Origin of the sequence: Shinella granuli, from assembly GCF_004341885.1 — a bacterium.
Taxonomy (GTDB): domain Bacteria; phylum Pseudomonadota; class Alphaproteobacteria; order Rhizobiales; family Rhizobiaceae; genus Shinella; species Shinella granuli.
On record NZ_SLVX01000011.1, the window covers coordinates 57,200 to 114,451 of the forward strand.

Annotated in this window: 49 protein-coding genes (2 of these 49 only partly in view); 22 read left to right on the plus strand and 27 right to left on the minus strand. The window is 64.3% G+C overall.

The window, feature by feature from the left end; all coding sequences use genetic code 11:
• Nucleotides 1-199, minus strand: partial view of an RbsD/FucU family protein gene (locus tag EV665_RS17755; RefSeq protein WP_133035126.1) — the 5' end (the start) only. 248 nt of this gene lie to the left of the window's left edge; the window shows 199 of its 447 coding nt (coding positions 1-199); its start codon is at nt 197-199; its stop codon lies beyond the left edge, outside the window.
• 26 nt (nt 200-225) lie between these two features.
• On the minus strand, nt 226-1,245 hold the full coding sequence (locus EV665_RS17760) for an aldo/keto reductase (protein ID WP_133035127.1): 1,020 nt from the start codon (nt 1,243-1,245) through the stop codon (nt 226-228).
• A 192-nt stretch (nt 1,246-1,437) separates the two neighbouring features.
• On the opposite strand from EV665_RS17760, the gene EV665_RS17765 reads away from it, so the two are divergent.
• The gene (locus EV665_RS17765) at nt 1,438-2,316 is read left to right on the plus strand and encodes a GntR family transcriptional regulator (protein ID WP_133035128.1); all 879 of its coding nucleotides are present in this window, start codon (nt 1,438-1,440) and stop codon (nt 2,314-2,316) included.
• A gap of 122 nt (nt 2,317-2,438) precedes the next feature.
• On the opposite strand, the gene EV665_RS17770 is transcribed toward EV665_RS17765, so the two are convergent.
• Complete coding sequence (locus EV665_RS17770; RefSeq protein WP_064331986.1) at nt 2,439-3,239, minus strand: aldolase/citrate lyase family protein; 801 nt, start codon at nt 3,237-3,239, stop codon at nt 2,439-2,441.
• A 64-nt stretch (nt 3,240-3,303) separates the two neighbouring features.
• Entirely contained in the window at nt 3,304-4,755 is a 1,452-nt protein-coding gene (gene gabD / locus EV665_RS17775) for an NADP-dependent succinate-semialdehyde dehydrogenase (protein WP_133035129.1), read from the minus strand.
• Nucleotides 4,756-4,915: 160 nt separating this feature from the next.
• Between gabD and EV665_RS17780 the strand changes: the two genes are divergently transcribed.
• Nucleotides 4,916-5,509 carry a nitroreductase family protein gene (locus EV665_RS17780; protein ID WP_133035130.1) on the plus strand — a complete coding sequence of 198 codons (594 nt, stop codon included), beginning with the start codon at nt 4,916-4,918 and terminating at the stop codon, nt 5,507-5,509.
• Between the two features lie 238 nt (nt 5,510-5,747).
• Here EV665_RS17780 and gyrB read toward each other — a convergent pair whose 3' ends face one another.
• The 5 genes from gyrB to EV665_RS17810 form a co-directional block, all read right to left on the minus strand.
• Nucleotides 5,748-8,180, minus strand: coding sequence for a DNA topoisomerase (ATP-hydrolyzing) subunit B (gene gyrB / locus EV665_RS17790; RefSeq protein ID WP_133035132.1), 2,433 nt, complete (start codon nt 8,178-8,180; stop codon nt 5,748-5,750).
• A gap of 133 nt (nt 8,181-8,313) precedes the next feature.
• Nucleotides 8,314-8,694, minus strand: a complete 381-nt coding sequence (locus EV665_RS17795; protein WP_064331982.1) for a helix-turn-helix domain-containing protein — start codon at nt 8,692-8,694, stop codon at nt 8,314-8,316.
• Nucleotides 8,694-9,260 (minus strand): Smr/MutS family protein, encoded by a 567-nt coding sequence (locus tag EV665_RS17800; RefSeq protein ID WP_133035133.1) that lies wholly within the window; start codon nt 9,258-9,260, stop codon nt 8,694-8,696. Before EV665_RS17800 ends, EV665_RS17795 begins: the two co-directional genes overlap by 1 nt.
• Nucleotides 9,247-10,362 (minus strand): murein transglycosylase A, encoded by a 1,116-nt coding sequence (gene mltA, locus EV665_RS17805; RefSeq protein WP_133035134.1) that lies wholly within the window; start codon nt 10,360-10,362, stop codon nt 9,247-9,249. Before mltA ends, EV665_RS17800 begins: the two co-directional genes overlap by 14 nt.
• Before the next feature lie 13 nt (nt 10,363-10,375).
• The gene (locus EV665_RS17810; protein ID WP_133035135.1) at nt 10,376-11,080 is read right to left on the minus strand and encodes a Tim44/TimA family putative adaptor protein; all 705 of its coding nucleotides are present in this window, start codon (nt 11,078-11,080) and stop codon (nt 10,376-10,378) included.
• Between the two features lie 154 nt (nt 11,081-11,234).
• On the opposite strand from EV665_RS17810, the gene EV665_RS17815 reads away from it, so the two are divergent.
• The gene (locus EV665_RS17815; protein WP_133035136.1) at nt 11,235-11,693 is read left to right on the plus strand and encodes an FxsA family protein; all 459 of its coding nucleotides are present in this window, start codon (nt 11,235-11,237) and stop codon (nt 11,691-11,693) included.
• Nucleotides 11,694-11,762: 69 nt separating this feature from the next.
• Nucleotides 11,763-12,239: a protein-export chaperone SecB gene (gene secB, locus EV665_RS17820; protein ID WP_064331977.1), complete on the plus strand. Its 477-nt coding sequence runs from the start codon at nt 11,763-11,765 to the stop codon at nt 12,237-12,239.
• A gap of 82 nt (nt 12,240-12,321) precedes the next feature.
• On the opposite strand, the gene dnaQ is transcribed toward secB, so the two are convergent.
• Genes dnaQ through EV665_RS17845 form a run of 5 tightly spaced genes read right to left on the minus strand, consistent with a single transcriptional unit; the run spans nt 12,322 to nt 15,909 of the window.
• Nucleotides 12,322-13,026: a DNA polymerase III subunit epsilon gene (gene dnaQ, locus EV665_RS17825; protein WP_133035137.1), complete on the minus strand. Its 705-nt coding sequence runs from the start codon at nt 13,024-13,026 to the stop codon at nt 12,322-12,324.
• Nucleotides 13,026-13,616 carry a dephospho-CoA kinase gene (coaE, locus tag EV665_RS17830; RefSeq protein WP_133035138.1) on the minus strand — a complete coding sequence of 197 codons (591 nt, stop codon included), beginning with the start codon at nt 13,614-13,616 and terminating at the stop codon, nt 13,026-13,028. Before coaE ends, dnaQ begins: the two co-directional genes overlap by 1 nt.
• Complete coding sequence (locus EV665_RS17835; RefSeq protein WP_133035139.1) at nt 13,616-14,473, minus strand: shikimate dehydrogenase; 858 nt, start codon at nt 14,471-14,473, stop codon at nt 13,616-13,618. Before EV665_RS17835 ends, coaE begins: the two co-directional genes overlap by 1 nt.
• On the minus strand, nt 14,466-15,062 hold the full coding sequence (locus EV665_RS17840; protein ID WP_133035140.1) for a Maf-like protein: 597 nt from the start codon (nt 15,060-15,062) through the stop codon (nt 14,466-14,468). Before EV665_RS17840 ends, EV665_RS17835 begins: the two co-directional genes overlap by 8 nt.
• A 25-nt stretch (nt 15,063-15,087) precedes the next feature.
• Complete coding sequence (locus EV665_RS17845) at nt 15,088-15,909, minus strand: pyruvate, water dikinase regulatory protein (protein ID WP_064331972.1); 822 nt, start codon at nt 15,907-15,909, stop codon at nt 15,088-15,090.
• Nucleotides 15,910-16,314: 405 nt separating this feature from the next.
• Here EV665_RS17845 and hemE point away from each other — a divergent pair, with 405 nt between their 5' ends.
• The 8 genes from hemE to EV665_RS17885 all read left to right on the plus strand — a co-directional run bounded on the left by hemE (nt 16,315) and on the right by EV665_RS17885 (nt 25,102).
• Nucleotides 16,315-17,349, plus strand: coding sequence for a uroporphyrinogen decarboxylase (hemE, locus tag EV665_RS17850; protein ID WP_064331971.1), 1,035 nt, complete (start codon nt 16,315-16,317; stop codon nt 17,347-17,349).
• The gene (gene hemJ / locus EV665_RS17855) at nt 17,346-17,885 is read left to right on the plus strand and encodes a protoporphyrinogen oxidase HemJ (protein WP_064331970.1); all 540 of its coding nucleotides are present in this window, start codon (nt 17,346-17,348) and stop codon (nt 17,883-17,885) included. The genes hemE and hemJ overlap by 4 nt, the downstream gene beginning before the upstream one ends.
• Before the next feature lie 187 nt (nt 17,886-18,072).
• Nucleotides 18,073-19,338: a transcription termination factor Rho gene (gene rho / locus EV665_RS17860; protein WP_024271281.1), complete on the plus strand. Its 1,266-nt coding sequence runs from the start codon at nt 18,073-18,075 to the stop codon at nt 19,336-19,338.
• Nucleotides 19,339-19,462: 124 nt separating this feature from the next.
• Nucleotides 19,463-20,788: a tRNA uridine-5-carboxymethylaminomethyl(34) synthesis GTPase MnmE gene (mnmE, locus tag EV665_RS17865; protein WP_133035141.1), complete on the plus strand. Its 1,326-nt coding sequence runs from the start codon at nt 19,463-19,465 to the stop codon at nt 20,786-20,788.
• Nucleotides 20,789-20,863: 75 nt separating this feature from the next.
• Complete coding sequence (gene mnmG / locus EV665_RS17870; RefSeq protein WP_133035189.1) at nt 20,864-22,747, plus strand: tRNA uridine-5-carboxymethylaminomethyl(34) synthesis enzyme MnmG; 1,884 nt, start codon at nt 20,864-20,866, stop codon at nt 22,745-22,747.
• Nucleotides 22,744-23,379 (plus strand): 16S rRNA (guanine(527)-N(7))-methyltransferase RsmG, encoded by a 636-nt coding sequence (gene rsmG / locus EV665_RS17875; protein WP_133035142.1) that lies wholly within the window; start codon nt 22,744-22,746, stop codon nt 23,377-23,379. Before mnmG ends, rsmG begins: the two co-directional genes overlap by 4 nt.
• Before the next feature lie 13 nt (nt 23,380-23,392).
• Nucleotides 23,393-24,187 carry a ParA family protein gene (locus EV665_RS17880; protein WP_133035190.1) on the plus strand — a complete coding sequence of 265 codons (795 nt, stop codon included), beginning with the start codon at nt 23,393-23,395 and terminating at the stop codon, nt 24,185-24,187.
• Between the two features lie 24 nt (nt 24,188-24,211).
• On the plus strand, nt 24,212-25,102 hold the full coding sequence (locus EV665_RS17885; RefSeq protein ID WP_133035143.1) for a ParB/RepB/Spo0J family partition protein: 891 nt from the start codon (nt 24,212-24,214) through the stop codon (nt 25,100-25,102).
• A 15-nt stretch (nt 25,103-25,117) separates the two neighbouring features.
• Here EV665_RS17885 and holA read toward each other — a convergent pair whose 3' ends face one another.
• The 3 genes from holA to leuS are packed head-to-tail and all read right to left on the minus strand — an operon-like array spanning nt 25,118 to nt 29,301.
• Nucleotides 25,118-26,152: a DNA polymerase III subunit delta gene (holA, locus tag EV665_RS17890; protein ID WP_133035144.1), complete on the minus strand. Its 1,035-nt coding sequence runs from the start codon at nt 26,150-26,152 to the stop codon at nt 25,118-25,120.
• Nucleotides 26,153-26,159: 7 nt separating this feature from the next.
• Nucleotides 26,160-26,684: an LPS assembly lipoprotein LptE gene (gene lptE, locus EV665_RS17895; RefSeq protein ID WP_064331965.1), complete on the minus strand. Its 525-nt coding sequence runs from the start codon at nt 26,682-26,684 to the stop codon at nt 26,160-26,162.
• Complete coding sequence (gene leuS / locus EV665_RS17900; protein WP_133035145.1) at nt 26,671-29,301, minus strand: leucine--tRNA ligase; 2,631 nt, start codon at nt 29,299-29,301, stop codon at nt 26,671-26,673. Before leuS ends, lptE begins: the two co-directional genes overlap by 14 nt.
• Nucleotides 29,302-29,498: 197 nt before the next feature.
• Here leuS and EV665_RS17905 point away from each other — a divergent pair, with 197 nt between their 5' ends.
• Nucleotides 29,499-30,158, plus strand: a complete 660-nt coding sequence (locus tag EV665_RS17905) for a YggS family pyridoxal phosphate-dependent enzyme (RefSeq protein WP_064331963.1) — start codon at nt 29,499-29,501, stop codon at nt 30,156-30,158.
• Between the two features lie 133 nt (nt 30,159-30,291).
• A complete protein-coding gene (locus EV665_RS17910; protein ID WP_133035146.1) occupies nt 30,292-32,196 on the plus strand; it encodes a propionyl-CoA synthetase in 1,905 nt (634 codons plus the stop codon).
• Nucleotides 32,197-32,323: 127 nt separating this feature from the next.
• Here the strand turns inward: EV665_RS17910 and EV665_RS17915 are convergent, their stop codons facing one another.
• Complete coding sequence (locus EV665_RS17915; protein ID WP_064331962.1) at nt 32,324-33,025, minus strand: DUF1013 domain-containing protein; 702 nt, start codon at nt 33,023-33,025, stop codon at nt 32,324-32,326.
• Nucleotides 33,026-33,257: 232 nt separating this feature from the next.
• On the opposite strand from EV665_RS17915, the gene acs reads away from it, so the two are divergent.
• Nucleotides 33,258-35,213, plus strand: a complete 1,956-nt coding sequence (gene acs, locus EV665_RS17920; RefSeq protein ID WP_133035147.1) for an acetate--CoA ligase — start codon at nt 33,258-33,260, stop codon at nt 35,211-35,213.
• Between the two features lie 203 nt (nt 35,214-35,416).
• On the opposite strand, the gene EV665_RS17930 is transcribed toward acs, so the two are convergent.
• On the minus strand, nt 35,417-35,614 hold the full coding sequence (locus tag EV665_RS17930) for a DUF1674 domain-containing protein (protein WP_084438186.1): 198 nt from the start codon (nt 35,612-35,614) through the stop codon (nt 35,417-35,419).
• Between the two features lie 210 nt (nt 35,615-35,824).
• Between EV665_RS17930 and htpX the strand changes: the two genes are divergently transcribed.
• The 4 genes from htpX to purH all read left to right on the plus strand — a co-directional run bounded on the left by htpX (nt 35,825) and on the right by purH (nt 41,702).
• Entirely contained in the window at nt 35,825-36,790 is a 966-nt protein-coding gene (htpX, locus tag EV665_RS17935) for a zinc metalloprotease HtpX (RefSeq protein WP_064331960.1), read from the plus strand.
• Nucleotides 36,781-38,193 (plus strand): RsmB/NOP family class I SAM-dependent RNA methyltransferase, encoded by a 1,413-nt coding sequence (locus EV665_RS17940; protein WP_380686615.1) that lies wholly within the window; start codon nt 36,781-36,783, stop codon nt 38,191-38,193. Before htpX ends, EV665_RS17940 begins: the two co-directional genes overlap by 10 nt.
• A 116-nt stretch (nt 38,194-38,309) precedes the next feature.
• Nucleotides 38,310-39,992 carry a heparinase II/III family protein gene (locus EV665_RS17945; protein ID WP_133035150.1) on the plus strand — a complete coding sequence of 561 codons (1,683 nt, stop codon included), beginning with the start codon at nt 38,310-38,312 and terminating at the stop codon, nt 39,990-39,992.
• A 99-nt stretch (nt 39,993-40,091) separates the two neighbouring features.
• Nucleotides 40,092-41,702 (plus strand): bifunctional phosphoribosylaminoimidazolecarboxamide formyltransferase/IMP cyclohydrolase, encoded by a 1,611-nt coding sequence (gene purH, locus EV665_RS17950; RefSeq protein ID WP_064331957.1) that lies wholly within the window; start codon nt 40,092-40,094, stop codon nt 41,700-41,702.
• 114 nt (nt 41,703-41,816) lie between these two features.
• Here purH and EV665_RS17955 read toward each other — a convergent pair whose 3' ends face one another.
• Nucleotides 41,817-43,175 carry an MFS transporter gene (locus EV665_RS17955; protein ID WP_245507753.1) on the minus strand — a complete coding sequence of 453 codons (1,359 nt, stop codon included), beginning with the start codon at nt 43,173-43,175 and terminating at the stop codon, nt 41,817-41,819.
• Nucleotides 43,176-43,450: 275 nt separating this feature from the next.
• A complete protein-coding gene (locus EV665_RS17960) occupies nt 43,451-48,232 on the minus strand; it encodes an NAD-glutamate dehydrogenase (RefSeq protein WP_133035151.1) in 4,782 nt (1,593 codons plus the stop codon).
• 276 nt (nt 48,233-48,508) lie between these two features.
• On the opposite strand from EV665_RS17960, the gene pdxY reads away from it, so the two are divergent.
• Both pdxY and EV665_RS17970 read left to right on the plus strand, forming a co-directional pair.
• The gene (gene pdxY / locus EV665_RS17965; protein ID WP_064331954.1) at nt 48,509-49,384 is read left to right on the plus strand and encodes a pyridoxal kinase PdxY; all 876 of its coding nucleotides are present in this window, start codon (nt 48,509-48,511) and stop codon (nt 49,382-49,384) included.
• A gap of 95 nt (nt 49,385-49,479) precedes the next feature.
• On the plus strand, nt 49,480-50,121 hold the full coding sequence (locus EV665_RS17970) for a carbonic anhydrase (protein WP_064331953.1): 642 nt from the start codon (nt 49,480-49,482) through the stop codon (nt 50,119-50,121).
• A gap of 151 nt (nt 50,122-50,272) precedes the next feature.
• Here EV665_RS17970 and EV665_RS17975 read toward each other — a convergent pair whose 3' ends face one another.
• From EV665_RS17975 to EV665_RS17985, 3 genes are all read right to left on the minus strand, one after another.
• Nucleotides 50,273-51,094 (minus strand): lytic murein transglycosylase, encoded by an 822-nt coding sequence (locus tag EV665_RS17975; RefSeq protein WP_064332712.1) that lies wholly within the window; start codon nt 51,092-51,094, stop codon nt 50,273-50,275.
• A 221-nt stretch (nt 51,095-51,315) separates the two neighbouring features.
• Nucleotides 51,316-52,350, minus strand: coding sequence for an aspartate-semialdehyde dehydrogenase (locus EV665_RS17980; protein ID WP_064331952.1), 1,035 nt, complete (start codon nt 52,348-52,350; stop codon nt 51,316-51,318).
• Nucleotides 52,351-52,462: 112 nt separating this feature from the next.
• Entirely contained in the window at nt 52,463-52,738 is a 276-nt protein-coding gene (locus tag EV665_RS17985) for a hypothetical protein (protein WP_133035152.1), read from the minus strand.
• A gap of 95 nt (nt 52,739-52,833) precedes the next feature.
• On the opposite strand from EV665_RS17985, the gene EV665_RS17990 reads away from it, so the two are divergent.
• Nucleotides 52,834-54,723 (plus strand): MFS transporter, encoded by a 1,890-nt coding sequence (locus EV665_RS17990; protein ID WP_064331951.1) that lies wholly within the window; start codon nt 52,834-52,836, stop codon nt 54,721-54,723.
• A 57-nt stretch (nt 54,724-54,780) separates the two neighbouring features.
• Here EV665_RS17990 and EV665_RS17995 read toward each other — a convergent pair whose 3' ends face one another.
• The 3 genes from EV665_RS17995 to EV665_RS18010 form a co-directional block, all read right to left on the minus strand.
• Nucleotides 54,781-55,479: a phosphatase PAP2 family protein gene (locus EV665_RS17995; protein ID WP_133035153.1), complete on the minus strand. Its 699-nt coding sequence runs from the start codon at nt 55,477-55,479 to the stop codon at nt 54,781-54,783.
• 200 nt (nt 55,480-55,679) lie between these two features.
• A complete protein-coding gene (gene leuB, locus EV665_RS18000; protein WP_064331949.1) occupies nt 55,680-56,789 on the minus strand; it encodes a 3-isopropylmalate dehydrogenase in 1,110 nt (369 codons plus the stop codon).
• A 211-nt stretch (nt 56,790-57,000) separates the two neighbouring features.
• Nucleotides 57,001-57,252, minus strand: the 3' portion of a protein-coding gene (locus EV665_RS18010; protein WP_064331948.1) for a RidA family protein. The gene runs 129 nt beyond the window's last position; 252 of the gene's 381 nt are visible here — the last part of the coding sequence; the start codon falls outside the window, past its right edge; it ends in the stop codon at nt 57,001-57,003.

A 57,252-nucleotide genomic window follows, 5' to 3' on the forward strand; every position in this document is an offset into this window, starting at 1 on the left:
CGAAGGTATCGAGCGGCATATGCGCGAGGATCGCTTCGGTGATCGACACGGCATCGACTCCGTCGGCCCGGATGACCTTCGGGCCGAGGAAACTCGAGGGGAAATTGGCGTCGGCGATGACGATGTCGTCGCCATGGCCCATGGTCCGGATGGCGTGCAGCAGGTCCGGCCCGAGCAGCGGATGAATGCCTTTCAACATGCCCTGGCGATCCTCCCAGATCGAAATCATTGCCGGACGGCGTTTTCCCCGAGGTCCGGCGCGACCACTATATGCGGCTCGAAAGCCGGGTAAATGTCTTTCGGCAGGTCCATGCGCGCCAATGCCATGTTCCGGCGCAGGCTCTCCGGCTTCGCGGTGCCGATCAGCACCGAGGCGACGGCCGGATGGCTGAGCGGAAACTGGAGGGCCGGCGCGGCGAGCGGCACACCCCCCTGCTGCGCGATCGCCATCATCGCGCCGACCTTGGCCGCGACATCAGGCGTTGCCGGCATGTAGTCGAAATGCGCGCCCTCCACCGGCCCCGTCGCCAGGATGCCGGAATTGAAGACGCCGCCGACCACCAGGGACGTGCCCTTCTTCCCGCACAGCGGCAGTAGCTCCGCGACAGCCGAGCGGTCGAGCAGCGTGTAGCGGCCGGCGAGCAGGATGCAGTCGAGATCGGCGTTCCCGAGCACATCGAGGCAGACCGGCACCTCGTTGACGCCGAGCCCGTAGGCCTTGATGACGTCCGACGCCTTCAGTTCCTCCAGCGCCTTGAGGCCGGACTCCAGCAGTTGGCGCAGATGGAAGGCGTTGCGCTCGGCTCCATGCGTGTAGACGCCGATATCGTGCACATAGAGAATATCGATGCGGTTCAGCCCGAGGCGGGCATGGCTGAGCTCGACGGAGCGCATGATGCCGTCATAGCTGTAGTCGTAGCGCACGTCGAAGGGCAGCGGTTCGACATAGCCGTAGCTCGGCACCTTGTCGTCCGCGACCGGCACCATGATGCGGCCGACCTTGCTGGACAGCACCCAGCTGCCCTTCGGCTTGTCGCGCAGGAAATCGCCGATGCGGCGCTCCGCAAGGCCGAAACCGTACCAGGGCGCGGTATCGAAATAGCGAAGGCCCTCGTCCCAGGCGACCTGAAGCGTCGCCATCGCCGCATCGCGGGGGCAGGCCCGGTAAAGACCGCCCAGCGCCGCGGTGCCGAAACTGAATTCGGTCACAGCAAGAGCCGTCCTGCCGATGGTCCGCGTCTTCATTGAGCCTCCCCGCCGGCGTCCTCCCGCCGTCGTTTGTCTTTTATCGACAATAGACAGATTATCGTCAATGGGTAATATGCGGGAAGGAGGAAACGGGGAGATGACGGCGCCGGCGCTTCAAGCGACCCGCGTCTGGCCTTTCGCCCGGTCAGCCCGTAAGGGACGCAACAGACCAGAAAACCGGCGGCACCCATGGCCAAACAGAACACCGTCTTCAAGGACGCCTTCAATCGCTGCCTGAAACTGCTGGAGCAGACCGCGAACCTGCCTTCGGAGCCGGAACTCGGCGCCACGCTCGGCATCAGCCGCACGACCGTCCGCGCGATCCTTACCCGGCTGGAGGAGGTCGGCCTTCTCACTTGGGAGAAGCGGCGCAAGATCGTGCTGCGCAAGCCGGTCGCCGCCGATTATTTTCCGACCGAAGAAACGGATTCGCTCTCCGAGATCATCGAACGCAGCTTCATGCGCCGGATTCTCGCCGGCGGCGCCGAGCCGGGCATGCAGATCAACGAACTGGAACTCGCCCGCGAGATCGGCATCGGCACGACGAGCGTGCGCGAATTCCTCATCCGCTTCAGCCGCTTCGGCCTCATCGAGAAACGGCCGAACAGCCATTGGGTGCTGAAGGGCTTTACCCGGGACTTCGCGCTGGAGCTGACGGAAGTGCGCGAGATGTTCGAGCTGCGCTCGGCCACCGCCTTCGCCCGCCTGCCGGAGGATCATCCCGCCTGGCAGGAACTCGACGCGATCGAGGCGGTACACCACGCGATCCTCGCCGACATCGAGAACCGCTACCGGGATTTCTCCGAGCTGGACGAGCGCTTCCACCTCCTCGTGCACCGGGCCTCGAAGAACCGCTTCATCGTCGATTTCTACGACGTCATCGCCATCGTCTTCCACTACCACTACCAGTGGAACAAGACGAATGCCCGCGAGCGCAATGCCCGGGCGCTGGAAGAGCACCTTGCCTATATCGCGGCATTGCGCTCGCGCGATCCGATCGAGATCGAGCTGGCCTGCCGGCAGCACCTGAAATCCGCGCGCGAAACGCTCCTGCAATCGATCAACTGACGAGGACGGCCCTCCCCGGAGCGCTTCCGGCGCAGTCCGGCACGCCGAAACGGCTATAGGCTATTGTTTTTACCGCACGTCCATCCGAGAGGCCTTCACGTCGGATGGACGTGCGGGAGCGGTCAGTAACCGCCGCCGCGCTTTTCGCTCCCCTCTTCGCCGAGGAAGCTGCGGCGCAGGGCCTCGGCGGCCGATACCAGGCAATTGACGTCGGTGCCGATCGCCATGAAATCCGCGCCGAGATCGCGGTAGACCGCGGCCTGCGGCAGCGACACGGTCATGATGCCGCGCGCCTTGCCATGGGCCTTCGTGCGCGCGAAGATATGGGTAATCGCCGCAAGCACCTCCGGCGCGCCGGGATTGCCGAGCAGCCCCATGTCGGCGGCAAGATCCGACGGGCCGATGAAGATGCCGTCGACACCCTCCACCGCCGCGATCTCGTCGATCGCCGCAAGGCCGGCCCGGCTTTCGACCTGCACGATGAGGCAGATCTCGTCATTGGCGGTCGTCAGGTAATCCGGCGTGCGGTTGAAGTCGCTCGCGCGGCCGAGGCCGGCGCCGACACCGCGGATGCCGTGCGGCGGATAGCGCACGGCGCGCACCAGCGCCTCGGCCTCCTTCGCCGATTCGACCATCGGGATGAGGAAGGTCTGCGCGCCCTGGTCGAGCAGCTGCTTCAGGATCCAGGCCTCGCCCATCGGCGGGCGGACCATGGCATGGGTCGGCGAGCGATGCAGCGCCCCGATCTGCGCGCTGATCAGCGGCATGTCGTTCGGCCCGTGCTCGCCGTCGATCAGCAGCCAGTCATAACCGCTGCCGGACAGGATTTCCGCCGCATAGGCGCTGCCGAGCGCCGCCCACAGGCCGAGCTGGAACCGGCCTTCGCGAAGCGCGGCCTTGAAGGTGTTTTTCGGTGCTGCCACGATTTTCCCTCTCAAAACAAAACCGGCCGGACGATGCCGGCCGGGTCTTTCCTGTCATCTGATCTCAGGCGATGCCGCCGAGGCAGACATATTTGATCTCGGTGAACTCCTCGATGCCGTATTTCGAGCCCTCGCGGCCGAGGCCGGAGAGCTTGACGCCGCCGAACGGGGCTTCCGCCGTCGAGATCAGACCGGTGTTGACGCCGACCATGCCGTATTCCAGTGCCTCGGCGACGCGGAAGACCCGCGACAGGTCCTTGGCGTAGAAATAGGAGGCAAGGCCGAATTCCGTGTCGTTCGCCTGGGCGATGACGTCGTCCTCGTCCGTAAAGCGGAAGAGTGGCGCGACGGGGCCGAAGGTCTCTTCGCGGGCGACGGCCATATCGGGCGTCACGTCGGCAATGACGGTCGCCTCGTAGAAGGTGCCGCCGAGCGCATGGCGCTTGCCGCCCTGCACCACGCGGCCGCCCTTCTTCACCGCGTCGGAAACGTGCTCCTCGACCTTTTCGAGCGCCGCCTGGTCGATCAGCGGGCCAAGCACGACGCCGTCATCGAAGCCGTTGCCGGTCTTCAGCTTGCCGACGGCCGCGGCGAGCTTTTCGGAAAAGGCGTCATAGACGGCATCCTGCACATAGATACGGTTGGCGCAGACGCAGGTCTGGCCGTTGTTGCGGAATTTTGCGATCAGCGCGCCCTCGACGGCCGCATCGAGGTCTGCGTCGTCGAAGACGATGAAAGGGGCGTTGCCGCCAAGTTCCAGGCCGAGCTTCTTGATGGTCGGGGCGCACTGCTTGTAGAGCTCGGCGCCGATTTCCGTCGAACCGGTGAAGGTGAGCTTGCGCACGGTCGGGTTGGCCGTGAGCTCCGCGCCGATCTCGCGGGCAGAGCCCGTGATGACCGAGAAGAGGCCGGAAGGAAGGCCGGCGCGCTCGGCGAGGATGGCGATGGCGATGGCCGAGAAGGGCGTCTGCGAGGCGGGCTTCAGTACCATGGCGCAACCGGCGGCGAAGGCCGGGCCGGCCTTGCGGGTGATCATGGCGTTCGGGAAGTTCCAGGGCGTGATGGCCGCGACGACGCCGATCGGCTGCTTCATCACGAGGATGCGCTTGTCCTTCTGGTGGCCGGGCACGATGTCGCCGTAGAGACGGCGGGCTTCTTCGGCGAACCATTCGACGAAGCTTGCGCCATAGACGATTTCGCCGGTGGCCTCGGCCAGCGGCTTGCCCTGCTCCATCGTCAGGATGCGGCCGAGATCGTCCTTGTTCTCGACCATCAGCTCGAACCATTTTCTGAGCACGGCCGAACGCTCCTTGGCGGTGCGGGCGGCCCAGCCCTTCTGTGCGGTCGCCGCGGCGTCGATCGCCTCTTTCGTCTCCTTCGCGCCGAGCTTGGGAACGTAGCCGACCAGTTCGCCCGTCGCGGGGTTCTTCACGGCGATGCCGCTGTCATCCGCCTCGATCCAGCGGGTGCCAACGAGGGCTGCCTGGCGCAGCAGGCTCGGGTCTTTGAGGCTCATCGGATATCTCCCATTTCGCGATGCCGTTTCTCACATGTCGGAAGGGTTATATTGCCTCCCCCACCGGTTCGACAATGCGACAGGAACGCGATTTTACCGCTTCGCGCGACGCGCCGCCGGGTCTAAGGTCGGCCGGCCAAACTGACATTCGAGGCTTGCAATGACCCATCCGACCGGCCGCACCGCGGACCACGCCATCGACCCCATCTACCTCGACCGCTGGTCGCCCCGCGCCTTCACCGGCGAGGCGATGCCGCATGAGACGCTGCTTTCACTGTTCGAGGCGGCGCGCTGGGCGCCGTCGGCCGCCAACGGCCAGCCCTGGCGCTTCGTCTACGGCCATCGCGGCACCGAGGCCTTCGAGCGGATCTACAACACGCTGGACGAGGGCAACCGCCGCTGGGCGGACAAGGCCGCCGTGCTCGCCGTGATCATCTCGCAGACCCACCGGGCGAACGCCGCCGGCGAGATGCGCCCGGCCTATACCCACGCCTTCGACACGGGCGCCGCCTGGGCGCATCTCGCCCTCGAAGCGACGCGCGCCGGCTATCATGCCCATGGCATGGGCGGCATCGACCGGGAGAAGGCGAGAGAGGTCCTCGGCATTCCCGACGGTTTCCGCGTGGAGGCGGCGCTTGCGATCGGCAAGATCGCCCCGAAGGAGACGCTGCCGGAGGATCTGATGAAGCGCGAGGTGCCGAGCGGGCGCAAGAAGGTGGAAGAGTTCGTCTCCGAAGGCCGCTTCGTGCCCTGAAACGGCTTGCAATGGGCGCACGGCCGCCTAGAGCATTTCCGCTTTTCTTCGAATCGCGAAAACGCTCTATCTGTTTGTTTTTACGCAATTCCAGACGCAAAACCGCTACGCACTTTTGCTGGAATTGCTCTAAGCCCCACCCTCTGTTGTCATCCTCGGGTCAAGCCCGAGGATGACAACAGAGGGTGGGGCAATATCTTTTCGATAAAAGAGAGCCGCCCTTCGGCGGCTCCCTTCCTTAGATATCGAGGTTGGCGACGCTGAGGGCGTTTTCCTGGATGAAGTCGCGGCGCGGCTCCACCTCGTCGCCCATCAGGCGGGCGAAGAGGCCGTCGGCGTCCGTCGCATCGGACACCCGCACCTGCAGCAGCGAGCGGACGTTCGGATCGAGCGTCGTTTCCCAGAGCTGCTCGGCATTCATCTCGCCAAGGCCCTTGTAGCGCTGCATGGATAGACCCTTGCGGCCGGCCGCAAAAACGGCGTCGAGCAGTGCGCGCGGACCGGAGATCTCGACCTGGCCGTCCTTGCGGCGCAGCACCGGCGGCACGGCATAGGTTTCCTGGAAGCGAGCCGAAAGCTGGTCGATATGGCGGGCATCGGACGAGCCGATCAGCGCCATGTCGATATGCGCGAATTCCTTGACGCCGCGCACCATGCGCTCGAAGCGCAGGCCGCCATCCGGGGCGACGGACCCGGTCCAGCCGCGCTCCGTTTCCTCGGCGATGAGATCGAGCCGGCGGGCGACCTCTTCCGCCTTGGCGGCATAGGCCTCGCGGTCGTGGCTGAGCTCGAGGTTCAGCGCACCGGCAATGGCCGCCTGTTCGATGATGGCGCGGCTGTAGCGCGAATGCAGGCCGTCGAGCAGCGTGCGCAGGCGCAGCGCATCCTGGATCAGCTCCAGGATATCCTGGCCGGCGCGCACTTCACCGGAACTCAGCTCCAGCGCCGCATCGTCGAGGCCGACGGCGACGAGGTAATCCTCCAGCGCCTTCTCGTTCTTCAGGTACTGGCTCGATTTGCCGCGCGCCACCTTATAGAGCGGCGGCTGGGCGATGTAGAGATGGCCGCGCTCGATCAGCTCCGGCATCTGCCGGAAGAAGAAGGTGAGCAGCAGGGTGCGGATATGCGCGCCGTCGACGTCTGCGTCCGTCATGATGATGATCTTGTGGTAGCGCAGCTTGTCGGCGTTGAACTCGTCCTTGCCGATCGACGTGCCGAGCGCGGTGATCAGCGTGCCGATCTCCTGGCTGGAAAGCATCTTGTCGAAACGCGCGCGCTCGACATTGAGGATCTTTCCGCGCAGCGGCAGGATCGCCTGGTTCTCGCGCGAGCGGCCCTGCTTGGCCGAGCCGCCGGCCGAATCACCCTCGACGAGGAAGAGTTCGGATTTCGCGGGATCGCGCTCGGAGCAGTCGGCGAGCTTGCCGGGCAGTGAGGAAATGTCGAGCGCGCCCTTGCGCCGCGTCAGCTCACGCGCCTTGCGCGCGGCCTCGCGGGCGGCGGCGGCCTCGACCACCTTGCCGACAAGCGTCCTGGCATCGGCGGGATGTTCCTCGAACCAGGTGGAGAGCGCCTCGTTGACGAGGTTCTCCACGGCCGGGCGGACTTCGGAGGAGACCAGCTTGTCCTTGGTCTGCGAGGAGAATTTCGGATCGGGAACCTTGACCGACAGAACCGCCGTCAGGCCTTCGCGGCAATCCTCGCCCTGCAGCGTCACCTTCTCCTTCTTGGTGATGCCGGATGTATCGGCATAGGAGACGACCTGGCGGGTCAGCGCACCGCGGAAGCCCGCCATATGCGTGCCGCCGTCGCGCTGGGGAATGTTGTTGGTGAAGCAGAGCACGTTCTCGTGGTAGCTGTCGTTCCACCACATCGCGACTTCGACGGTGATGCCGTCCTTCTCACCCCGGATGGCGATGGGCTTGGAGACCAGCGGCTTCTTCGCCCGGTCGAGATAGGTCACGAAGGCTTCGAGGCCCCCCTCGTACATCAATTCGTCCTGCTTGATATCCGAATGGCGGCGATCGGTGAGCAGGATGCGCACGCCGGAATTCAGGAAGGCGAGCTCGCGCAAGCGGTGTTCCAGCGTCGCATAGTTGAAATCGATGTTCGAGAAGGTCTCGGTCGAGGGCAGGAAGGTCACTTCCGTGCCCGTCTCGCTGCCGCACTCGCCCGTCACCGCCAGCGGGCCGTCGGCCACGCCATGGGTGAAGCTCATCTCGTGGATCTTGCCGCCGCGGCGGATCTTCAGCTTCAGCTTGACCGAAAGCGCATTCACCACCGAGACGCCGACGCCGTGCAGGCCGCCGGAAACCTTGTAGGAATTCTGGTCGAATTTGCCGCCGGCATGGAGCTGGGTCATGATGACCTCGGCGGCGGAGACGCCCTCTTCCTTGTGGATGTCGGTCGGGATGCCGCGGCCGTTGTCGGTCACCGTCACGGACCCGTCCGGATTGAGCGTGACCGTCACGATATCCGCATGGCCGGCAAGCGCCTCGTCGATCGCGTTGTCGACGACCTCGTAGACCATATGGTGCAGGCCCGAGCCGTCATCGGTATCGCCGATATACATGCCGGGGCGCTTGCGCACAGCATCAAGCCCCTTGAGGACCTTGATCGAGTCTGCGCCATATTCGGCCGGGCCGTTTTCGGTCTCGGGTGTGTCAGTCATTCAAACGTCTTTCCAGAGTGTTCGCGGAAGGCGGGAAGCGCGGCGAATCACCGCTTTCCAAGTCCTTGAATATAGGGATTTTGCCCTGAAGTTCCAAATCTGAGAGCGGTCAAACACGGCAGAATTCAGGGGATCAGCCGGGTTTTACCCGGTTATTGCATGCTTTTTCCAGAATACCGGCAAGACGGCGCACCGTCTCGGGCGGCAGGTCGCGGATTTCCGCCGAAAGCCGGTTGGCAAAGGCCGTATATTCCGGTGGCAGGCCCGACGTATCGACCACGACGCGCGGATCGGAAATCCGGGCGATACGGAACAGGTCCTCGGCCTCGTCCCAGATGACGTTGAAGTATCCCGCCACACGCTGGAGGAAATCGAAGCTCGGCGTGCCGCGCTTGCCGTTCTCCAGCGCCGAAAGATAGGCCGGACTGACGCCGAGCGCCTTGGCCATGTCCTTCTGCGAAACGCCCTTGCGATCGCGCAGGTGCCGCACGGCCTTGCCGAAGGGTGTCGTCATCATCTTTCTCCCGGATGCCGGGCAAGCCGGACATAGAGCGCCCCGTCGCCGCCGTGGTTGCGCGCCGCCGGCTCGTAGGAGGAAATCAGCGGCCGGAACTCCGGCAGGGAGAACCAAAGCGGCACCGCCCGTTTCAAGGCGCCGTCGCTGCCGAGCGAGGTGCCCTTGCCGGTGATCACGAGCACATGACGCAGGCCCCGTTCGTGCGCCCGGATGAGAAAGCCGAGCAGGAAGCCATGCGCCTCGCTCTGGATCATGCCGTGCAGGTCGATGCGCGCTTCCAGCGCCAGGCGGCCCTTGGCGATCTTGCGCTTGACCGGGCGCTCCAGCGGGTGGTGCCGGGTCTCCTTGTCGCGGCCGATGGTGAGCGCGATACCCTCGGCGGGCGGGGCGGATTTCGTCTTCTTCGGTTCCGGCTCGGGCTTCTTCTCGGCCGCCGGCTTTTCCGCGAAGGCCGCCTCGAACTCCGTCAGCGCGTCGAGCTTGCCCGGCATCGCGCGCGTGCTGCGCGCCACCTTGCCCCAGAGGATGCGGTCCTCGCTCGAAAGCGTCTTATCCTTCGGCATGGAGGTATCGCTCCGCCGCTGCCTTCGGCACGAGGATATGGAAGGTCGCCGCATTGCGCACATGGCCGGCCAGCGCGCCCGCCGCATCGCCCGAACCGGTGAAGATATCGCCGCGCGCCGGGCCGACGATCGCCGTTCCGGTGTCGAGCGCCAGCATCAGGCGGCGGAAGGGCTTGCCGCCGTCCATATGGGTGAGGCTGTCACTCGAAATGAAGAAGGGCAGGCCGAAGGTGTGGATCATCCGGTCGACTGCAAGCGAACGGCCGGCGACGAGCGGCACTTTCGCCGCGGCGATCGGGCCGAGCGACAGATCTTCGACCGCGGCTTCCTTGAAGAAGATGAAGGAGCGGTTGTGCCGGAGCACGGCATCGACCTGGTCCTCGTTGCGGGCCAGCCAGTCACGGATCGAAGCCATGGAGACGGTTGCCGCATCGATCTCGCCGCGGTCGATCAGCAGCTTGCCGATCGCGGAAAAGGGATGGCCGCTCTTGGCGGCGTAGGTGATTCGCCTGACCGACCCGTCCGCATAGACGAGCCGCGCGGCGCCCTGCACATGGGCGAAGAAGACGTCCACCTTCGAGCGGGCATAGGCGATTTCCAGCCCGCGGCCCGACAGATAGCCGCGCTCGATCTCGCCGCGGTCGGGATGTTCGACGATGCCGCCGGCGGTCTGGAGCCCGAATGCAAAGCCCGGCGGGAAACCGGCCGGGCGATTGTTGTCGGCGATATCGACCAGATCCTCCGGCCGGGCGTAGAAGGGATGGCGGAACTCCGCGTCCGGCTCCGCCCGCACGGCGACCTCCGGCTCATAGAAGGCCGTGACGAAACCGGGCGAACCATCCGCCTTCTCGATGAGGAACGGCACGCAATGCGCCTCGAAGAAGGCGCGCACGGCGGCAGGCCCTTCCGGCTTCTCGTCCGCCGCCGCGTCGAGCAGAGCCAGAAGCTCGCCGGCAGTGATGCCGAGCGAGCCTGTCCTGTAGGGTTTTACGGTGCGGATGTGATCGCGGCAGCGGGCCATTGCCGATAGAAGCGCTGTCGGATCATCCTCGTTCCAGCCGGGGAGCGCCGAAAACCGGGCCGGAACCAGGCGATAGTCCATTGGCCTGCCTCGCTCAGCCTTCCGATTCGGTGGCGATCAGCTTCCAGTTCGGGTCGCGCGAGCGGGTGTCGCGGGCGAAGGTCCAGAGATCGTTGACCTCGGCCACCGTTTCCGCATCGCCCTCGATCAGCGTGCCGGCCTTGTCATAGGTGGCCGAGATCAGCTGGCTGACGATGCGCAGCGTCACATTCGCCTCGCTGTCCTTGACCTCGGCGCTGACGATATCGGCCTTCTCGATGCCGACGAAGCTGGAGCGGACGACCTCCCCGTTTCTCTCGCGTTCCGAGATGGCCGCGTCGAAGCCTTCATAGACCTCGCGCGACAGGAGGTTCTTCAGCGCCTTGCGGTCGCCGTCGGCAAAGGCGACGACGATCATTTCATAGGCCATGCGCGCGCCGTTGACGAATTCCTTCGGGTTGAAGGACGGGTCGACCTTGACGAGCTGGCGGAGCTGCTCGTTGAGCGGCGTGCCCGGTGCGGCAAAGCCATCGACGGACGCATAGGGATTTTCCTCCTCGTCCGTCCCATCCCGCCGCGGCAGGGTGACCACCTTGCCGCGATCGGCCGAATCAGCCTCGCCGGCGGCCTCGCGCTTGGAATAGGGATCGAAGGGCGGGCGCTCGCTGCCGGTGCGCCGGCCGAGCACGCTGCGCAGCTGCAGGAAGATGACCACCGCAGCCACCAGGAAAAAAATCGTCACAAAGTCGAATGAGCCCATTATCGATCCGCAGCCGTTTTCGTTTTTCTTGTTCCTTTCCCATATAGTCCGCAAAACCCGATCATTCAAATGGCGATGACGTGAATGCGACCAAGGCGCGCGCAATTGGCGCCGGCAGTATCGGCCCGCGCGAATCTGTGCGACAGTGAAGGCCATGCTGCGACGTCTCATTCCCCTCTTCATTCTCCTGCTGCCGCTGGCGGAGATCGCCTGCTTCATTCTTGTCGGACGGCGCATCGGCCTTTTTGCCACCCTGTCGCTGGTCGTGCTCTCGGCCGTCGCCGGCGTCGTGCTGATGCGCATTCAGGGGTTCGGCGTGCTTGCGCGGCTGCGCCAGTCCGGCCAGCAGGGCCACGCGCCGGGCAAGGAAATACTCGATGCGGCGATGATCATGATCGCCGGCATCCTGCTGCTGATCCCCGGCTTCCTCACCGATTTCGTAGGACTTGCCCTGTTTCTGCCGCCGGTCCGCGCGTTCCTCTGGAACCGGCTGATGCGCAACATCGTGGTCGTCGACATCGGCGGCACACGTCCCGGCAACCGGCCGCAGACAGATCCCCAGCGCACGATCGATCTCGACGAAAGCGACTTTCATCGCGATGGCCGGCCCTGACGGCGGGTTGTAAGCCCGGGGCTGAAATGCTAGATGGCCTGACTTTCCAGAGTCCCCGAGGATATTTCCATGACCGACGCAGCAACCGAGAACAACGCCGCGAGCCCCTCGCTCAACATTCTGGCGCAGTATGTGAAGGATTTCTCCTTCGAAAACCCGGGTGCACCGCGGTCGCTCCAGGCCCGTGACAAGGCGCCGGCGATCAACATCAGCGTCAACGTCAATGCGAACCCGCTCTCAGAAACGGACTTCGACGTCATCCTTTCGCTGAATGCGGAAGCCAAGGACGGCGACAAGATGCTCTTCAACGCCGAGCTCGCCTATGGCGGCGTCTTCCGCGTCACGGGCTTCCCGCAGGAACACATGCTGCCGGTCCTCTTCATCGAGTGCCCGCGCCTGCTCTTCCCCTTCGCCCGCCAGATCATCGCCGACGCGACCCGCAATGGCGGCTTCCCGCCGCTGATGATCGATCCGATCGACTTTGCGCAGATGTTCACCCAGCGCATGGCCGAGGAACAGGTCAAGGCCAAGGTCAACGCCAACTGAGGCGAGCACCGGTATTCAACGAAAACGCCCGGCCACCTGGTGACCGGGCGTTTTCTTTTGCCTTCCGGAAAGCTGGCCGGTTTCAATCGCCGTATTTTGTCCAGATCGCCTTGTCGCCCATCTTCTGCACCATGGCGGCATGGGCGGCGCGCTCCTCCTCGGAGAGACGGGGCGCAAGCGGCTTCGGCCTGACGCCGAGCGGCAGGACGACGTCGTCCTCCGCCTCGACCAGCGTCCGCCGGCCGCTCTCGGCCATGCCGAGCCCGAGCGCCGCCTGCCGGCCGCCGATCATCTCGATATAGACTTCCGCGAGCAGTTCGGAGTCGAGCAGGGCGCCGTGTTTCGTGCGGTGCGAATTGTCGATGCCGTAGCGCCGGCAGAGCGCATCGAGCGAGTTCGGCCCCATCGGATGCTTGCGGCGCGCCAGCGCCAGCGTGTCCGTCACCTTTTCCTGCAGGATCGGCGGCAGGCCGATGCGCTCGAACTCGGCATTGATGAAGCCCATGTCGAAGTTGGCATTGTGTGCCACCCAGCGGGCATCGCCGAAGAAATCGAGGATCTGCTGCGCCAGATCGGCGAAGGACGGCTTGTCCTTCAGGAACTCATCCGTGATGCCGTGCACGGCAAGCGCATCCGGGTGCACCTTGCGCTCGCCCGGGCTGATGAAGAGGTGCAGCGTGCGGCCGGTCGGGAAATGATTCTCCAGCTCCACGCCGCCGATTTCGATGACGCGGTCGAGCTTGCTGTCGAGGCCGGTCGTTTCCGTATCGAAGATGATCTCGCGCATCAGTCCTCTTTTCCCTTCAAACTTCCGACAATCTCTTCCACCGCTTTGCGCGCCGCTTCAAGCCCCTTGCCGGTATCGATGAGGAAATCGGCGCGCTTGCGCTTTTCCGCGTCCGGCGTCTGGCGCGACAGGATGAGCTGGAATTTCTCCTCCGTCATGCCCGGGCGGGCGAGCACGCGCTGTCTTTGTATGTCCGGATCGCAGGTGACGACCACCACCTTGTCCACCCGCGCCTCGCCCCCGGTCTCGTAGAGCAGGGGGATATCGAGCAGGACGAGCGGGGAACCGCGACCCCGCTCCGCATCGAGAAAGGCTTTTTCGCGTGCCCGTACGAGCGGGTGGATGATCGCCTCCAGCGCGGCGAAGCGGTCGGGGAACCGCGCAAGCACCGCCGACAGCGCCTTGCGGTCGATGACCCCGTCCCTGAGCGCTTCGGGAAATTGCTCGGCGACCGGCGTGACGGCGTCCGTGCGATAGAGATCATGCACCGTCGCATCGGCATCATGCACCGGCACGCCGAGATCGCGGAACATCGCCGCGGTCGTCGACTTGCCCGTACCGATCGATCCGGTAAGGCCGAGCACGATCATCAATGCGCCTCCATGTCGGCGAGGATCAATTGGCGCAGCTCCGCATCGACGGTCGGACGGATACCGAACCATTTCTCAAAACCGGGCACTGCCTGATGGAGCAGCATGCCGAGACCGTCCACCGTGGCGAACCCCTGCTCCGCCGCCTGGCGCAGGATCGGCGTGACCAGCGGCACATAGACAATGTCGGTCACGACGGCACCCTCCGCCATCGGGGAGAAGTCGAAGTCCGGTACCGCCTCTCCGTCCATGCCGAGCGAGGTCGTGTTGACGAAAAGCCCCGCGCCTGCCGACACCTCCCGCAAGGCGCCCATGGCATGGGCATGCACCTTCTGCCCGAAACGATCGGCGAGCTCCTGCGCCCGCCCGACGGTGCGGTTGACGACATGGATCTCCCCGATACCGCGATCGCGCACCGCCTGAATGATCGCACGGCTTGCCCCGCCCGCACCGAGGATGACGGCGCGAGCCGTATTGTCCCAGCCCGGCGCGGCGGCATCGAGATTGGCGAGGAAGCCAAGACCGTCCGTGTTGGTCGCATGGAGGCGGCCGTCCTCCAGCCAGAGCGTGTTCGACGCCCCGAGCTCTTCGCTGAGCGCATCCGGCCGGTCTGCAAGGCTGAAGGCCGTTTCCTTGTGCGGAATAGTGACATTGCCGCCAACGAAGCCGGATTCGCCGCTTTTCAACCGGGAAATGAAGCCGGCGAAATCTTCGGGCGAAACCTCCTGCCGCGTATAGGACCCCTGCAGTCCCAGCGATTTCAGCCAGTAGCCATGGATCAACGGCGAGCGTGAATGTTTGACCGGATAGCCCGTGACAAAGGCATGGCGAACGAATGTTTCACGTGAATCATGCATCGATGGCACCAAGATCGCGAAGTTTAGCCAGCAAGGGAAGCAAGGGAAGCCCGAGTATGGTGAAATAGTCGCCGTCGATCCGCTCGAAGAGCTGCACCCCTTCCCCTTCGAGCTGATAGGCGCCGACGCTCGCCAGCACCCGCGTGCCAACCCGCGCCAGGTGACGGTCGATGAAGGCATCCGACAGCGGCCGCATCGTCAGATGCGCGATGGAAACGTGGCTCCACAGCGTCTCGCCATCCCGCACCAGGGCAATGCCGCAGTTCAGGGAATGGGTGCGGCCGGACATGGCCAGGAGGTGGGCCCTTGCTTCCGCCATATCGGCCGGCTTGTGAAATACCCGCCCCTCCAGAGACAGCGTCTGGTCGGAGCCGATGACAAGGGTGCCGGGACGACGGCGCGCGACATCCAGTGCCTTTTCGATCGCCAATGCCTCGGCGACCTCCTGCGGCGTGGGATTGCGCGCGGCAAGCGCCGTCTCGACCGCACGCTCGTCGATGGCCGCCGCCTCGGTTTCAAAGGCAAGGCCCGCATTTTCCATCAGCATGCGGCGAAAGGGACTTTGCGAGGCGAGGATCAGCGGTGTCATGGAAATCTCCGTTTGCCGCTCCGGGTTAGCGAAGCTTCGGGCGAAGAGCAACGATGGCGGCGGCCGTTTCCTCAATCGAGCGCCGGGTGACGTCGATGATCGGCCAGTTGTTGCGCGCGCAGATGGCGCGGGCATATTTCAGCTCCTCGGAAATCTGTGCCCGGTCTATATAGTCGTCGCCGCGAAAATCCTGCGTCTGGCCGAGCACCCGGTTCTGCCGCACCTGGGCAATGCGATCCGTCGTGGCGATCAGCCCGACGATCAGCGGTTTCATCGCCGTCGCCAGCCGTTCCGGCAGGGGCACGCCGAGCACGATCGGCACATTGGCGGTCTTGATACCGCGATTGGCGAGATAGATGCTCGTCGGCGTCTTCGAGGTCCGGCTGATGCCGACAAGGATGACATCCGCCTCGTCGAGATCGGCCGGCAGCTGCCCGTCGTCATGATCCATCGTGAAGTTGAGCGCGTCGATGCGCGCGAAATAATCCGCGTTCATCACATGCTGCGCCCCCACCCGCCGCCGCGACGGCGCGCCGAGATAGGACTGGAAAAGGTCGATGACCGGTTCGAGCACGGAGACGCAGGGAACACCCATCTCCCGGCAACGCTGATCGATGATCTCGGAAAGCTCCCGGTCGACGATCGTATAGAGCACGATGCCCGGGGCACCGTCGATGGCATCAAGCACGGGCATGAGCTGCTTGCGGTTGCGGATCAGCGGATAGACGTGTTCGAGCGCCTGGGACGACTGGAATTGCGCGGCCGCCGCACGCCCCGCGGCAATCAGCGTCTCGCCCGTCGAGTCCGATATCAGGTGCAGATGGAAGTAGTTTTTGGTGCTTTCCACAATATCCTCCGCCCCCTGTTGATGAACCGGGACAGCACCGAGCTAAGAACGGCAGGGGTTCGGAGGCAAGAGGATAACTGCTCTTTTATCCACAATCGGCGGGCGGCGGGAAAGGGATTCAGCGCCCATGTGGATAAGACTCATGACACGGCAAAGTGTCGCGCTGCTCCACAGCTCATCCACAGGACAGGTCGTTATAGGGTGCCGGGAATCATCTTGATTCAAAAAGACGAATCCGGTTTTCCGCAATTTCCTCAAAAATTCTTCCAGCCCGCCTCGTCTTTTCCCGTGCATTACCGGCAAGGCCGGATCCCTGTGGAGAGGATTTAATCCTTGATAGTCACCGACTCTAAGAAATAGAAACCTTTTCAAAGAGATTATTTGATTGATTGGGAGAACCCCGCGGTGTCTGCGAAAAACCGGAAGATCGTCGATGTCCTGAACGGGAAAACGATCTCCCCCCCTCCCCTCTGGCTGATGCGCCAGGCCGGACGATACCTGCCGGAATACCGGCAGACGCGCGCGGCAGCAGGAAGCTTCCTCGATCTCTGTTATTCGCCGGAACTGGCCACGGAAGTGACGCTCCAGCCGATCCGTCGCTATGGCTTCGACGCAGCGATCCTGTTCTCCGATATCCTCGTCATTCCCGACGCCCTGGAGCGCAATGTCCGCTTCGAGGAAGGCCATGGACCGCGCCTCGATCCGATCGATGTCGATGGCATTCTGGCCCTGAAGGGCGACGGGGTGGCAGATCACCTCAAGCCGGTCATAGAGGCGGTCGGCCGCATCCGGGGCGCCCTGCCCGAGGAAACGGCGCTGCTCGGCTTCTGCGGCGCGCCCTGGACCGTTGCCACCTACATGATCGCCGGCCACGGAACGCCGGACCAGGCTCCCGCGCGTCTCTTCGCCTACAGGGAACCGCGCGCCTTCGCGCACCTGCTCGACGTGCTTGCCGAGCTCTCGGCCGATTACCTTGTGGCGCAGATCGATGCCGGCGCCGATGCCGTGCAGATCTTCGATTCCTGGGCCGGTGTTCTCGGCGAGCGCGAATTTGCCGATTTCGCCGTCCGCCCCGTGCAAAAGATCATCGCCTCGGTCAAGGCCCGCCGCCCGCAGGCGAAGGTCATCGCCTTCGCCAAGGGTGCGGGCCTGTTGCTGAAATCCTACCGGCAGCAGACCGGTGCCGATGCGATCGGCCTCGACTGGTCCGTGCCGCTCTCCTTTGCCGCCGACCTGCAGAAGGACGGTCCCGTCCAGGGCAATCTCGATCCGATGCGGGTGGTTGCCGGCGGCACGGCGCTCGACGAGGGTATCGATGCCATCCTGCAGGCGCTTGGCAATGGGCCGCTGATCTTCAATCTCGGTCACGGCATCACGCCGCAGGCGGATCCGGACAACGTCACGCGTCTCGTGGCGCGTGTGCGCGGAGCGGCGCGGTGAGCGAGAAGCAGGCGGGTGAGAGCGCGGGGCGCCGCGCGCGGCTACGTGCCGCGGTGGCGCTCACGCTCTTTGCGCTGCTTGCCCTCCTCCTCGTGCTCTATCCGCCCGAGGACCTCTATCTCTGGATCAAGGCGCTGCACATCATCGCCGTCATCTCGTGGATGGCGGGCCTGCTCTATCTGCCGCGGCTCTTCGTCTATCACACGGACGCCCCGCCCGGTTCGGCCGAAGCGCGGGTCTTCAAGGTGATGGAACAGCGGCTCTACCGGGTCATCATGCAGCCGGCGATGGGCCTTTCCTGGCTGCTCGGCCTCTACCTCGCCTGGTCCGTCCATGGTTTCCAGGGCGGCTGGCTGCACGCCAAGCTCGCCTTCGTCGTCCTCCTGTCCGCTGTGCATCAGTTTTATGGGCGCGCCGTGAAGGCCTTTGCCGAGGACCGCAACACCAGGACGGGCCGCCAGTGGCGCATCTGGAACGAGGCGCCGGCGCTTCTGATGATCCTCATCGTCGTCCTGGTCGTCGTCAAACCGTTCTGAGTCTTTCGCGACAAAACGGATGAAATTCCAATGCCCCCTTGCAGGCCAGCACCGGAACCGCTATTTTCCGCGCATCTCATCTTTCGTGGCATGTGTATTCGTTCAGTGAACTGCACCGTTCCCCCCGCAGTTCGGCCTTGACCCGCACGCCTTTTCCCATCCCGATGACACCCAGCATGGACCATTCATGGCCGAAATGAAGCTACAAGATCTCAAGAACAAGACTCCGACCGACCTGCTTGCCTTTGCCGAATCGCTAGAGGTCGAAAACGCGAGCACGATGCGCAAGCAGGAACTGATGTTTGCGATCCTGAAGATGCTGGCCGCGCAGGACGTGGAAATCATCGGCGAGGGTGTCGTGGAAGTGCTGCAGGACGGTTTCGGCTTCCTGCGTTCGGCCAATGCGAACTATCTGCCAGGCCCCGACGATATCTACATTTCGCCCTCCCAGATCCGCCGCTTCTCGCTGAAGACCGGCGATACGGTCGAAGGCCCGATCCGTGGCCCGAAGGAAGGCGAGCGCTATTTCGCTCTGCTCAAGGTCAATACGATCAATTTCGACGACCCGGAGAAGATCCGTCACAAGGTCCACTTCGACAACCTGACGCCGCTCTACCCGAACGAGCGCTTCAAGATGGAACTCGAGATCCCGACCTCGAAGGATCTTTCCCCGCGCGTCATCGATCTCGTCGCACCGCTCGGCAAGGGCCAGCGCGGCCTCATCGTCGCCCCGCCGCGAACGGGTAAGACGGTCCTCCTGCAGAACATCGCCCATTCGATCACCGCCAACCATCCGGAATGTTACCTCATCGTCCTCTTGATCGACGAGCGTCCGGAGGAAGTGACGGACATGCAGCGGTCGGTGCGGGGCGAAGTCGTTTCCTCGACCTTCGACGAGCCGGCGACGCGCCACGTCCAGGTCGCCGAAATGGTCATCGAGAAGGCCAAGCGCCTCGTCGAGCATGGCCGCGACGTCGTCATCCTGCTCGATTCGATCACCCGCCTCGGCCGGGCCTACAACACGGTCGTTCCGTCGTCGGGCAAGGTCCTGACCGGCGGCGTCGACGCGAACGCCCTGCAGCGCCCGAAGCGCTTCTTCGGCGCGGCGCGCAACATCGAGGAAGGCGGTTCGCTGACGATCATCGCGACGGCGCTGATCGACACCGGCAGCCGTATGGACGAAGTGATCTTCGAGGAATTCAAGGGTACCGGTAACTCGGAAATCGTGCTGGACCGCAAGGTCGCCGACAAGCGCATCTTCCCGGCCATGGATATCCTCAAGTCCGGCACGCGCAAGGAAGACCTCCTGGTGCCGCGGCAGGATCTCCAGAAGATCTTCGTTCTTCGCCGCATCCTTGCCCCGATGGGCACCACGGATGCGATCGAGTTCCTCATCGACAAGCTGAAGCAGACAAAGAACAACGGCGATTTCTTCGATTCGATGAACACATAAGCCGCATACACTGCGTTCCACGCGTCATGGTCCCGCCGCAAGGCGGGACCATTTTCATTTGAGAAGACAGAATCGATTCTCCTCCGAAACGGACTTACCGATTCGCATCCGGAATAATGAGCCCATGCGTTCCACGGACACGATCTTTGCCTTGTCGAGCGGCGGCCTGCCATCCGGCGTGGCGGTGATTCGGTTGAGCGGCCCGGCCAGCGGGACGGCTGTTGAAGCACTCTGCGGCCGCCAGCCGCCGGAACGCCGGGCCTCTCTGCTTTCGATTCGAAACCGGAACGGTGAGAAACTCGACGACGGCCTTGTCCTGGTTTTTCCAGGACCGAATTCCTTCTCGGGTGAGGACTGTGCCGAGTTACAGATTCACGGCGGCCGGGCGACGGTAAAGGCCGTTCTTGCAGAGCTCGCCACGATGGAAGGGTTGCGCGCCGCAGAGGCCGGGGAATTCTCCCGAAGGGCTTTCCTGAATGGTCGCATGGATCTGGTCGAGGTTGAAGGCCTTGCGGATCTGATCGTCGCGGAGACCGAGATGCAGCGCCGTCTGGCGGCGGAGCAGTCGTCGGGGGGATTGTCAAAGCTTTATGATTCGTGGGCGAAACGGCTAACGCATGCACGTGCGATGATCGAGGCCGAACTGGATTTTGCCGACGAGGACGATGTTCCCGGCTCCGTGGCGAGTGCGATCTGGCAGGACATGCAGACGCTGAAGCAGGAAATCCTTAACCATCTTTCTGGTGTAAGAGCCGGAGAGATCGTGCGGGATGGCCTCAAGGTGGTGATCGTCGGTCCGCCCAATGCCGGCAAGTCGAGTCTGCTGAATCATCTGGCACGCAGAGACGTTGCCATCGTCACCGAGATTCCGGGAACGACACGCGATGTCCTGCATGTCGATCTCGACCTCGACGGCTTTGCCGTTCGACTTTATGATACGGCTGGCCTGCGTGAGACGGACGATCTTGTCGAACAGGAAGGCATTCGCAGAACGCAGCGATCGATGGCCGAAGCACATCTGGTCCTCCTCCTGTCCGCGGTCGACAATCCCGACTGGGCCGCCTTTATCGAAGGATATGATGGTCCGGTTGTTCGAGTACGCACCAAGGCAGATATGCGGGATACTGCCTGGCCGGCGCCGAACGCAGATGTTATGATCTCCGTGCGGACAGGGGATGGCATAGCAGAGCTCCTTGATCGCGTGGGCAGCTATCTTCCGGATCTCGATCAAGGTAGCGCTCTGGCGCTGCCAACCCGCCATCGCCATGCCGACAATCTGGCGGCGGCCTGCGCTCATATCGAAGCCGCGTTGGCTGTGGGCGACCGAGGTCTTGATATACAGGCAGAGCATCTTCGTTTGGCCGGGCAAGCACTCGGCCGGGTCACGGGACGGGTGGATGTGGAAAATCTGTTGGACGTGATCTTTTCGGAATTTTGCATAGGCAAGTGATTCACGTGAAACAACACAACGTACACGAGTCGCTTTGTACGTTTCACGTGAAACAGGTGGTTCGATATGGCAGCAATGACGACATATGATGTGGTGGTGATTGGTGGCGGTCATGCGGGGGTCGAAGCGGCCGCCGCGTCCGCCCGCTTTGGCGCGCAAACCGCTCTCCTGACCCACAAGGCGTCGACGATCGGGGTCATGTCCTGTAACCCCGCTATCGGCGGTCTCGGCAAGGGCCACCTTGTCCGGGAAGTGGATGCTCTCGATGGATTGATGGGACGGGTTGCGGATCGGGCTGGTATCCAGTTCCGGCTGCTGAATCGCCGGAAGGGTCCAGCCGTGCGCGGCCCACGGACTCAAGCGGACCGAAGGCTTTATCGCGAAGCCATTCAGACGGAGATCGCACAGATACCCGGGCTGACCGTTATCGAGGGTGACGCCTATGACCTCGATTGCCGCGATGGACATGTCGCGGCTGTTGTTTTGAAGGATGGTCGCCGTCTTGCTTGCGGCGCCGTCGTGATCACGACGGGTACTTTCCTGCGCGGCCTTATTCATATCGGCTCCGAAAAGATACCCGCCGGCCGTGTGGGAGAAGAACCGTCAGTAGGGCTGTCGGCGACATTCGAGCGTCTCGGCTTCAAGCTGGGCCGCCTGAAAACAGGCACGCCTGCGCGCCTTGATGGCCGGACCATTGATTGGAATGCGGTCGGGCGTCAGGCGGCGGATGATGAACCGGTGCCCTTCTCCTTCATGACGGATCGGATCACGACACCGCAGATCGAATGCGGCGTGACCCGAACGACGTCCGCGACCCACCGCATCATCGAGGAGAATATCGGACGTTCCGCAATGTATTCCGGACAGATTGAAGGTGTCGGTCCACGCTATTGCCCGTCGATCGAGGACAAGATTGTCAAGTTCGGCGAACGCGACGGTCATCAGATCTTCCTTGAACCGGAAGGCCTGGACGACGACACGGTTTATCCGAATGGTATTTCGACATCGCTACCGGCTGATGTGCAGCAGGCCTTCATTCATACGATTCCGGGACTGGAGCGGGTCCGTATCCTGCAACCGGGTTACGCGATCGAATATGATCATGTCGATCCGCGCGAGCTATCCGCGACCTTGGAGGCGCGCCGTCAACCCGGGCTCTTCCTGGCCGGTCAGATCAATGGAACGACGGGGTATGAGGAAGCAGCCGCCCAAGGGCTGGTTGCAGGCCTCAACGCCGCGCGGCGGGCAACGGGCATGGACGGCCATGTTTTCAGCCGCACGGAGAGTTATATCGGCGTCATGCTGGACGACCTGACATCCCGCGGCGTGACCGAGCCTTACCGCATGTTCACCTCCCGCGCGGAGTACCGCCTTTCGCTTCGCGCCGACAATGCCGATGTGCGGTTGACGCCGTCCGGCATGGCTCTTGGCGTCGTCGGTGCAGATCGGCGCCATCTTTTCGAGCAATGGTCGACGGAGATGCAGGTTGCGCGCGAAAAACTTCGTTCCTTGAAATTGTCGCCCAATGAAGCCACGAGCAAGGGAATCCGCATCAACCAGGATGGTGTGCGCCGTAGTGCTTATGACCTTCTCGCCTATCCGGATATCAACTTCACACGGTTGGCGGCGGTGTGGCCGGAGCTCGGCGCCTTTTCACCGCGCGTTCGCGATGCTGTCGAAATCGAGGCCAGCTATGCGGTCTACATGAATCGGCAGGAGGCCGATATCGCCGAGGCGCGACGAGAGGAGGAACGGCGTATTCCCGCGGATTTCGACTTCGGTGCCTTGCCGGGCCTTTCCATCGAACTTCAGCAGAAGTTGGCGGTGGCTCGACCGGCAAATCTCGCGCAGGCCGCGCGGGTGGATGGCATGACGCCGGCCGCCTTGACGCTTCTGCTTGCCTATCTCAAGCGTGTTGTCCCCGGTGAGGTTTCGACACAACGGACTGCCAGCGCATGAATCAGCTTCCCCGAGAGTTTGCCAGCCTGAATGTTTCACGTGAAACTGAGGATAGGCTGAACGCTTTTGTCGCTCTCTTCCAGAAATGGGCGAAGACCATCAATCTGGTGGCGCCCTCGACATTGGCGGAAGTCTGGAACCGCCATATCATCGATAGTGTGCAGATTTACGCCCTGTGCCCGGGGCCGCGGATCTGGGCCGATCTCGGCAGTGGTGGTGGGTTTCCGGGCATTGTCACCGGTATTCTTCTGGTTGGTGCGGGAGATGGATGGGTACATCTCGTCGAAAGCAACAACAAGAAAGCCGCCTTTCTGCGGACAGCCATCCTGGAAACGGGTGCGCGTGCCTCGGTGCACGCGATTCGCATCGAGGAGGCGCCGACCGCGATCGCGCATTGTGATGCGATTTCGGCTCGAGCCCTGGCGGATCTGGATCTTTTGTTGGATTTCGGCCTGCCCTGGGCCGAGCGCAATCCGGATCTCAAGTTTTTCCTCCATAAAGGCCGGGATTATCAGCGGGAGGTCGAGAAAGCGCATGGAAGGTGGAGATTCGATCTGGTAAAACATGCCAGTGTTGTCGAGCCGGATTCCGTGGTGCTCGAACTTTCGAAGCTTTCGCGAAAACGCGGGTGATTGGCGGATGTCCATGGCAGGCGAAAAAAACCGGATCATCACCATTGCAAACCAGAAGGGTGGCGTCGGCAAGACGACCACCGCGATCAACCTTGCCACGGCGCTGGCCGCGATCGGCGAGCGTGTGCTGATCGTCGACCTGGACCCCCAGGGCAATGCCAGCACGGGGCTCGGCATCGATCGCCGCAACCGCGAGCTCTCTTCCTATGACCTTTTGATCGGCAGCCACGGAGTTGCCGAGACGGTGCTGCAGACGGCTGTGCCCAATCTGTCGATCATTCCCTCGACGATGGACCTCCTGGGCATCGAAATGGAGATCGCGCAGCAGAACGACCGCGTCTTCCGGCTGCGGCGGGCGCTCGCATCGGTGGAGGCGCGGTCTTACTCTTACGTGCTGGTCGATTGCCCGCCGTCCTTCAACCTCCTGACCATGAATGCCCTTGCCGCCGCGCATTCGGTGCTGGTGCCCCTGCAATGCGAGTTCTTTGCGTTGGAAGGGCTCAGCCAGCTTCTGGAGACGGTGGATCAGGTGCGCCGTACCGTCAATCCTTACTTGGATATCCAGGGCATAGTGCTCACCATGTTCGACTCGCGCAACAATCTTGCGCAGCAGGTGGTCAATGATGTGCGCACACATCTTGGCGAAAAGGTCTACCATACGCTCATTCCGCGCAATGTGCGCGTGTCCGAGGCGCCCTCCTACGGCAAGCCGGCAATTCTCTACGATCTCAAATGCGCCGGAAGCCAGGCCTATCTTCAGCTTGCTTCCGAGGTGATCCAGCGTGAAAGGCAGCGTCGGGCTGCCTGATTTCAGTATCCGTGAGTAGAACCGATGAATGAAGACAACTCAAAGCGGCGCCTTGGCCGCGGCCTTGCCGCCCTGATCGGTGAAATGGACCAGCTTCCCGCCGCCGATGTCGGCGAACGCCCGGCGGTGAATCCGGATCGCCTGGTTCCGATCGAGTTCGTCGGGCGCAATCCGCGCAATCCGCGGCGCTATTTCGATGAATCGGAACTGCAGGATCTGGCCTCCTCCATTCGCCAGCATGGCATCGTGCAGCCGGTCGTCGTGCGCACCACGGCAGACAATCGTTACGAGATCATCGCCGGTGAGCGTCGCTGGCGGGCCGCACAGCTCGCCGGCCTGATCGATATTCCGGTCATTATCAGGGACGTGGATGACCGTACGGCGCTGGAAATCGCCATCGTGGAAAACGTGCAGCGCTCCGATCTCAATCCGCTGGAGGAAGCGATGGGTTATGAGCTGCTGATCGCCGATCACGGCTACACGCAGAACGATCTCGGCGAGATCATCGGCAAGAGCCGCAGTCACGTGGCAAACAGCCTTCGTCTGTTGAAACTGCCGGAACCGGTGCGCGACATGCTGGCCTCCGGCTCGCTTTCCGCCGGCCATGCGCGTGCGCTCATTCCCACGTCCGATCCCGTCGGACTTGCCAAGACCGTCGTCGCGAAGGGCATGTCGGTGCGTGACGCGGAGCGTCTTGCGCAGAACGACATCAAGGCGCAGAGCGATCCCAATCACGGCCAGGCGCCGCGCAAGGACGAGAAGGATGCAGACACACTGGCGCTGGAACGCACGCTTTCGGACGTGCTCGGCCTTGATGTGACCGTCAATCACAAGGGTAGTGGCGGGCAGTTGCGGATCGCCTACAAGACGCTCGAACAGCTCGAGGAAATCTGCCGTCTTCTGGAGCGACGATAATATCCTTAGCCGGATTCAACGCCGTGCGGATTGAAGCACGGTCGCCAGCATGGTTTGCATGGCGATCGTGTCTTCCAGGGCCGGCCGCTGCCGGCTTTGCAATATGGCGGCCTGCAGGCGTTGTGTTTCACGCCGGATCGCCGGCCCCGTCCAGGTTTTCAAGGCATTCTCGACAATCGGCTTGCGGCGGAAATGCAGATGGCGGCCCAGGGTCGCCATGGCCTGGGCGGCCGGTGCCCGCTTTTCATCCATCTCCGCCCGCATCAATTCGAGGAGCTGGAACTGCCGCAGGCATCCCTGCAGCACGAGGAAGACCGGGGTCTTGGAGGAGACGATCTTCTGGATGGCGTGCAGGAAACCGTCCTTGTCGCCCTTGAGGATGGCGTCTATGGCATCGTCCGTCGAGATCGCGCTGGCATCGCCGACGATCTCCTCGACATCCTGTTCCTCGATCAGGTCCCTTCCCCGGCAGTAGAGTGCCAGCTTGCGCACCTCGTTGCGCGAGGCAAGCCGGTCGCCGCCGATGGTTTCCACCAGGCGCGTGCGGGCCGCGGGGGAAATGCGCAAGCCCTCGGATGTGAGCTCCTGGTCGATGAGCGCCTGCAGGGCGCGTCCGTCATCGGCATAGCAGGGGATGGCCACGACGGCCGAACTGGATTCGGCGGCCTTGCGCAGTCCGGCGCCCTTCTTCAGGTCACCCGCCTCGATGATCAGGGTGGATGGCCCGGTCGGCATCTTGGCCAGGATGTCCAGCGCGTCGGAAAGGCCCTTCTCGCTGCCGGCATTGCGGACCCAGACAAGACGATCGCCGCCGAAAAGGCCGATCGCGTTCATCTCGTCGATCAGCCGGCCCGGCTGGCCGCCAATCTCGCCGGCATCGAGTTTCACGACGGAGAAGGCGTCGGTGAGATCGACGCCGCTGGACGCGGCAAGCGCCGCAGCACGTTCGGAAACGAGGCCCCGATCGGGGCCGTAGATCAGGAAGAGCCGTACGGGCAGCGGTTTGCGCTTCAGGAAACCGTCGAACTCGTGCGACTTGACCTCGGCCATAGCCGGCTCAGCGTCGACCGAGCGCCGACGCGACGTCTGCGCGGATCAGCTCCGCCAGCTCACGGGCACCACGGTTTTCCGCATCCCTGACGGCGCGCAGCTTGGCAAATTCCTGCACGGGATAATCGACGAGAGCGACAGCCGAACGCTTGCCGGACGCCAATGTTTCGCCGGAGTCGGTCTGCACGAGATTGTAGTCGGCCGAGACGACGATGCGGCCGGCGCGCGGAATGTCGTCGCGCACGTCGAGCAGCACGCCGATCTTGCGCACCGTCACGTTGAGATCCAGGTGATAGAGCGCGCTCTGCGTCTCGCCGGCGCCGCCCGAGAAGAGGAAGATCAGGTCGTTGCGGACCTGCTGTTCCACACGGTCATCAGCCTTTGAGATGGCCACGGCGGCAAGCTTGCCCTCCGTGCCGGCGGGCGTGGAGTACAGCGGCCGCACCTGGCAGCCGGCGATGACGCCAAGGATGGCGATGCCGGCAAACGCCTTTGCGAACCGGGAGAGGCCGGTTCCGTCAGACAACAACATTCACGATCCTCTGCGGTACGACGATGATCTTCTTGGGTTGCTGGCCGGCGAGCACGGCCTGGACGGCGTCGAGCGCCAGAACGGCCGCCTGGACGGCAGTCTGGTCCGCATCGCGGGCGATTGTCAAATCCGCGCGCTTCTTGCCGTTGATCTGCACGGGCAGGGTGACTTCATCGTCTGCGACGAGGCGGTCTTCGTAGGACGGCCAGGGGGTCGTTGCGACGAGGCCTTCGCCACCGATCTCGCGCCAGCATTCTTCCGCCAGATGCGGCGTCATCGGAGCGACGATGCGGATCAGGATGCCGACGGCTTCACGCAGGGCGGCAACGACATCGGCCGAGGCCTTGCCGGCAGCGGCGGCGGTCAGCGGTGCGGCAAGCGCGTTGACGAATTCGTAGATGCGCGCAACGGCCTTGTTGAAGGCGAGCTTGTCGTAATCGGCCTGCACGGCCTTCAGCGTCTTGTGCGCGACCTGCGAGACGGCGAGCGCTTCGCCGTCCGCTCCGGGACGGCTTTCCGCGGCCTTGAGGCCCGGCGCGGCCTCGGAAACAAGGCGCCAGACGCGCTGGACGAAGCGATGGGCTCCTTCAACGCCGGCTTCCGACCAGATGACGTCGCGATCCGGCGGGGAGTCGGAGAGCACGAAGAAGCGGGCGGTATCGGCGCCGTAGGAGGCGATGATGTCGTCGGGGTCGACGACGTTCTTCTTCGACTTCGACATCTTCTCGATCGAGCCGATGGCGATTTCTTCGCCGGATTCAAGATGGACCGCGCGGCGCTTGCCGCCCTCTTCCTCGATGCGGATTTCGGCGGGCGTCACCCATTCGCGCTTGCCGTCGACGGCGCGGCTATAGGTCTCGTGTACCACCATGCCCTGGGTGAAGAGGCCCTTGAAGGGCTCCTTCAGGTCGAGATGGCCGGCGACCTGCATGGCGCGGGTGAAGAAGCGCGAATAGAGCAGGTGCAGGATCGCATGTTCGATGCCGCCGATATACTGGTCGACCGGCAGCCAGGCATTGGCGGCAGCGGGGTCCGTCGGGTTGTTTTCCCACGGGGCGGTGAAGCGGGCGAAGTACCAGGACGAATCGACGAAGGTGTCCATCGTGTCCGTCTCGCGGCGGGCATCCCCGCCGCATTGCGGGCAGGCGACGTGGCGCCAGGTCGGATGGCGGTCGAGCGGGTTGCCCGGCTTGTCGAAGGTGACGTCGTCGGGCAATTTTACCGGCAGGTCGGCCTTCGGCACGGGCACGACGCCGCACTGCTCGCAGTGGATGACCGGGATCGGGCAGCCCCAGTAACGCTGGCGCGAAATGCCCCAGTCGCGCAGGCGGAAGTTCACCTTGCGCTCGCCCTGCGGCGCGTTGCCGAGCGTGATGGCGGAGAGGCGGTTTGCGACCTCCTCGAAGGCCTCCTCGGTACCAAGGCCGTCGAGGAAGCCGGAATTGATCATCACGCCGTCGCCGACATAGGCCTCGTCGGCGATGGCGAAGGTGGCCGCGTCGCCATCCTTCGGCATGACGACGGGCACGACCGGCAGGTTATATTTGCGGGCGAAGTCGAGGTCGCGCTGGTCGCCGGAGGGGCAGCCGAAGATGGCGCCCGTGCCATAGTCCATCAGCACGAAGTTGGCGATGTAGACGGGCAGCTCCCAGGTCGCGTCGAAGGGATGGCGCACGCGGATGCCGGTGTCCATGCCTTTCTTCTCCGCCGTTTCCAGCGCCGCGAGCGAGGTGCCGGCGCGGCGGCATTCCTCGGCGAAGGCCATGATCTCGGGGTTCTTCGCAGACGCCTCCCGGGCAAGCGGGTGGTCGGCGGAGATGGCGATGAAGGAGGCGCCGAACAGCGTGTCGGGACGGGTCGTGTAGACGGTGACGTCCTTTTCGCCCGTCAGGCCCGCGCCTTCGGAAATTTCCCAGCGCACCAGCATGCCTTCGGAACGGCCGATCCAGTTCTTCTGCATCAGCCGGACCTTTTCCGGCCACTGGTCGAGCGTTTCCAGAGAATCGAGCAGATCCTGGCTGAAATCGGTGATGCGGAAGAACCACTGGGTCAGCTCGCGCTGCTCGACGAGTGCGCCGGAGCGCCAGCCGCGGCCGTCGATGACCTGCTCGTTGGCAAGCACCGTATGGTCGACCGGGTCCCAGTTCACCTTGGACTGCTTGCGGTAGACGAGGCCCTTTTCCAGGAAATCGAGGAAGAGGTGCTGCTGGCGGTGGTAATAGTCCACGTCGCAGGTGGCGAATTCGCGCGACCAGTCCAGCGAGAGGCCCATGGACTTCAGCTGGTTGCGCATGGTCGCGATGTTGTCGTAGGTCCAGCCCTTGGGGTGCACCTTGTTCTGCATGGCGGCGTTTTCGGCGGGCATGCCGAAGGCGTCCCAGCCCATCGGATGCAGCACGTTGTAGCCGCGGGCGCGCTTGTAGCGCGCGACGACGTCGCCCATCGCATAGTTGCGCACATGGCCCATATGGATGCGGCCCGACGGATAGGGGAACATCTCGAGGACGTAGTACTTCTCGCGCGGATCGTCGTTCTTGGTCAGGAAGACGCTGTCATCGTTCCATTTTGCCTGCCAGCGGGGTTCGGCATCGCGCGGATTGTAACGTTCGGTGGCCATGTCTTTGATGTTCCGGAAGTCTTTTGGGAGTCTTGGAGGGCGGTGCGCCCATGCGAATATGGTGCCGAGACCTTCATCATGAAACCGCCGAAGCGTCAAGTTTTCCGGCCTCCGGCCAAAGAGATGCGGCATGCGCGCGCTTGGCAAACCGTGCCGATTTCGCTAGGTCCGGAACCAGATGCCGATGGAGAATGAGCATGGACCTTCAGGACCGTCTCGAGGACGTTCGCAACCGGATGCGCAAGGCGGCTGCCGAAGCCGGCCGCAGGCCCGAGGCGGTGACGCTGGTGGCGGTCTCGAAAACCTTCGATGCCGAGGCGATTCGCCCGGCGATCGCGGCCGGCCAGCGTGTGTTCGGCGAAAACCGCGTGCAGGAGGCCCAGGGCAAGTGGCCCGCGCTGCGCGCCGAGACGGCCGGCATCGAGCTTCACCTGATCGGCCCGCTGCAATCCAACAAGACGGCCGAGGCCGTGGCGCTCTTCGATGTCATCGAGACGGTGGACCGGGAGAAGATCGCCCGCGCGATCGCCGCCGAAATGGCGCGGCAGGGGCGTGCGCTGCGGCTCTATGTCCAGGTCAATACCGGGCTTGAACCACAGAAGGCCGGCATCGCGCCGGACGATACGGTCGCCTTCGTCGCCCTCTGCCGCGACGAACTCGGCCTCACCATCGAGGGGCTGATGTGCATTCCGCCGGCAGACGAGAATCCAGGCCCGCATTTCGCCTTGCTCGCCAAGCTTGCCGAACGCTGCAATCTCGACCGGCTGTCGATGGGCATGTCCGGCGACTACGATGTCGCCATCGGCTTCGGCGCGACCAGCGTGCGCGTCGGTTCGGCGATTTTCGGAACGCGCTGACATCCTCGCTTGACGAAGCGCAAGGGGCGATTTGCCGCTTGCGGCTTTCGTCTGGCTTTTCCGACGCATCGTCCTCTCCTATTCTTTCCTCTGGAGGAGCCGGCCGGTTTCATGGCCGGACATGGAGGATGCGATGCAGAAGACCTATGCCGAGATCTATCGGGCGTGGAAGAATGACCACAAGGGTCATTGGGCCGAAGCGGCCCGGGCGATCGACTGGTTCAGCGAACCGACGGATATTTTCGACGCTGAACAGGGCGTCTACGGGCGGTGGTTTCCCGATGCGGTCGGCAATACCTGTCACAATTGCGTGGACCGGCATGTGACGGCGGGTCACGGCGCGGACGCCGCGCTGATCTATGACAGCCCGGTGACCGGCCGCAAGGCGCGCTACAGCTACGACGAGCTCCTCACCCATGTGAATGCCATGGCGGCGGTGCTCGTCGATCAGGGCGTGGAGAAGGGCGACCGAGTCATTCTCTACATGCCGATGATTCCCGAGGCGGTCTTCGCCATGCTCGCCTGTGCGCGCATCGGGGCGATCCATTCGGTGGTGTTCGGCGGCTTCGCCGCGAGCGAGCTTGCGGCACGCATCGACGATTCCACCGCCAAGCTCGTCGTCACCGCAAGCTGCGGCATCGAGCCCAATCGCGTGGTCGCCTACAAGCCGCTGCTCGACACGGCGATCGAGCTTGCCGGCCACAAGCCGGAGCGCTGCCTCGTCTTGCAGCGGCCGGAACTGGCGGCAGAGCTGAAAGCGGGGCGCGATGTCGATCTCGGCCCCGCGCTTGCGGCGGCGCGGGATGCGGGGCGCATCATTTCCTGCGCACCGCTGGCGGCCACCGATCCGCTCTATATCCTCTATACGTCGGGCACGACCGGCCAGCCCAAGGGCGTCATCCGCGACAATGGCGGCCACATGGTCGCGCTCGCCTGGACGATGCGGGCGTTCTACGGTGTGGAGCGCGGTGAGGTCTATTGGGCGGCGTCGGATATCGGCTGGGTCGTCGGCCATTCCTACATCGTCTATGCGCCGCTTCTCAACGGCAGCACCACGGTGCTCTATGAGGGCAAGCCGGTCGGCACGCCGGATGCCGGCGCCTTCTGGCGCGTGGTGGAGGACTACAAGGTCTCGGTGCTCTTCACCGCCCCGACGGCCTTCCGCGCCATCCGCAAGGAGGACCCGGAGGGCGCGCTCGTCAAGCGGCACGACATTTCCAGCCTGCGCGCGCTGTTCCTTGCCGGCGAGCGGGCCGATCCGGATACGATCCGCTGGGCCGAGGCGGTGCTTGGTGTGCCCGTCATCGATCACTGGTGGCAGACGGAGACCGGTTGGGCGATCGTCGGCAATCCGCTCGGCCTCGGCCAGTTGCCCGTGAAACACGGCTCCCCGACCGTACCCATGCCGGGCTACGAACTGCATGTGCTCGACGATGCCGGCCATGAGGTGGCGCCCGGCACGCTCGGCAACATCGCCATCAAGCTGCCCCTGCCCCCCGGCTGCCTGACGACCTTCTGGAACGCCGACGAGCGTTTCCGCTCGGCCTGCCTGTCGGAATTCCCCGGCTATTACAAGACCGCCGATGCCGGCTATGTCGACGAGGACGGCTATGTCTTCATCATGTCGCGCACCGACGACATCATCAACGTCGCCGGCCACCGTCTGTCGACGGGCGCGATGGAAGAGGTCTGTGCCAGCCATCCCGACGTCGCCGAATGTGCCGTCATCGGCGTCGCCGACGCCTTGAAAGGCCAACTGCCGGCCGGTTTCCTCGTGCTGAAGAGCGGTGTTTCACGTGAATCATCGCTCGTGGAGCAGGAGGTTGTGGGCCTCGTGCGCGAACGCATCGGCCCGGTCGCCGCCTTCAAGACGGCGATCTGCGTGAAGCGCCTGCCGAAAACGCGTTCCGGAAAGATCCTGCGCGGCACCATGCAGAAGATCGCCGACCGGGTGGACTGGAAGATGCCGGCGACCATCGACGATCCCGCCATCCTCGACGAGATCGCCGAGGTCCTGTCCGGGCGGCGGATCGTCTGAGCAATAAAAAACCCGGCCGAAAGGCCGGGTTGCATAGATGGTAGACCTTCCCGTCCGCTGTCGTCATGCTCGGGTCAAGCCCGAGCATGACGGATGAGAGGGGGCACCACCTCGAAAAGAGTGTGGCTCAGAAGCGGTCGTCTTCGTCTTCGTCCGGCGTGGCCGACTTCAGCGACTTCAGCTTGGCGAAGACGGCGTCGGCGTCGATTTCCTTCTCGTCCTCGCGGTCGGTGCTGTAGGGCAGCTTTTCCGTTTCCTGCGCGGATTCCAGCGTCGCGCCGAGTTCGGCAGCAGTCGGCAGCGGACGGCCCTTCGAGGCGCGTTCGACTTCGAGGTCGAGGTCGATCTGCGAGCACAGGCCCAGCGTCACGGGGTCCATCGGCGTCAGGTTGGTCGAGTTCCAGTGGGTGCGTTCGCGGATCTGCTCGATCGTCGACTTGGTCGTGCCGACGAGACGCGAGATCTGCGCATCCTTGAGTTCCGGATGGTTGCGCACCAGCCAGAGAATGGCGTTGGGACGGTCCTGGCGCTTGGAGACCGGCGTGTAGCGCGGGCCCTTGCGCTTGGATTCCGGCACGCGGACCTTCGGCTCGGACAGCTTCAGCTTGTGATTTGGATTGGCTTCGGCGCGGGCGATCTCCTCGCGCGAAAGCTGGCCGGTGGAGATCGGGTCGAGGCCCTTGATGCCCTGGGCCGATTCGCCGTCGGCGATGGCCTTCACTTCGAGCGGGTGCAGTTTGCAGAATGTGGCGATCTGGTCGAACGACAGCGCCGTGTTGTCGACCAGCCAGACCGCGGTCGCCTTTGGCATGAGGAGCTGCTGAGCCATGGATATAGTCCTTCTGTCCGTCCGCGCCGGTGTCGCGGGCCGTGGGGTGTAACCACTATGTTCCGGGAATTCGGCCCTCTATACAATCACCGTCGCAGAAATGCAATTCTTCAAGCGCAAATGACCTTTTGTCTAATTGCCCGAAGGATTTGACCTGATATGTATGGCGACGGAGATGCGGGAAGCCGGAGGAGACGCGGTTTTCCCGTCCATGCGCAGTGAGGAGGAATCCATGTCCGCAAAGACCTATCCGGTGCTGAAGTCCGCGAAAAGCCGTGCGCTGATCGACAACGAAACCTATCAGAACTGGTATCGCGAAAGCATCGAGAACCCGGAGCGCTTCTGGGACAAGCACGGCATGCGCATCGACTGGTTCAAGCCCTATACCAAGGTGAAGAACACGTCGTTTTCCGGCAAGGTGCCGATCAAGTGGTTCGAGGACGGCATCACCAACGTCTCCTACAATTGCATCGACCGCCACCTCAAGGCGCATGGCGACGACGTCGCCATCATCTGGGAAGGCGACAATCCCTATATAGACAAGAAGATCACCTATAACGAGCTCTACGAACACGTCTGCCGCATGGCGAACGTGATGAAGAAGCACGGCGTCAAGAAGGGCGACCGCGTCACCATCTACATGCCGATGATCCCGGAAGCGGCCTATGCCATGCTCGCCTGCGCGCGCATCGGCGCCGTGCATTCCGTCGTCTTCGGCGGCTTCTCGCCGGATGCGCTGGCCGGCCGCATCGTCGACTGCGAATCCACCTTCGTCGTCACCTGCGACGAGGGCGTGCGCGGCGGCAAGCCGATCCCGCTGAAGGAAAACACCGATACGGCGATCGACATCGCCGCCAAGCAGCATGTCATCGTCAACAAGGTCCTGGTCGTGCGCCGCACCGGCGGCAAGATCGGCTGGGCGCCGGGCCGCGACATCTGGCACCACCAGGAGGTGCTGACCGTGCCGCGCGATTGCCCGCCGGCCAGGATGAAGGCGGAAGATCCGCTCTTCATCCTCTACACATCCGGCTCGACCGGCAAGCCGAAGGGCGTGCTGCACACCACGGCCGGCTACCTCGTCTATGCCTCGATGACGCACAAATACGTCTTCGATTACCAGGACGGCGATGTCTACTGGTGCACGGCCGATGTCGGCTGGGTCACCGGCCACTCCTACATCGTCTACGGGCCGCTGGCGAACCGCGCGACCACGCTGATGTTCGAAGGCGTGCCGAACTTCCCGGATGCCGGCCGCTTCTGGGAGGTGGTCGACAAGCACAAGGTCAACATCTTCTACACCGCCCCGACGGCGATCCGCGCGCTGATGGGGGCGGGCGACGCCTTCGTGAAGCGCTCGTCGCGCTCGTCGCTGCGCCTGCTCGGTTCGGTGGGCGAGCCGATCAACCCGGAAGCCTGGGAATGGTATTACAACGTCGTCGGCGAAGGCCGTTCGCCGATCGTCGATACCTGGTGGCAGACGGAGACCGGCGGCATCCTGATCACCCCGCTGCCGGGCGCGACGGAGCTCAAGCCGGGCTCCGCCACGCGGCCGTTCTTCGGCATCAAGCCGCAGCTCGTCGACAACGAGGGTAATGTGCTGGAAGGGCCGGCCGACGGCAATCTCTGCATCACCGACAGCTGGCCGGGCCAGATGCGCACCGTCTATGGCGATCACAAGCGCTTCGTCGAAACCTATTTTTCGACCTACAAGGGCAAGTACTTCACCGGTGACGGCTGCCGGCGCGACGAGGACGGCTATTACTGGATCACCGGCCGTGTCGACGACGTGCTCAATATTTCCGGCCACCGCCTCGGCACGGCTGAAATCGAATCGGCCCTCGTCTCGCACCACCTCGTTTCGGAAGCCGCCGTCGTCGGTTATCCGCACAGCCTCAAGGGACAGGGCATCTATTGCTACGTCTCGCTGATGGCGGGCGAAGAGGGTACGGATACGCTGCGCCAGGACCTCGTTAAGCATGTGCGCAAGGAGATCGGCCCGATCGCCACGCCCGACAAGATCCAGTTCTCGCCCGGCCTGCCGAAGACGCGCTCCGGCAAGATCATGCGCCGCATCCTGCGCAAGATCGCCGAGGACGATTTCGGTTCGCTCGGCGATACGTCCACCCTCGCCGATCCGGCCGTCGTGGACGACCTGATCGCCAACCGGCAGAACAAGGCTGCCGGCTGAGTTTGAAACATGAAGCGAAACGGCGGCTTCGGGCCGCCGTTTTCGTTTGAAGAATCAACTTTCTGGAAGATTGCCTCCCGACGTCATCCTCGGGCTCGACCCGAGGATTCACGCTCCACCCGTGGCCGTGGATGGTCGGGTCAAGCCCGACCATGACGATGGAGAGGGAGACGATGTGTCACGGCCGCTCGCCGAATTTCCTCTCAAAAATCGATCGCCCGGCCCTTGATCTCCCAATCGCCGAAGCGTGCCGGGTCGGCGCCGCCGCGTCCGCCGATCTCCGGCGCGGGTTCGACCGGCGGGGCGGCCTTGCGCCGCTCCTCGGCTTCCCGAAGGGCACGCTGGGCGGCGGGCGGAAGCACTTTCCGGCCGTCCGTATGATTGTCGTTGTCGCTTTCCATCAAATTGGGCATCCTTCCCGGATATTGAAGAATTCCTGTTCGCTTCCCATCATATATGGCATGTCGCGCAAAAGTGTGCAGCGGTTTTGCGATAACGACATGCAAAGCTAGGTATGAAGGCGTTGTGGAAAGCGCTGATTCACGTGAAACATTCCCTTGACAACAGGGGAGTGGCAACCCGGCAAGAGACCAGACAGGAGCCGAAAACGCATGAACATCGTTCGCACAGCCATGCTTCTCGCCGCCATGACGGCGCTTTTCATGGGCGTGGGCCTGCTCATCGGCGGCAAGGGCGGCATGATGATCGCGCTTCTCGTCGCGATCGCCATGAACTTCTTCTCCTATTGGAATTCCGATCGCATGGTGCTGTCCATGTACGGCGCCAAGGAGGTCGACGAGCGCTCGGCGCCGGAATATTATGGCATCGTGCGTGATCTTGCCAAACGTGCCGGTCTGCCCATGCCGCGCGTCTATGTCATCAACAGCGACCAGCCGAATGCCTTTGCCACCGGCCGCAACCCGCAGAACGCCGCGGTAGCCGCCTCGACGGGCCTGCTCCATGCCCTGAGCTATGAAGAGGTGGCGGGCGTGATGGCGCATGAACTCGCCCATATCCAGAACCGCGACACGCTGACCATGACGCTGACGGCGACGATCGCCGGTGCGATCTCCATGCTCGCCAACTTCGCCATGTTCTTCGGCGGCAGCGGCAACCGGGAGAACAACAATCCGCTCGGCTTCATCGGCGTGCTCATCGCCATGATCGTCGCGCCCTTCGCCGCCATGCTGGTGCAGATGGCGATCAGCCGGACGCGCGAATATTCCGCCGACAAGCGCGGGGCGGAGATCTGCGGCAACCCGCTTTGGCTTGCCTCGGCCTTGAAGAAGATCGCCATTGCCGCCGGCCGCATTCCCAACGAGGCTGCCGAGCATAATCCGGCGACCGCCCATATGTTCATCATCAATCCGCTGTCGGGCGAGCGCATGGACAACCTGTTCTCCACCCATCCGAACACGGAGAACCGTATCGCGGCGCTTCAGGAAATGGCCCGCGGCATGCAGACACGCTCGACGGAGCCGGTGCGGGCTGATAATCCGTCCCGCAAATCGCGCTCCGTCCCGTCGACCGGCTGGGGACGCGGTGGTTCCGAACCGCCCAAAGGTCCCTGGTCTTGAACGACGACAAACACAAAAACAGAACGCATCCGAAACGCCATCGCCCCGGCAAGGCGCCGTCTCCGGGGCCTGCTGCGAACCATCCGGAAAAGCCGGGCCTGCGGGCCCGGCAGGCCGCGGCCAAGATCCTGGCGGCGGTCGTCGATCGCAAGACGCCGCTCGACGGCATGCTTGACCTCGAAAACGGCAATCCGGCCTATTGCCAGTTGAACGATGCCGACCGCGCGCTTGTCCGGGCCATCCTCAACACGGCGTTGCGCCACCTCCCCCGTATCGAGGCCATCCTGGATACGCTCGTCGGCACGCCCCTGCCGGACGGCGCCCGCGCGCTGCATCATGTGCTGACGGTCGCGGCGGCGCAGATCCTTTATCTCGACGTGCCTGATCATTCCGCCGTCGACCTTGCGGTCGAGCAGGCGCAGATCGACCCGCGCAACCGCCGCTTCGCCAGCCTCACCAATGCGGTGCTGCGCCGCCTTTCGCGCGAAAAGGCCTCGCATCTGACGGCGACAAAGGCGGTTTCCGTTATTCCGACCTGGTTCCATGAGCGGCTTTCCGCCGTCTATGGCCGTGACCATGCCGCGCGTATTGCCGATGCGCTGCTCGAACCCTCCACTGTCGACCTCACTGTGAAATCGGACCCGGAAGGCTGGGCCGCGCGGCTCGGCGGCCTGGTGCTGCCGACCGGTTCGGTGCGCCTGCCCGTTGCCTCCGGCGCCATTCCGGCGCTCGAAGGCTTCGAGGCCGGGGAATGGTGGGTGCAGGATGCCGCGGCGAGCCTGCCGGCAAAACTGTTTTCCGACCTTGCCGGCAAGCGGGTCGCCGATCTCTGCGCCGCACCCGGCGGCAAGACCGCGCAGCTTGCCGCCGCCGGTGCCAGGGTCACCGCCCTCGACCAGTCCGGCAATCGCCTGAAGCGGCTCATCGGCAATCTCGACCGGCTGCATCTTTCGGCCGAGACGGTCGAGGCGAACATGGCGGAATACCGTCCGGGCGAGCTGTTCGATGCCGTGCTGCTCGATGCGCCCTGCTCCTCGACGGGCACGATCCGCCGCCATCCCGATGTATTGTGGACCAAGGGGCCGGAGGATATCGGCAAGCTGGCCGGCTTGCAGGAGCGCCTGCTGCGCCACGCACTGACGCTCGTGCGCCCCGGCGGGGAGCTGGTCTTCTCCAACTGCTCGCTCGATCCGAGCGAGGGCGAGGACATGGTTGCCCGGGTTCTCGCCGACAATCCGGACTGGCGCATCGCGCCGATCGATCCCGCCGATTGGCCGGGTCTGGAGGCGGCGATCTCTCCGCGCGGCGAATTCCGCACCACGCCTGCCATGCTGCCCGCGACGGTCGGCCATGCCGGCGGCCTGGACGGGTTTTATGCCGTACGGCTCATCCATGCCGGCTGAGCTGCCTAAGCCCTTCCGAAAGACTTCAGCCGTCGTCAACAGCCCATCGACCGCCGGTCAATTGACGCCGCTTGCCTTCTCGGCCTAGCTATAGGCCAAGGAGGCATTCGTTAACCATGCAGCTTTCCGACAGGCAGCGGCTTCTCTATCTGTATATGCGTGAGGGTTGGCGCCGGTTTTCGCGGAGGCTCGCCCTCGGGCGAATCAGTGCCATGCGTTTTTCCGGCGGCACGCCGGACCGGCTGGTCGTGGCCCCGACGGACCTTCACCCCGCTGATTTATTTGCCGGCGAAGAAATCGTCGCCGGACGTTTCCCGCTGGCCGGCCGCGTTCTCGAATGCGACGGCGAATCGCCCTTCGCGCTGGAGCTTCCCTCGGAAGAGTTCGCCGTGCGCCTGCATTCCTTCGGCTGGCTGCGGCATATGCGGCTGGTCGATCCCGAAAAGGCCGCCCACACCGCCCGCTTCATCGTCGACGACTGGCTGCAGAGCCATGGACGCGTCATCGGTGGTCTTGCCTGGCGACCGGATGTCGCCGCGCAGCGCATCATTGCCTGGCTGTCCCATTCGCCGGTCGTCCTGAAGGATGCCGATTATCCCTTCTATCGCCGCTTCCTGAAGAGCCTTGCCTTCCAGGTCCGCTATCTGCGCCATGTCGCCGATACGACGCGCGACGGCGAGCCGCGGCTGAGGGTGCGCATCGCGCTCGCCATGGCCTCCATCGCCATGCCGGCCTCCGCCTCGCGCATGCGCAAGGCCGCCCGCCATCTCGACGAGGAGCTCGACCGGCAGATCCTGCCCGATGGCGGCCATTCTTCGCGCAATCCGCGGGCCGCGCTCGACGTGCTGCTCGACCTGCTGCCGCTGCGCCAGACCTATGTGAATCTCGGCCATGACGTGCCCGCGCAGCTCATCCCCTCGATCGACCGCATCTTCCCGGCGCTGCGATTCTTCCGCCACCAGGGCGGCGAGCTCGCGCTGTTCAACGGCGCGACCTATACGCTGGCGAACGAGCTGATGTCGGTGCTGCGCTACGACGAGACCGGCGGCGCCCCCTTCAAGGCGCTGCCGCAGAGCCGTTACGACCGCCTGGCGGTCAAGGAGACCGTCGTGCTGATGGACACGGGCGTGCCCAAGTCGGTCGATCTTTCGGCGACGGCCGCTGCCGGTGCGCTTTCCATCGAAATGTCCTCGGGCAAGAACCGCTTCATCGTCAATTCCGGGCGCCCGCGTTTCGCCGGCGAGGCGCTCAGGCAGATGTCGCGCACCACGGCGGCCCATTCCGTCGCCACGCTCAACGACACGTCCTCCTCGCGCATCTCCACCTCTCGTTTCCTCGGGCCGATCGTCGTCGGCGGCGTCGGCAAGGTGGATGTGTCGCGTGCCGAGCGCCAGTCCGGCGCCGACAGCGTGACGGCGACCCACGACGGTTATCTCAAGCGCTTCGGCCTGCTCTACGAACGGGATATCCTCGTGGCGGCGACGGGCAGCGAGATCCGCGGCCGGGAGCGCTTCTACAAGCCCGCCGACCCGGATGGGGCAATCGAGAAGGGCACCGCCGTGGTGCGCTTCCATATCCCTCCGACGATCCAGCTCTATCGGGTTTCGGCCAACGAGACGCGGCTGATCGCGCCCGATGGCGAGGCCTGGGCGCTGACCTGCGTCGATGTCGCCGTGGAGGAAGAGGAGGATGTCTTCTTCGCCGATCCCTCCGGCGTCAGGGCGTCGCGCCAGCTGACGCTGACCATGCCGCTTGCCAAGGTGGCGGAGGTTCAATGGTCATTGGTGCGGCAACGCTGAGAATTCCCGGCTTTTGGCGGTTTTCTCGGGGCCGGCCCTGTGATAACGGGGCGCATGACCATCCGGCCCTCCTCCCGGGCCGTCAGAACGGAGCGTCCCATGGCCGTCATTTCCAAGAAAATTCCCGCCCCTGACCGTGTCCCCCTGCGCACGGCGCTGCTGTCCGTCTCCGACAAGGCCGGTATCGTCGATCTCGCCCGCGCCCTTGCCGAAAAGGGCGTGCGGTTGCTCTCGACCGGCGGCACGCACAAGGCGCTCAGCGATGCCGGGCTCGACGTCACCGACGTTTCCGAGGTCACGGGCTTTCCGGAAATCATGGATGGCCGCGTCAAGACGCTGCATCCCGCCGTGCATGGCGGCCTGCTTGCGATCCGCGACGACGCGGAGCATGTCGAGGCGATGAAGGCGCATGGCATCGGCGCGATCGACCTTGCGGTCATCAACCTCTATCCCTTCGAGGAAGTGCGCGCCAAGGGCGGCGACTATCCGACGACGGTCGAGAACATCGATATCGGCGGCCCGGCGATGATCCGCGCCTCGGCCAAGAACCACGCCTATGTGACCATCGTCACCGATCCCGCCGATTATCCCGCGCTGCTGGAGGAACTTGCCGACGGTTCGACTTCCTACGCCTTCCGCCAGCGCATGGCGGCGAAGGCCTATGCCCGCACGGCGGCCTATGACGCAGCAATCTCCAACTGGTTCGCCGATGCGCTCGATATACCCATGCCGCGCCACCGCGTGCTCGGCGGCGTCCTGAAGGAGGAGATGCGTTACGGCGAGAACCCGCACCAGAAGGCGGGCTTCTACGTGACCGGCGAAAACCGCCCGGGCGTGGCGACCGCCACGCTGCTGCAGGGCAAGCAGCTTTCCTACAACAATATCAACGATACCGATGCCGCCTTCGAGCTCGTCGCCGAGTTCCTGCCGGAAAACGGCCCGGCCTGCGCGATCATCAAGCATGCCAATCCCTGCGGCGTCGCCACCGGCAGGACGCTGAAGGAAGCCTATGCGCGGGCGCTCGCCTGCGATCCGGTCTCGGCCTTCGGCGGCATCATCGCGCTCAACACCACGCTCGATGGCGAGACGGCGGAAGAGATCGTCAAGCTCTTCACCGAGGTCATCATCGCGCCGGACGCGGACGAGAAGGCCCGCGCCGTCATCGCCGGCAAGCCGAACCTGCGCCTGCTGGTGACGGGCGCCCTGCCCGATCCGCGCGTGCCGGGCCTTTCGGCCAAGACGGTGTCGGGCGGTCTCCTCGTGCAGAGCCGCGACAACGGCATGGTCGAGGACCTCGAACTGAAGGTCGTCACCAGGCGTGCGCCGACGGCGCAGGAGCTGGAAGATATGAAGTTCGCCTTCAAGGTCGCCAAGCACGTCAAGTCGAATGCCGTGGTCTATGCCAAGGACGGCCAGACGGCCGGCATCGGCGCCGGCCAGATGAGCCGCGTCGATTCCGCCCGCATCGCCGGCCTGAAGGCCGAGGAAGCGGCCAAGGCCATGGGCCTTGCCGAGCCGCTGACCCGAGGCTCGGCCGTCGCGTCGGAAGCCTTCCTGCCCTTCGCCGACGGTCTGCTTTCGGCGATTGCCGCAGGCGCCACGGCGGTGATCCAGCCGGGCGGCTCGATGCGCGATGCGGAAGTGATCGCCGCGGCCGACGAAGCGGGCGTCGCCATGGTCTTCACCGGCATGCGCCATTTCCGCCACTAAATCGGTCTGACCCCTGCGCAACTCCGGCAAGACGGCTTCACCCTCTTGCCGGGGGCTTCTGTAGCCGGATTCTTCGCCGGATAGAAACGCCCCGCTCACGGGGCGTTTTGCGTTTCAGGCCTCGACTTTCGCTGCCGGATAGGGCGTGCGCAGCAGGAGCAGGAAACCGGCAAGGAGGAAGGCGATGAGCGCCATCATGCCCAGGCGGGCGGAGCCGGTTGCCGTGGTGACGAGCGCGACGGAGAGCGGCGCGAGGAAGGACGTGGCCCGGCCGGACAGGGCATAGAGGCCGAAATAGCGGCCTGCCTCGTCGGGATGGATGCTTCTTGCGAGATAGGACCGGGCGGAGGCCTGGACGGGGCCGAAGGCGACGCCGATCATAAGGCCGTAGACGATATAGGCCTTTTCCGCCGCGGTGCCGAACAGGCCGCCGGAATCGGCGGTCGGCAGAGGGATGAGGCCGAACAGCGTGAAGCCCGGGCCGGTGGAGACGATGCCGATGGTGGCGAGGATCAGGCAGACGAGGCTCATCACGACGACGGCCTTCGAGCCGAGGCGCCTGTCCATGCGGCTGGCATAGAGGCAGCCGCCGATCGCCACCACGTTGAGGATGATGCCGTAGATGCCGAGCTCGAAGGTCTGCCAGGCGAACATGCCGGCGGCGAAGGTTCCGCCGAGCGCCAGCAGCCCGTTGACCCCGTCCTGGTAGATCATCCGCGCGATGAGGAAGCGCAGGATGCCCGGCTTCCTGCGCAGGTCGCGCAGCGCGACGGAGAGGTCGGCAAAGCCGGCGCGCACGGCGGCCGCAATGGGCAGCCCGCGGCTCTGGTCCGGCGTGAAGAAGAACATCGGCAGGATGAAGACGAAATACCAGAGCGCCGAGATCGGCCCGGTGATGCGGGCATCCTCGCCGGCGGCGGCGTCGAGGCCGAAGAGCGGGCTGATGCCGATCGCCGTCCGGCCGGTCTCCGGGTTTGCGGCCAGCAGCGCGACGACGGCGATCAGCACGATCATGCCGCCGAGATAGCCGAGGCCCCAGGCGATGTTGGAGATGCGGCCGACATCCGCGGGGCTGACGAGGCGCGGCATCATCGAATCGTTGAAGACGATGGAGAATTCCGCCGCCACGGTGGCGAGCACGATCATCGCCATGGCGAAGACGAGGCTGCTGCCGGGCGCCGCATACCAGAGGGCGAGGAGCGACAGGATCTTGACGGCGGCGAAGGCGGCGATCCAGGGTTTTCGCGCGCCGGAGGCATCGGCGATGGAGCCCATGACGGGGGCGAGCAGCGCGATGGCGACGCCGGCGATGGTGAGCGTGTAGCTCCAGGCCGCCTGCCCGGCCGCGTGATCCTCGGTGAGGCGCGAGACGAGATAGGGGCCGAAGATGAAGGTGGTGATGACCGTGAAGAAGGGCTGCGCCGCCCAGTCGAACAGCATCCAGCCCGTTATGCCGAGACGGTTTTCGCGCACGCTTGCTCCTCGAATCGTTGCAGCGGCGGTTTTTTCGCGCCGGTTCGGGGCGAGGCTAGCATTTGCGGGTGATGAGGTTCAACGGGTGGGACGGCGGTGGAAGAGAGCGCCCGCCTCTTGACTGCCGGCCGTCTACCGCAAGGCAGGCAACCGCCGATGGAATGAAAACGTCGTCCCATTCCGTTCTCCTCCCGGGGGGAGAACGGCGACGTCGGATTCCATCTGCTCCGGAAAGCAGTCGCAGCCGCCGAAAGACGGCTGCGACGAGGTTGGCTTTATCGTGCCCGTTCCTGCGCAAGGTCGCTCAGGATGCCGGCGGCGACGCTTACCTTGGCGAGCGTGGCTTCGCCGGCTTCCGTCAGCGCCGAGAGGTTGGCGGTGACGCGGGCGAGCCGCTCGCGGTCGCCCTGCTGCCAGGTGGCGAGCGGTGTCTTGTCGCCCTTGTGGCGCGTCAGCACCACGGTGGCGAGATCGCGGCGGGCATTGGCGATGTCGGTGAGGCTGCGCTGCAGGGCGAGTGCCTCGTAGAGATCGCTGGTCGGAATGCGGCCGGCCGCCGAAAGCAGCCGGCCGATATTGAGCGCCGCGCTGATGCCGGCAAACGCCTGCGCCGTCTTGCCGAGCGTGTCGCCCGTCGCCCCGGCGATCAGCATAACTTCCGGCACGAAGGTCAGCATGGAGAGCGTGACGATCTCTTCCGCCAGCTCCGTCGGCACGCCTTCGTCCTCATAGGCATGGGCCTTGCGGCGGGCCTCGTCGCCGGCCTGTTCGGAAATGAGGGTGGAAAGCTGCGGGCGCAGTTGCTTCAGGGCCTGCTTGAGCTTGTGCACCGCCTCACCCATGGGGCCTGATACCGCCCCGGTGGTCAGGAGCAGGCTGGTGACGGAGGCGTAGATGCGGCCGATCTCCTCGTAGAGCTCGTTCTGCACGGAGCCGGAGACCTGGTTGTCCAGGGCGTCGACGCCGGCATAGAGCGCGGCGAGGCCGTAGCCGTCGCGCGCGATGACGGCCGCCTTCACCGCATTGGCGGGACCGAAGCCGGTACCATCCGTCAGCGTGTTGACGAAGGCCGGGCCGCCGCGGTTGATCACCTCGTTTGCAAGGATCGTCGCGATGATCTCGCGGCGCAGGCGATGGGCGCGGATGTCGTCCGCATAGGCCTTCTGCATCTTCGCCGGGAAGTAGCTCATCAGCGTCGGTTCGAAATAGGGCTCGTCCGGCAGGTCGGTGCCGACCAGTTCGTCGAACAGCACCAGCTTGGCATAGGAGAGCAGCACGCCGATCTCCGGCCGCGTCAGCGGCTTGCCGGCCTGGTAGCGCTCGGCCACCGTACGGTCGTCCGGCAGCGTCTCGACCTTGCGGTTGAGCTGGCCGGCAGCCTCCAGACGGTCCATCAGGCGGGTCAGCGGCGCGCGGTTGGCCGTACCCTGACGTTCCGTCAGCGAGATCGCGAGGGATTGCAGGTAGTTGTTGCGCAGCACAAGGTGACCCACCTCGTCCGTCATCGCGGCGAGCAGCACGTTGCGCTTGGCGCGCGGCAACCGGTCCTCGCGCATGGCAGAGGCGAGCGCGATCTTGATGTTGACCTCGACGTCCGACGAATTCACGCCGGCCGAATTGTCGATGGCATCCGAGTTGCAGCGCCCGCCCTTGAGGCCGAAGGCGATGCGGCCGCGCTGGGTGACGCCGAGATTGGCGCCCTCGCCGATCACCTTGGCGCGCACATCGTCGGCGACGATGCGGATCGGGTCGTTGGCGCGGTCGCCGACCTCCGCATCCGTCTCGTTCTGGCCGCGGATATAGGTGCCGATGCCGCCGAACCACAGGAGATCGACCGGTGCCTTGAGGATCGCGGTCATGATCTCGAAGGGCGTCGCCTTGGCCTTGTCGATGCCGATGACGGCCATGGCTTCCGGCGTCAGCGTCACGGATTTTTCCGTGCGCGGGATGATCATCGCACCCTTTGAGAGCACGGAGCGATCGTAATCCTGCCAGCTCGAACGCGGTAGGTTGAACATGCGGCGGCGCTCGGCGAAGGACGTGTCGGTATCGGGATTGGGATCGATGAAGATGTCGCGATGGTCGAAGGCGGCGAGGAGCCGGATCTTGCGCGACAAAAGCATGCCGTTGCCGAAGACGTCGCCCGACATGTCGCCGACGCCGGCGACCGTGAACGGCGTCTTCTGGATGTCGATGTTCATCTCGCGGAAATGGCGCTTGACGGTTTCCCAGGCGCCGCGGGCGGTGATGCCCATCTTCTTGTGATCGTAGCCGGCCGAGCCGCCCGAGGCAAAGGCGTCGTCGAGCCAGAAGCCGGCTTCCTGCGCCAGGCCGTTCGCCGTATCGGAGAAGGTCGCCGTGCCCTTGTCGGCGGCGACGACGAAATAGGGGTCGTCCCCGTCGAGGCGTATCGTATCGGCCGGCGGCACGACGTCCTGGCCGACGATGTTGTCGGTGACGGAGAGCAGCGTGCGGATATAGGTCTTGTAGGCCTCGGTGCCGGCCTTGAAGACGGCGTCACGGCTGCCGCCGACGGGAAGCTGCTTCGGATAGAAGCCGCCCTTGGCGCCGACGGGCACGATGACCGAGTTCTTGACCTGCTGGGCTTTCACGAGACCGAGCACTTCCGTGCGGTAGTCCTGCGCGCGGTCGGACCAGCGCAGGCCGCCGCGGGCGACCTTGCCGAAGCGCAGGTGCACGCCCTCCACCTCGGCGCCGTAGACGAAGATCTCGCGGAAGGGCCGCGGTTCCGGCAGGCCGTCCAGGGCCTTCGGGTCGAGCTTGATCGCCAGCGTTTTACGCGGCTTGCCGTCCGCATCACGCTGGAAATAGTTGGTGCGCAGCGTCGCCTCTATGGCGTTGACGTAGCGCCGCAGGATGCGGTCCTCGTCGAGGCTCGGCACGTTGGCCAGCGCCGCCTCGATGGCCGTCGCCACGTCCGCGGATTTCTTCTCGCGCTGGCGCTCGGAGAGCTTCGGGTCGAGGCGCGTCTCGAACAGGCGGAAGAGGTCGGCGGCGATCGGCGGATACTTGTTGAGCGTATCGGCGATATAGCCCTGCGAATAGGCGATGCCCGTCTGGCGCAGGTAGCGCGAATAGGTGCGCAGCGCCATGATCTGGCGGGCGGAGAGGCCGCCGGTGAGGACGAGGCGGTTCAGCGCGTCGTCATCCACCTCGCCGTGCCAGGCGGCGAGGAACGCTTCCTCCAGCATCGGGCTCAGCCTGGCAAGGTTGATCTCGACGCCGTCGCGGTGCCGCAGCTCCATGTCATGCAGGATGACGCGGCGCCCGTCGCCGTCGAGGCTCGCCAGCGTCAGGTCGTGCGTCTGCTCGCTGATGACGTTGAAGCCGAGGTTTTCCAGCAGCGGCACGCGCCGCGACAGCGAAACGGGCTCGCCGGCATGGAAGATCTTCAATTCGACCGAGGCGAGATCCGTGTGCCAGGCCTTGCGGTAGAAGGCGATGCTGATCGGGTTCTCGGGCGTCGCCGTGGTGATCAGCGCCAGGTCCGCATGGGCCTCGGCGGGGGTGAAGTCCTCCTGGTAGCTGCGGTCGGTGACGAGCCGCACGCCGTCCGCGTTGGAGAGCGCCTCGAAGCGGTCGGTCCAGCGGGTGGCGATCTCGCGCACCGCCTGTTCGAGCTTGCCCTGCGGGATGCGCGGCGTCTTGCCGCCGGAACGGCCGATGATGAAGTGCACGCGGGCAAGGCCGCCTTCCGGGAAGGCCGGATAATAGGCCGAGACGCGGCCGTCATAAGCCGACTTCAGATAGTTGCCGATCTTTTCCCGCACATCGGAATCGTACTGTTCGCGCGGCACGTAGACGATGACCGAGACGAAGCGGTCGAAACGGTCGATGCGCGGCAGCACGCGGATGCGCGGCCGGTCGGCAAGTTCGTTGATCTGCTCGCAGAAGGTGGCGAGCAGGCCGGTATCGATCTGGAAGAGATCGTCGCGCGGATAGGATTCCAGCGTGTTGATCAGCATCTTGCCGGAATGGCTCTTCGGATCGTAGCCGAAATGCTCGATGATGTGCTCGACCTTGGAGCGCAGCAGCGGGATCTGGCCGGCGGCATGGGTATAGGCCGTCGAGGTGAAGAGGCCGACGATGCGCAGTTCGCCGATGACCTTGCCCTTCTCGTTGAATCGCTTGAGGCCGACATAGTCCATATAGGCCCGGCGATGCACGACGGATTTCACATTCGCCTTCGTGACGATCAGGAAATCAGGGCCTTCGAGGAATTCGAGGATTTCCGGCGTCGTCGTTACCGCGTCCTTGCCGAGGCGCAGCACGCGCACGTCGGGATCGGAGAGGATGCCGAGGCCTTCGCCGCCGCGTTCGACGGTCGCCGCCTCGCCCTTGCCGGAATAGCTGTATTCACGCATGCCGAGGAAGGTGAAGTTGTTGCCGCGCAGCCAGTGAAGGAAGGCGAGCGCCTCCTCCTTGCCCGGCTTCTCCTTGGCGTAGCGCTCCATGTCGGCCGTGACGCTGTCGAGCTTTTCCAGCATGGAAGGCCAGTCGTCGACGGCCAGGTGCACCTGGTCGAGCACGGTCCCGACCCGCTCGGCGAGCGCCGCGGCCTCGTTCGGTGCCAGTTCGGACAGATGGATCTCGATATGGCTGACCCGCTGCGCCGGGTCGCTGTCCTCGTCCGGCGAGAAGAGTTTCGGCGCTTCGCCCGGCGTCACGACGAGAATGGGGTGGATCGCCAGGTGGATGTCGCGATGGGTGCTCGTCACCTCGCCCATCACCGAATCATAGAGGAACGGCTGGTTGCGGTCGGTGACGGACAGAACCGAGACGGGCTGGCCCTGCGGGCGAACATCGGCCAGCGTGGTGACGGTGATGCGCGGTTCCGTGCCGTCCCAGGCCTCGATCTCGGCCATGGCATGGGCGGCCGCGACGGCCAGCATCTCGCCGGTATAGTGCTCGAGGTCGTCCTTGCTGGCGCGCCCGAAGAGGATGTCCGGGTTCAGCGTCTTCGCGCCGAGGGCGGCGGCTGCGGCCTTTGCGGCCTCGATGTGTTTTTCTCTTTTCACGTTGGTCCTGGCACCCATGGAATTCTCCCTCGAATCCGATGGCCGGACGTTAGCAGAAGAAAAAATACGCGCGACGGAATTTGTGGAATCGCGAGAAAATTCAATCGATTTTGTCCAAGATAGGTCAGTTTCACTGTCGTTTTGTCGTGAAATCCGTGTTTTCTCGTCGAAAAGCAGCCCGAAACCGGCCGGAGCTGCTTTTTTCCCCGTTTCGGCCGACGGTCGAAAAAGGGGTGGGCGTTGACAGGAAATGACCCCCTTGTCATCACTCGGCCGGAACCAGGGGAGCCGGTTATGAACGAGAGCGACAAGGGCGCGGTCATCGTGATTTCGAGCCATGTGGTGCGCGGCACGGTGGGCAACCGCGCCGCCGTCTTCGCGCTCGAGACGCTCGGCCATCCGGTCTGGGCGCTGCCGACCGTCATCCTGCCCTGGCATCCCGGTCGCGGGCGTTCGACGCGGGTGGCGATTTCCGCTGACGATTTCGACGCGATGATCTCCGATCTCATCCGCGCGCCCTGGCGGGGCGAGGTCAAGGCGGTGCTGTCCGGCTATCTCGGCAGTGCTGCGCAGGCCCATTCGGTGGCGCGGCTCGTCACGGCCCTGCGGGCGGAAAATCCCGATCTCGTCTATATGTGCGATCCGGTCTGCGGCGACGATCGCGGCCTTTACGTTCCGGAGGATACGGCCGTGGCGATCCGCGATGCGCTGATCCCCCTCGCCTCGATCGCCACGCCCAACCGCTTCGAGCTTGCCTGGCTTGCCGGCGCGCCGCTCGAGACCAACGGGGCGATCATGGAGGCGGCGCTGTCGCTCGGGCCTGCCCGCATGCTCGTCACCTCCTCGCTGGCGCTGATGGCGGGGAGCACCGGCAATCTCTATCTCTCCGGGCGCCATGCGCTGCTGGCGGAACACCGGCTCGTGCCGAATCCGCCGAACGGCACGGGGGACCTTCTGGCCGCGATCTTCCTCTCCCGGATGATGGAGGGCCTGCCGGAGGAGCGCGCCCTGATGATGGCGACCGCCAGCGTCTTCGAGATCGTCGCACGCACAGCCAAGCGCGGTGCCGACGAGCTGACGCTCGAACAGGACGCCTCCAGCATTTCCACGCCCATGGCGATGGTGCACATGCGCCGCCTCGTGCATCCGGCCCAGCCGCGGCGATCCTGAACGATCCGGCCTTGCGCCCTGCCTTTCGGAATGGTTTATGCAGGGTCGGATGGGGCCTCATCCGGTAGATTGTTACACGGGGGTATTCCGACGCCATGAACCGTTTTCCCGATCGTCTTCTGAACGGCTACCGCAACTTCATGTCCGGCCGTTACGCCGAGCAGTCGGCGCGCTACAGGGCATTGGCCGAGACGGGCCAGAAACCGAAGACACTCGTGATCGCCTGTTGCGATTCCCGCGCCGCGCCGGAGACGATCTTCGACAGCGGGCCGGGCGAGCTCTTCGTGGTGCGCAACGTCGCCAACCTCGTGCCGCCCTACGAGCCGGACGGCCAGTTCCATGCGACGTCGGCGGCGCTCGAATTCGCCGTGCAGTCGCTGAAGGTCAGCGATATCGTGGTGATGGGCCATGGCCGCTGCGGCGGCATTTCCGCGGCGCTCGATCCGGATGCCGAGCCGCTGTCGCCCGGTGATTTCATCGGCAAGTGGATGGGCATGCTGAAGCCCGTCGCCGAACAGATCCAGGGCGCCGAGATCCTGACCCAGGGCGAGCGCCAGCGTGCGCTGGAGCGCGTCTCGATCCGCAATTCGCTCACCAACCTGCGCAGCTTCCCCTGCGTGCGCATCCTGGAAGAGCGCGGCCGCATCCAGCTCCACGGTGCCTGGTTCGATATTTCGACGGGCGAATTGTGGATCATGGACGCCAAGACCGGCGACTTCCAGCGCCCCGGCATATAACGAAAAACCCGGCGCGAAGGCTCGCACCGGGTTATCTTATTGATATATCGCTCTTTTCCCACTCTCGGCCTCATCGAGAATCCACCGCCGTATCCGCAGCGTGGATGGTCGGGTCAAACCCGACCATGGCCAGAGAGAGGCCCGGGGCCGATCAGTCGCCGTCGATTTCCGCACCGATGATGGCGATCGCGCGCTGGTAGACGCTCGCCGCGTTCCAACCCTGCAACGCGCTGAAATTGGTCTGGCCCGGCTGGTAGCCGCCGCCGGCGCTCCAGCCGTGGCCGCGCAGGAAGTTGGCCGTGGAGGCGAGCGCGTCGGCCTTGGAACCGACGAGGTCGATACGGCCGTTGCCGTCGCCGTCGACGCCGTATTTCAGCACATTGGCCGGCAGGAACTGCGTCTGGCCGATTTCGCCATGCGCCGCGCCGCGGGCCGAGGTCGACAGGATGCCCTTCTGCACGAGCTGGAGCGTGGCGTAGAGCTGATTGGTGAAATAGTCCGACCGGCGGCAGTCATAGGCGAGCGTCGCGACGGCCGAGATCGTGTGTTCCTTGCCGAGGAAGCCGCCGAAGCCGGTTTCCATGCCCCAGATGGCGAGCAGCGGGCCGGCCGGCACGCCGTAGCGCGCCTCGATGCGCTGGAAGAGCGCGGCATTCTGCTTCTTCAGGCTCTTGCCGCGGCGGATGATCGCCTGGCCGCCACGCTTCTGCATGAACTGTTCGAGCGAGAGCTTGAAGCTCTTCTGGCCGCGGTCGGCGCGGATCGTGGCGCGGGCATAGCTGACATTGGAGAAGGCCTTGTCGATCGTCGAACGGCTGATGCCGCGGCCGGCCGCCTCGTCCTTGAACGCCTCTACCCAGGCCGGAAAACCGCCCCCGTCGTTGCCGCACTTGGCCGCTTCGGCCACCGCCGGCACTGCCGCCATGGCGATCATTGCGGCCAGCACCTTGGCCACGCTCTTTGTCATGCCCATGAAAAACCCCGTGATCTCGTCAATTCCGCTGGGAAAGCATGCCATGCTCTCCTGTTCCTGTCATCGCACCTTGCCGTGAACCGTTCCGGCGATGCCGCCGGGACCGCTTCAAAGCGAAGTCCCGATTGTCCTCAGACGGAACAACCGGGACTTTTATTTAAAATTGATTAAGGGAGCGTTGCCAATTTTCTCGAAAAGGCGATGCGCTCCGCTTTCCGCCGTCAGGCAGCCTGCTTCTTCGCCTTGATCAGGCCGCGGGCAACGAGCAGCTCCGCGATCTGGATGGCGTTGAGCGCGGCACCCTTGCGCAGGTTGTCGGAGACGACCCACATGTTGAGGCCGTTCTCGACCGTCGCGTCTTCGCGGATGCGCGAAATGTAGGTGGCATCCTCGCCGGCCGATTCGTACGGGGTGATGTAGCCGCCGTTCTCGTGCTTGTCGATAACCTGGCAACCCGGCGCCTCGCGCAGGATCTCGCGGGCCTCGTCCGCCGTGATTTCCTTCTCGAATTCGATGTTGACCGATTCGGAATGGCCGATGAAGACGGGAACGCGCACGGCCGTGCAGGTCACCTTGATCTTCGGGTCGAGCATCTTCTTGGTCTCGGCGAGAACCTTCCACTCTTCCTTCGTGTAGCCGTCCTCCATGAACACGTCGATGTGCGGGATGACGTTGAAGGCGATGCGCTTGGTGAACTTCTTCGATTCGATCGGATCGGCGACGAAGACGGCGCGGGTCTGGTTGAATAGTTCGTCCATGCCATCCTTGCCGGCGCCGGAGACCGACTGGTAGGTCGACACGACGACGCGCTTGATGGTGGCGCGGTCGTGCAGCGGCTTCAGCGCGACGACGAGCTGGGCGGTCGAGCAATTGGGGTTCGCGATGATGTTCTTGCGGGTGAACTGCGTGACGGCGTCGGGGTTCACTTCCGGAACGATCAGCGGCACGTCGGCGTCGTAGCGCCAGGCCGAGGAGTTGTCGATGACGACGCAGCCCTGGGCGCCGATCTTCGGCGAATACTTCTGCGAAACCGTGCCGCCGGCCGACATCAGGCAGATGTCCGTGTCGGAGAAATCGTAGTTTTCGAGGTTCTGCACCTTCAGCGTCCTGTCGCCGAAGGAGACCTCGGTGCCCTGCGAACGGGCGGAGGCGAGCGCCACGACTTCGTCAGCCGGGAAACCGCGCTCGGAAAGGATGTTCAGCATTTCGCGGCCGACATTGCCGGTCGCGCCGGCGACTGCGATCTTGAAACCCATGTCTAAAGCTCTCTTTCTCTGTCTCTCCGCGGGTTCAGGAGGTGAAACCCGCCGGCCATGACGCGGGTTCCGGTCCCCGGCCATACCGGGGAGAGAGCGGTGGCCAGAGACGTCAGACGGTTTTCGTCGTCGTTTTGGCCATTGTTTTGGAAATCGATACGCAATGACGAACCCGTCCGGCGGTGAAGGCCGGAGCGATCATGCGGGCGATGGCGAGACCATAGCGGTACATGGCGGTTCCTTTGCGTGCGTGCTGAATACGCTCATCTGCCGAAGAGTCAAGCCTTGCGTGAACGATCCGGGATTTCGCCAGCGCCCTCGACTTAAGTCTTACGCCGAAAGTCATAAGCCCAAAGCAGCGCTGATGCAGCAAGGCGTTTTCTGCCATCCTTTCATCAGGCGCACCCCGTCCGGTGTTTTTAGGGAGAAACTCCGGACCGTCATGGGCTGCCCCGCTACGCCGTTTTCGTGGAGGACAATGAAATGGCAAATGTTTCGACCGTGGGCAACGCCAAGGCTGCGCCCATGACGGGCGAGCAGAAGAAGGTGATCTTCGCCTCTTCGCTCGGCACCGTTTTCGAGTGGTACGACTTCTATCTTTACGGCTCGCTGGCGATCTATATCGGCGCCACCTTCTTCAGCCAGTATCCGGAGACGACGCGCAACATCTTCGCGCTGCTCGCCTTCGCCGCCGGCTTCCTCGTGCGTCCGTTCGGTGCGCTGGTGTTCGGCCGCCTCGGCGACCTCGTCGGCCGCAAGTACACCTTCCTCGTCACCATCCTGATCATGGGCGTCTCGACCTTCGTCGTGGGCCTCCTGCCCGGTGCCGCCACCATCGGCATTGCCGCGCCGATCATCCTGATCATCCTGCGCATGCTGCAGGGTCTGGCGCTCGGTGGGGAATATGGCGGTGCCGCGACCTACGTGGCCGAGCACGCTCCGGACGGCAGACGCGGTTACTTCACCTCGTGGATCCAGACGACGGCGACGCTCGGCCTGTTCCTGTCGCTGATCGTCATCCTCGCGGTGCAGTTCATCGTCGGCAAGGAAGCCTTCGCCGAATGGGGCTGGCGCATTCCGTTCCTGCTGTCGGTCGTGCTCCTCGGCGTTTCCGTCTGGATCCGTCTGAAGATGAACGAATCGCCGGCCTTCGCGAAGATGAAGGAAGAAGGCAAGGGCTCCAAGGCACCGCTGACGGAAGCCTTCGGCCAGTGGCGCAACGCCAAGATCGCGCTGCTCGCGCTCTTCGGCGCCGTCGTCGGCCAGGCCGTCGTCTGGTATTCCGGCCAGTTCTATGCGCTCTTCTTCCTGACGGGCGTTCTCAAGGTCGAGAGCCAGTCGGCCAATATCATGGTCGCCTGCTCGCTGCTGATCGGCACCGGCTTCTTCGTCTTCTTCGGCTGGCTGTCGGACAAGATCGGCCGCAAGCCGATCATCATGGCCGGCCTGGTGCTCGCCATGCTGACCTACTTCCCGCTGTTCAAGGCTTTGACCTGGGCCGGCAACCCGGCGCTGGCAACGGCGCAGGACACGATCCGCGCAACGGTTACCGCTGCTCCGGGCGACTGCAAGTTCCAGTTCAACCCGACCGGCACGGCGAAGTTCACCACCTCGTGCGATATCGCGACCTCGTTCCTGACCCGCAACTCGGTGCCCTATGACGTCGTCACAACGGCGGCTGCCGGCACGGCGGCAACGGTTCAGATCGGCGACAAGACGATCTCGAGCTACGATGCCATCGCTTCGGCCGACCAGGTCAAGACGCTCGACGCGGCCTTCCAGAAGGAAACCAACCTGGCCCTGCAGGCGAACGGTTACCCGCTGGTCCGCGGTGCGGTCAAGGTTCCGGATTCCAAGCTGGATGCCTTCATCGCAGGCAACCCGGAACTCGCCCTCGATGCCGCCGCCATCCGCGCCGGCGAGAAGGCGACCATGCCGGCTGCCGACCTCGTCACGGCCAAGCTGCTGACGGCCGAGGAAGCCGCCGGGGTCTCCGACATGGCGGTCTACACGATCGACAAGGGCGGTGCCTTCACCATGGTGGCCGATCCGGCGCGCGTGAACTGGATCACGATCATCGCCGTGCTGACCGTTCTCGTGATCTACGTCACGATGGTCTACGGCCCGATCGCCGCCCTGCTGGTCGAGCTGTTCCCGACCCGCATCCGCTACACCGGCATGTCGCTGCCCTACCATATCGGCAACGGCTGGTTCGGCGGCCTGCTTCCGGCGACGGCCTTCGCGATGAGCGCGGCCCAGGGCGACATCTACTACGGCCTCTGGTACCCGATCGTCTTCGCTGGCATCACGCTGGTCATCGGTCTTCTCTTCCTGCCGGAAACGAAGGACCGCGACATCCACGCCATGGATTGATCTCCCCCTTCCGATAGTTCATGGCGACCCGGCCCGTGGCGACACGGGCCGGGTTTTTTATTGGCCCTTGGGCGGCAGCAGGGATTTCGGCAGCGGCCAGCCGCGCGCGTCGAAGCGGAAGAGCCATTCCCGGCTGGCAAAGAAGAAGGCCGTGGCGATGGCCGTCCAGAGGCCGAGCAGGAGGCCGGCGGCGACGTCGCTCGGATAGTGCGCCCCGACGATGACGCGGGAGATGCCGATCGCCAGCGCGCCCAGGAAGAAGAGCGGGCGCAGCCGCGGCGCCAGCATGGAAAAGGCGCCGAAAAACGAGCCGACGGCGGCGGAATGGCCGGAAGGGAAGCTCTGGAACAGGTTGTCGTTGGCGAAGGGCGTCAGGCTGTAGGCGCCGAGTTCGGCAAAAAGCTCCGGCCGTGCGCGCCCCACGATGATCTTGAAGAGATGGACGAGGGCGCTTGCGGCGCCGATCGTAAGGAAGAAATAGAGCGACAGCCGCCGCGCCGTCCTTGCCCGGCCCACCAATGTCTCGTTCCGGCTGACCCGGTGGACGATATAGGCGAGGATGACGGTGAAGCCGGAGCCGTAGATCATCCAGCTGAAGGTGCCGAAATCGGTGATGCGCTCGTTGAAGCTCACGATGGTGCCGGGCAGGCCCTGTGCATGCTGCGAAAGCATGGGATCGAAGGGTGTGAGGGCCACGACGAGTACGGCGGTCAGGGCGAAGATCCAGAGCGTGGAGGTCGCAAGCGGTCGGTTCATGGCGATCCTTCGAGAACGGCGTGGCTTCCATGTGTTGGCCGCCGCCCGCTTTTCAAGGGACCCGTAACGAAAAAGGCTCCCGGAGCGCTGGCGCCGGGAGCCCTTTTTCGGTCGTGGTCACAGTCCCCTCATCCGGTTGCCAGCCCCTTCTTCCCACTGAGGAGAAGATGGTCCGAAGGGCCGGATGAAGGGGGTATTGCTCAGGCCGAAAGCTTCTTGAAGGCGGCGAGGATGGCGTCGCCCATTTCGGCGGTGCCGACCTTGCGGCAGCCTTCGGCCATGATGTCGCCGGTGCGGATACCGCTGTCGAGCACCTCGGCGATCGCCTTTTCCAGGTTGTCGGCGTCCGCGACCATGTTGAAGGAGTAGCGCAGGCACATGGCGAAGGAGGCGATCATGGCGATCGGGTTGGCGATGCCCTTGCCGGCAATGTCCGGCGCCGAGCCGTGCACGGGCTCGTAGAGCGCCTTGCGCTGTCCCTTGGCGTCGGGCGCGCCGAGCGAGGCGGACGGCAGCATGCCGAGCGAGCCGGTCAGCATGGCGGCGACGTCGGAGAGCATGTCGCCGAAGAGGTTGTCCGTCACGATGACGTCGAACTGCTTCGGCGCGCGCACGAGCTGCATGCCGCCGGCATCGGCCAGCATGTGCTCGAGCTGAACGTCGGAATAGCTGCGCTTGTGCGTTTCCGTCACCACCTGGTTCCAGAGCACCCCGGACTTCATGACGTTGCGCTTTTCCATGGAGCAGACGCGGTTGTTGCGCGTGCGTGCGAGTTCGAAGGCGACGCCGGCGATGCGCTCGATCTCGTAGGTGTCGTAGACCTGCGTGTCGATGCCGCGCTTCTGGCCGTTGCCGAGGTCGATGATCTCCTTCGGCTCGCCGAAATAGACGCCGCCCGTGAGCTCGCGCACGATGAGGATGTCGAGGCCTTCGACGAGTTCCGGCTTCAGCGAGGAGGCGTTGGCGAGCGCCGGATAGCAGATGGCCGGGCGCAGGTTCGCGAACAGTTTCAGGTCCTTGCGCAGGCGCAGGAGGCCGGCCTCCGGGCGCACCTCATAGGGCACGGCATCCCATTTCGGGCCGCCGACGGCGCCGAACAGCACGGCGTCGGCGGCCAGCGCCTTCTCCATGTCGCCTTCCGAGATCGCCGCGCCATGGGCATCATAGGCCGAGCCGCCGACGAGGCCTTCATCGGTCTCAAAGCCCGCGCCGCGTTCGGCGTTCATGTAGGCGATGATTTTGCGGACTTCCGCCATGGCTTCCGGGCCGATGCCGTCGCCGGGCAGAAGGAGGAGGGTGCGCGCTGTCATGGGATTGTCCTTGATGTCACGGAATGGTCGCGCGCTTCTTAGCGCAACTTCCGTTCAAGGAAAATCGTCGAAAAGAAAGAATTTTGCGCGAGGCGTTTCGCCTTTCGGCTAAAGCGGCATCGCGATCCTGCAGATTGCTCCCGCGCTTTAGGTCTTTGATTTTTCGCATGTCGTTATCGCAAAACCGCTGCACACGTTTGCGCGACATGCTTTAGTTCGCGCGCAGCGCCGTGACTTCGATCTCGATGAGCATTTCCGGCCGGATGAGGTCGCAGACGACCATGGTGGCCGCAGGGCGGATCGTTCCGAAGGTCTCGCCAAGGATCGGGAAGACGCGGTCGGCGAAGGCGGCGTCGGTCACGTAGTAGTGGCAGCGCACGACGTCGGCGAAGGAGAAACCGGCCTCCTGCAGAACCTTGCCGATGGTGGCGAGCGTGTTGCGCGTCTGGTCCTCGACGCTTTC

Excerpts from the sequence above, each read along its gene's own strand:
- EV665_RS17760 (WP_133035127.1), bottom strand. The coding sequence starts at position 1,245 with ATGAAGACGCGGACCATCGGCAGGACGGCTCTTGCTGTGACCGAATTC.
- EV665_RS17765 (WP_133035128.1), top strand. The coding sequence starts at position 1,438 with ATGGCCAAACAGAACACCGTCTTCAAGGACGCCTTCAATCGCTGCCTG.
- gabD (WP_133035129.1), bottom strand. The coding sequence starts at position 4,755 with ATGAGCCTCAAAGACCCGAGCCTGCTGCGCCAGGCAGCCCTCGTTGGC.
- EV665_RS17780 (WP_133035130.1), top strand. The coding sequence starts at position 4,916 with ATGACCCATCCGACCGGCCGCACCGCGGACCACGCCATCGACCCCATC.
- gyrB (WP_133035132.1), bottom strand. The coding sequence starts at position 8,180 with ATGACTGACACACCCGAGACCGAAAACGGCCCGGCCGAATATGGCGCA.
- EV665_RS17795 (WP_064331982.1), bottom strand. The coding sequence starts at position 8,694 with ATGACGACACCCTTCGGCAAGGCCGTGCGGCACCTGCGCGATCGCAAG.
- EV665_RS17800 (WP_133035133.1), bottom strand. The coding sequence starts at position 9,260 with ATGCCGAAGGATAAGACGCTTTCGAGCGAGGACCGCATCCTCTGGGGC.
- mltA (WP_133035134.1), bottom strand. The coding sequence starts at position 10,362 with ATGGACTATCGCCTGGTTCCGGCCCGGTTTTCGGCGCTCCCCGGCTGG.
- EV665_RS17810 (WP_133035135.1), bottom strand. The coding sequence starts at position 11,080 with ATGGGCTCATTCGACTTTGTGACGATTTTTTTCCTGGTGGCTGCGGTG.
- EV665_RS17815 (WP_133035136.1), top strand. The coding sequence starts at position 11,235 with ATGCTGCGACGTCTCATTCCCCTCTTCATTCTCCTGCTGCCGCTGGCG.
- secB (WP_064331977.1), top strand. The coding sequence starts at position 11,763 with ATGACCGACGCAGCAACCGAGAACAACGCCGCGAGCCCCTCGCTCAAC.
- dnaQ (WP_133035137.1), bottom strand. The coding sequence starts at position 13,026 with ATGCGCGAGATCATCTTCGATACGGAAACGACCGGCCTCGACAGCAAG.
- coaE (WP_133035138.1), bottom strand. The coding sequence starts at position 13,616 with ATGATCGTGCTCGGCCTTACCGGATCGATCGGTACGGGCAAGTCGACG.
- EV665_RS17835 (WP_133035139.1), bottom strand. The coding sequence starts at position 14,473 with ATGCATGATTCACGTGAAACATTCGTTCGCCATGCCTTTGTCACGGGC.
- EV665_RS17840 (WP_133035140.1), bottom strand. The coding sequence starts at position 15,062 with ATGACACCGCTGATCCTCGCCTCGCAAAGTCCCTTTCGCCGCATGCTG.
- rho (WP_024271281.1), top strand. The coding sequence starts at position 18,073 with ATGGCCGAAATGAAGCTACAAGATCTCAAGAACAAGACTCCGACCGAC.
- mnmE (WP_133035141.1), top strand. The coding sequence starts at position 19,463 with ATGCGTTCCACGGACACGATCTTTGCCTTGTCGAGCGGCGGCCTGCCA.
- mnmG (WP_133035189.1), top strand. The coding sequence starts at position 20,864 with ATGACGACATATGATGTGGTGGTGATTGGTGGCGGTCATGCGGGGGTC.
- rsmG (WP_133035142.1), top strand. The coding sequence starts at position 22,744 with ATGAATCAGCTTCCCCGAGAGTTTGCCAGCCTGAATGTTTCACGTGAA.
- EV665_RS17880 (WP_133035190.1), top strand. The coding sequence starts at position 23,393 with ATGGCAGGCGAAAAAAACCGGATCATCACCATTGCAAACCAGAAGGGT.
- EV665_RS17885 (WP_133035143.1), top strand. The coding sequence starts at position 24,212 with ATGAATGAAGACAACTCAAAGCGGCGCCTTGGCCGCGGCCTTGCCGCC.
- holA (WP_133035144.1), bottom strand. The coding sequence starts at position 26,152 with ATGGCCGAGGTCAAGTCGCACGAGTTCGACGGTTTCCTGAAGCGCAAA.
- lptE (WP_064331965.1), bottom strand. The coding sequence starts at position 26,684 with ATGTTGTTGTCTGACGGAACCGGCCTCTCCCGGTTCGCAAAGGCGTTT.
- leuS (WP_133035145.1), bottom strand. The coding sequence starts at position 29,301 with ATGGCCACCGAACGTTACAATCCGCGCGATGCCGAACCCCGCTGGCAG.
- EV665_RS17905 (WP_064331963.1), top strand. The coding sequence starts at position 29,499 with ATGGACCTTCAGGACCGTCTCGAGGACGTTCGCAACCGGATGCGCAAG.
- EV665_RS17910 (WP_133035146.1), top strand. The coding sequence starts at position 30,292 with ATGCAGAAGACCTATGCCGAGATCTATCGGGCGTGGAAGAATGACCAC.
- EV665_RS17915 (WP_064331962.1), bottom strand. The coding sequence starts at position 33,025 with ATGGCTCAGCAGCTCCTCATGCCAAAGGCGACCGCGGTCTGGCTGGTC.
- acs (WP_133035147.1), top strand. The coding sequence starts at position 33,258 with ATGTCCGCAAAGACCTATCCGGTGCTGAAGTCCGCGAAAAGCCGTGCG.
- EV665_RS17930 (WP_084438186.1), bottom strand. The coding sequence starts at position 35,614 with ATGGAAAGCGACAACGACAATCATACGGACGGCCGGAAAGTGCTTCCG.
- htpX (WP_064331960.1), top strand. The coding sequence starts at position 35,825 with ATGAACATCGTTCGCACAGCCATGCTTCTCGCCGCCATGACGGCGCTT.
- EV665_RS17945 (WP_133035150.1), top strand. The coding sequence starts at position 38,310 with ATGCAGCTTTCCGACAGGCAGCGGCTTCTCTATCTGTATATGCGTGAG.
- purH (WP_064331957.1), top strand. The coding sequence starts at position 40,092 with ATGGCCGTCATTTCCAAGAAAATTCCCGCCCCTGACCGTGTCCCCCTG.
- EV665_RS17960 (WP_133035151.1), bottom strand. The coding sequence starts at position 48,232 with ATGGGTGCCAGGACCAACGTGAAAAGAGAAAAACACATCGAGGCCGCA.
- pdxY (WP_064331954.1), top strand. The coding sequence starts at position 48,509 with ATGAACGAGAGCGACAAGGGCGCGGTCATCGTGATTTCGAGCCATGTG.
- EV665_RS17970 (WP_064331953.1), top strand. The coding sequence starts at position 49,480 with ATGAACCGTTTTCCCGATCGTCTTCTGAACGGCTACCGCAACTTCATG.
- EV665_RS17975 (WP_064332712.1), bottom strand. The coding sequence starts at position 51,094 with ATGGGCATGACAAAGAGCGTGGCCAAGGTGCTGGCCGCAATGATCGCC.
- EV665_RS17980 (WP_064331952.1), bottom strand. The coding sequence starts at position 52,350 with ATGGGTTTCAAGATCGCAGTCGCCGGCGCGACCGGCAATGTCGGCCGC.
- EV665_RS17985 (WP_133035152.1), bottom strand. The coding sequence starts at position 52,738 with ATGGCAGAAAACGCCTTGCTGCATCAGCGCTGCTTTGGGCTTATGACT.
- EV665_RS17990 (WP_064331951.1), top strand. The coding sequence starts at position 52,834 with ATGGCAAATGTTTCGACCGTGGGCAACGCCAAGGCTGCGCCCATGACG.
- EV665_RS17995 (WP_133035153.1), bottom strand. The coding sequence starts at position 55,479 with ATGAACCGACCGCTTGCGACCTCCACGCTCTGGATCTTCGCCCTGACC.
- leuB (WP_064331949.1), bottom strand. The coding sequence starts at position 56,789 with ATGACAGCGCGCACCCTCCTCCTTCTGCCCGGCGACGGCATCGGCCCG.